This window comes from Maricaulis sp., from assembly GCF_034670125.1.
GTDB lineage: Bacteria > Pseudomonadota > Alphaproteobacteria > Caulobacterales > Maricaulaceae > Maricaulis.
On record NZ_JAXMOC010000001.1, the window covers coordinates 567,791 to 622,264 of the forward strand.

At 63.3% G+C, this 54,474-nt stretch carries 58 protein-coding genes (2 of these 58 only partly in view); 27 read left to right on the plus strand and 31 right to left on the minus strand.

Annotation, left to right across the window (positions count from 1 at the left end; genetic code table 11):
• The 4 genes from VOI18_RS02460 to VOI18_RS02475 form a co-directional block, all read left to right on the plus strand.
• On the plus strand, positions 1-500 hold the 3' portion of the coding sequence (locus VOI18_RS02460) for a hypothetical protein (RefSeq protein WP_323760820.1). The gene continues 139 nt to the left of window position 1, outside the view; only the last 500 of its 639 coding nucleotides appear in the window; its start codon lies beyond the left edge, outside the window; it ends in the stop codon at positions 498-500.
• Positions 497-1,099 carry a GNAT family N-acetyltransferase gene (locus VOI18_RS02465; protein ID WP_323760821.1) on the plus strand — a complete coding sequence of 201 codons (603 nt, stop codon included), beginning with the start codon at positions 497-499 and terminating at the stop codon, positions 1,097-1,099. Before VOI18_RS02460 ends, VOI18_RS02465 begins: the two co-directional genes overlap by 4 nt.
• Complete coding sequence (locus VOI18_RS02470) at positions 1,096-1,638, plus strand: cysteine hydrolase (RefSeq protein ID WP_323760822.1); 543 nt, start codon at positions 1,096-1,098, stop codon at positions 1,636-1,638. The genes VOI18_RS02465 and VOI18_RS02470 overlap by 4 nt, the downstream gene beginning before the upstream one ends.
• Positions 1,639-2,105: 467 nt before the next feature.
• Positions 2,106-6,983, plus strand: coding sequence for an NAD-glutamate dehydrogenase (locus VOI18_RS02475; RefSeq protein WP_323760823.1), 4,878 nt, complete (start codon positions 2,106-2,108; stop codon positions 6,981-6,983).
• Here VOI18_RS02475 and VOI18_RS02480 read toward each other — a convergent pair.
• The 7 genes from VOI18_RS02480 to htpX form a co-directional block, all read right to left on the minus strand.
• A complete protein-coding gene (locus VOI18_RS02480) occupies positions 6,974-7,858 on the minus strand; it encodes a dienelactone hydrolase family protein (protein WP_323760824.1) in 885 nt (294 codons plus the stop codon). The genes VOI18_RS02475 and VOI18_RS02480 overlap by 10 nt on opposite strands.
• A 74-nt stretch (positions 7,859-7,932) precedes the next feature.
• The gene (gene purH, locus VOI18_RS02485; RefSeq protein ID WP_323760825.1) at positions 7,933-9,528 is read right to left on the minus strand and encodes a bifunctional phosphoribosylaminoimidazolecarboxamide formyltransferase/IMP cyclohydrolase; all 1,596 of its coding nucleotides are present in this window, start codon (positions 9,526-9,528) and stop codon (positions 7,933-7,935) included.
• Positions 9,529-9,590: 62 nt separating this feature from the next.
• Entirely contained in the window at positions 9,591-11,492 is a 1,902-nt protein-coding gene (locus VOI18_RS02490) for a polysaccharide biosynthesis protein (protein WP_323760826.1), read from the minus strand.
• Positions 11,489-13,294 (minus strand): heparinase II/III family protein, encoded by a 1,806-nt coding sequence (locus VOI18_RS02495; protein ID WP_323760827.1) that lies wholly within the window; start codon positions 13,292-13,294, stop codon positions 11,489-11,491. The genes VOI18_RS02490 and VOI18_RS02495 overlap by 4 nt, the downstream gene beginning before the upstream one ends.
• A 3-nt stretch (positions 13,295-13,297) precedes the next feature.
• Positions 13,298-13,957, minus strand: coding sequence for a ribulose-phosphate 3-epimerase (rpe, locus tag VOI18_RS02500; RefSeq protein WP_323760828.1), 660 nt, complete (start codon positions 13,955-13,957; stop codon positions 13,298-13,300).
• 67 nt (positions 13,958-14,024) lie between these two features.
• The gene (locus tag VOI18_RS02505; RefSeq protein WP_323760829.1) at positions 14,025-15,326 is read right to left on the minus strand and encodes an RsmB/NOP family class I SAM-dependent RNA methyltransferase; all 1,302 of its coding nucleotides are present in this window, start codon (positions 15,324-15,326) and stop codon (positions 14,025-14,027) included.
• A 54-nt stretch (positions 15,327-15,380) separates the two neighbouring features.
• Positions 15,381-16,277: a zinc metalloprotease HtpX gene (htpX, locus tag VOI18_RS02510; RefSeq protein ID WP_323760830.1), complete on the minus strand. Its 897-nt coding sequence runs from the start codon at positions 16,275-16,277 to the stop codon at positions 15,381-15,383.
• Between the two features lie 53 nt (positions 16,278-16,330).
• Here htpX and VOI18_RS02515 point away from each other — a divergent pair, with 53 nt between their 5' ends.
• The 3 genes from VOI18_RS02515 to VOI18_RS02525 all read left to right on the plus strand — a co-directional run bounded on the left by VOI18_RS02515 (position 16,331) and on the right by VOI18_RS02525 (position 17,660).
• Complete coding sequence (locus tag VOI18_RS02515; protein WP_323760831.1) at positions 16,331-16,558, plus strand: DUF1674 domain-containing protein; 228 nt, start codon at positions 16,331-16,333, stop codon at positions 16,556-16,558.
• Positions 16,548-16,988, plus strand: coding sequence for a hypothetical protein (locus VOI18_RS02520; protein ID WP_323760832.1), 441 nt, complete (start codon positions 16,548-16,550; stop codon positions 16,986-16,988). Before VOI18_RS02515 ends, VOI18_RS02520 begins: the two co-directional genes overlap by 11 nt.
• 93 nt (positions 16,989-17,081) lie before the next feature.
• Positions 17,082-17,660 carry a hypothetical protein gene (locus VOI18_RS02525; RefSeq protein WP_323760833.1) on the plus strand — a complete coding sequence of 193 codons (579 nt, stop codon included), beginning with the start codon at positions 17,082-17,084 and terminating at the stop codon, positions 17,658-17,660.
• 39 nt (positions 17,661-17,699) lie between these two features.
• Here the strand turns inward: VOI18_RS02525 and pyrF are convergent, their stop codons facing one another.
• Positions 17,700-18,392 (minus strand): orotidine-5'-phosphate decarboxylase, encoded by a 693-nt coding sequence (gene pyrF / locus VOI18_RS02530; protein ID WP_323760834.1) that lies wholly within the window; start codon positions 18,390-18,392, stop codon positions 17,700-17,702.
• A gap of 156 nt (positions 18,393-18,548) precedes the next feature.
• On the opposite strand from pyrF, the gene VOI18_RS02535 reads away from it, so the two are divergent.
• Positions 18,549-18,830 (plus strand): metalloregulator ArsR/SmtB family transcription factor, encoded by a 282-nt coding sequence (locus VOI18_RS02535; protein WP_323760835.1) that lies wholly within the window; start codon positions 18,549-18,551, stop codon positions 18,828-18,830.
• 2 nt (positions 18,831-18,832) lie between these two features.
• On the plus strand, positions 18,833-19,525 hold the full coding sequence (locus tag VOI18_RS02540; protein WP_323760836.1) for an SdpI family protein: 693 nt from the start codon (positions 18,833-18,835) through the stop codon (positions 19,523-19,525).
• On the opposite strand, the gene glsA is transcribed toward VOI18_RS02540, so the two are convergent.
• A complete protein-coding gene (gene glsA, locus VOI18_RS02545; protein WP_323760837.1) occupies positions 19,522-20,865 on the minus strand; it encodes a glutaminase A in 1,344 nt (447 codons plus the stop codon). The two genes, VOI18_RS02540 and glsA, sit on opposite strands and share 4 nt — an antisense overlap.
• Before the next feature lie 57 nt (positions 20,866-20,922).
• On the opposite strand from glsA, the gene VOI18_RS02550 reads away from it, so the two are divergent.
• From VOI18_RS02550 to VOI18_RS02565, 4 genes are all read left to right on the plus strand, one after another.
• Entirely contained in the window at positions 20,923-22,155 is a 1,233-nt protein-coding gene (locus VOI18_RS02550) for an argininosuccinate synthase (RefSeq protein ID WP_323760838.1), read from the plus strand.
• 210 nt (positions 22,156-22,365) lie between these two features.
• A complete protein-coding gene (locus tag VOI18_RS02555; protein WP_323760839.1) occupies positions 22,366-23,505 on the plus strand; it encodes a sensor histidine kinase in 1,140 nt (379 codons plus the stop codon).
• A 61-nt stretch (positions 23,506-23,566) separates the two neighbouring features.
• Entirely contained in the window at positions 23,567-24,205 is a 639-nt protein-coding gene (locus VOI18_RS02560) for a histidine phosphatase family protein (protein WP_323760840.1), read from the plus strand.
• Positions 24,206-24,209: 4 nt separating this feature from the next.
• Positions 24,210-24,677 (plus strand): low molecular weight protein-tyrosine-phosphatase, encoded by a 468-nt coding sequence (locus tag VOI18_RS02565; RefSeq protein ID WP_323760841.1) that lies wholly within the window; start codon positions 24,210-24,212, stop codon positions 24,675-24,677.
• Here VOI18_RS02565 and thpR read toward each other — a convergent pair.
• Positions 24,662-25,201, minus strand: coding sequence for an RNA 2',3'-cyclic phosphodiesterase (gene thpR / locus VOI18_RS02570; protein WP_323760842.1), 540 nt, complete (start codon positions 25,199-25,201; stop codon positions 24,662-24,664). The genes VOI18_RS02565 and thpR overlap by 16 nt on opposite strands.
• Positions 25,202-25,395: 194 nt before the next feature.
• Here thpR and VOI18_RS02575 point away from each other — a divergent pair, with 194 nt between their 5' ends.
• Positions 25,396-26,160, plus strand: a complete 765-nt coding sequence (locus VOI18_RS02575) for a Bax inhibitor-1/YccA family protein (protein ID WP_323760843.1) — start codon at positions 25,396-25,398, stop codon at positions 26,158-26,160.
• A gap of 78 nt (positions 26,161-26,238) precedes the next feature.
• Here VOI18_RS02575 and VOI18_RS02580 read toward each other — a convergent pair whose 3' ends face one another.
• Complete coding sequence (locus VOI18_RS02580; RefSeq protein WP_323760844.1) at positions 26,239-26,529, minus strand: DUF2794 domain-containing protein; 291 nt, start codon at positions 26,527-26,529, stop codon at positions 26,239-26,241.
• A gap of 349 nt (positions 26,530-26,878) precedes the next feature.
• Here VOI18_RS02580 and VOI18_RS02585 point away from each other — a divergent pair, with 349 nt between their 5' ends.
• The 6 genes from VOI18_RS02585 (at position 26,879) to VOI18_RS02610 (ending at position 32,394) form a co-directional block, all read left to right on the plus strand.
• Positions 26,879-27,616, plus strand: coding sequence for an ABC transporter ATP-binding protein (locus VOI18_RS02585; RefSeq protein WP_323760845.1), 738 nt, complete (start codon positions 26,879-26,881; stop codon positions 27,614-27,616).
• On the plus strand, positions 27,616-28,356 hold the full coding sequence (locus tag VOI18_RS02590; RefSeq protein ID WP_416374851.1) for an ABC transporter permease: 741 nt from the start codon (positions 27,616-27,618) through the stop codon (positions 28,354-28,356). Before VOI18_RS02585 ends, VOI18_RS02590 begins: the two co-directional genes overlap by 1 nt.
• Positions 28,353-30,197: a GldG family protein gene (locus VOI18_RS02595; protein ID WP_323760847.1), complete on the plus strand. Its 1,845-nt coding sequence runs from the start codon at positions 28,353-28,355 to the stop codon at positions 30,195-30,197. The genes VOI18_RS02590 and VOI18_RS02595 overlap by 4 nt, the downstream gene beginning before the upstream one ends.
• Entirely contained in the window at positions 30,194-31,240 is a 1,047-nt protein-coding gene (locus tag VOI18_RS02600; protein ID WP_323760848.1) for a DUF4340 domain-containing protein, read from the plus strand. The genes VOI18_RS02595 and VOI18_RS02600 overlap by 4 nt, the downstream gene beginning before the upstream one ends.
• Complete coding sequence (locus VOI18_RS02605) at positions 31,230-31,628, plus strand: VOC family protein (RefSeq protein WP_323760995.1); 399 nt, start codon at positions 31,230-31,232, stop codon at positions 31,626-31,628. Before VOI18_RS02600 ends, VOI18_RS02605 begins: the two co-directional genes overlap by 11 nt.
• 76 nt (positions 31,629-31,704) lie before the next feature.
• The gene (locus VOI18_RS02610; protein ID WP_323760849.1) at positions 31,705-32,394 is read left to right on the plus strand and encodes a DJ-1/PfpI family protein; all 690 of its coding nucleotides are present in this window, start codon (positions 31,705-31,707) and stop codon (positions 32,392-32,394) included.
• Here the strand turns inward: VOI18_RS02610 and VOI18_RS02615 are convergent.
• Together VOI18_RS02615 and VOI18_RS02620 are read right to left on the minus strand one after the other, a co-directional pair.
• The gene (locus VOI18_RS02615) at positions 32,391-32,870 is read right to left on the minus strand and encodes an MmcB family DNA repair protein (RefSeq protein ID WP_323760850.1); all 480 of its coding nucleotides are present in this window, start codon (positions 32,868-32,870) and stop codon (positions 32,391-32,393) included. The genes VOI18_RS02610 and VOI18_RS02615 overlap by 4 nt on opposite strands.
• A gap of 45 nt (positions 32,871-32,915) precedes the next feature.
• Positions 32,916-34,904 (minus strand): DUF3857 domain-containing transglutaminase family protein, encoded by a 1,989-nt coding sequence (locus VOI18_RS02620; RefSeq protein WP_323760851.1) that lies wholly within the window; start codon positions 34,902-34,904, stop codon positions 32,916-32,918.
• 104 nt (positions 34,905-35,008) lie between these two features.
• Here VOI18_RS02620 and VOI18_RS02625 point away from each other — a divergent pair, with 104 nt between their 5' ends.
• On the plus strand, positions 35,009-35,407 hold the full coding sequence (locus VOI18_RS02625) for a metallopeptidase family protein (protein ID WP_323760852.1): 399 nt from the start codon (positions 35,009-35,011) through the stop codon (positions 35,405-35,407).
• A 7-nt stretch (positions 35,408-35,414) separates the two neighbouring features.
• On the opposite strand, the gene VOI18_RS02630 is transcribed toward VOI18_RS02625, so the two are convergent.
• Positions 35,415-37,022 carry a tetratricopeptide repeat-containing sulfotransferase family protein gene (locus tag VOI18_RS02630; RefSeq protein WP_323760853.1) on the minus strand — a complete coding sequence of 536 codons (1,608 nt, stop codon included), beginning with the start codon at positions 37,020-37,022 and terminating at the stop codon, positions 35,415-35,417.
• A 148-nt stretch (positions 37,023-37,170) separates the two neighbouring features.
• Here VOI18_RS02630 and VOI18_RS02635 point away from each other — a divergent pair, with 148 nt between their 5' ends.
• Positions 37,171-37,731, plus strand: coding sequence for a hypothetical protein (locus VOI18_RS02635; RefSeq protein ID WP_323760854.1), 561 nt, complete (start codon positions 37,171-37,173; stop codon positions 37,729-37,731).
• Positions 37,732-37,799: 68 nt separating this feature from the next.
• Here the strand turns inward: VOI18_RS02635 and rplS are convergent, their stop codons facing one another.
• From rplS to VOI18_RS02690, 11 genes are all read right to left on the minus strand, one after another.
• Positions 37,800-38,198 (minus strand): 50S ribosomal protein L19, encoded by a 399-nt coding sequence (gene rplS / locus VOI18_RS02640; RefSeq protein ID WP_011644824.1) that lies wholly within the window; start codon positions 38,196-38,198, stop codon positions 37,800-37,802.
• The gene (gene trmD, locus VOI18_RS02645) at positions 38,195-38,935 is read right to left on the minus strand and encodes a tRNA (guanosine(37)-N1)-methyltransferase TrmD (RefSeq protein ID WP_011644823.1); all 741 of its coding nucleotides are present in this window, start codon (positions 38,933-38,935) and stop codon (positions 38,195-38,197) included. The genes rplS and trmD overlap by 4 nt, the downstream gene beginning before the upstream one ends.
• Positions 38,928-39,485 (minus strand): ribosome maturation factor RimM, encoded by a 558-nt coding sequence (gene rimM, locus VOI18_RS02650; protein ID WP_323760856.1) that lies wholly within the window; start codon positions 39,483-39,485, stop codon positions 38,928-38,930. The genes trmD and rimM overlap by 8 nt, the downstream gene beginning before the upstream one ends.
• Before the next feature lie 199 nt (positions 39,486-39,684).
• Complete coding sequence (rpsP, locus tag VOI18_RS02655) at positions 39,685-40,155, minus strand: 30S ribosomal protein S16 (RefSeq protein ID WP_323760857.1); 471 nt, start codon at positions 40,153-40,155, stop codon at positions 39,685-39,687.
• A gap of 37 nt (positions 40,156-40,192) precedes the next feature.
• Positions 40,193-41,755, minus strand: coding sequence for a signal recognition particle protein (ffh, locus tag VOI18_RS02660; protein WP_323760858.1), 1,563 nt, complete (start codon positions 41,753-41,755; stop codon positions 40,193-40,195).
• A gap of 209 nt (positions 41,756-41,964) precedes the next feature.
• Positions 41,965-42,150, minus strand: a complete 186-nt coding sequence (locus VOI18_RS02665; RefSeq protein WP_323760859.1) for a hypothetical protein — start codon at positions 42,148-42,150, stop codon at positions 41,965-41,967.
• 354 nt (positions 42,151-42,504) lie between these two features.
• A complete protein-coding gene (locus VOI18_RS02670; RefSeq protein ID WP_323760860.1) occupies positions 42,505-42,849 on the minus strand; it encodes a hypothetical protein in 345 nt (114 codons plus the stop codon).
• A 149-nt stretch (positions 42,850-42,998) separates the two neighbouring features.
• On the minus strand, positions 42,999-44,273 hold the full coding sequence (locus tag VOI18_RS02675) for a dicarboxylate/amino acid:cation symporter (protein WP_323760861.1): 1,275 nt from the start codon (positions 44,271-44,273) through the stop codon (positions 42,999-43,001).
• A gap of 98 nt (positions 44,274-44,371) precedes the next feature.
• On the minus strand, positions 44,372-44,668 hold the full coding sequence (locus VOI18_RS02680; protein WP_323760862.1) for a hypothetical protein: 297 nt from the start codon (positions 44,666-44,668) through the stop codon (positions 44,372-44,374).
• A 132-nt stretch (positions 44,669-44,800) separates the two neighbouring features.
• A complete protein-coding gene (locus VOI18_RS02685; protein ID WP_323760863.1) occupies positions 44,801-45,322 on the minus strand; it encodes a carboxymuconolactone decarboxylase family protein in 522 nt (173 codons plus the stop codon).
• Between the two features lie 152 nt (positions 45,323-45,474).
• Positions 45,475-46,020 (minus strand): peroxiredoxin, encoded by a 546-nt coding sequence (locus VOI18_RS02690; RefSeq protein ID WP_323760864.1) that lies wholly within the window; start codon positions 46,018-46,020, stop codon positions 45,475-45,477.
• Positions 46,021-46,145: 125 nt separating this feature from the next.
• Between VOI18_RS02690 and VOI18_RS02695 the strand changes: the two genes are divergently transcribed.
• The 3 genes from VOI18_RS02695 (at position 46,146) to VOI18_RS02705 (ending at position 48,202) form a co-directional block, all read left to right on the plus strand.
• Positions 46,146-47,051 (plus strand): hydrogen peroxide-inducible genes activator, encoded by a 906-nt coding sequence (locus tag VOI18_RS02695; protein ID WP_323760865.1) that lies wholly within the window; start codon positions 46,146-46,148, stop codon positions 47,049-47,051.
• 85 nt (positions 47,052-47,136) lie between these two features.
• Positions 47,137-47,661 carry a GbsR/MarR family transcriptional regulator gene (locus VOI18_RS02700; protein WP_323760866.1) on the plus strand — a complete coding sequence of 175 codons (525 nt, stop codon included), beginning with the start codon at positions 47,137-47,139 and terminating at the stop codon, positions 47,659-47,661.
• Between the two features lie 10 nt (positions 47,662-47,671).
• On the plus strand, positions 47,672-48,202 hold the full coding sequence (locus tag VOI18_RS02705) for a DUF4166 domain-containing protein (RefSeq protein WP_323760867.1): 531 nt from the start codon (positions 47,672-47,674) through the stop codon (positions 48,200-48,202).
• 9 nt (positions 48,203-48,211) lie between these two features.
• Here VOI18_RS02705 and arsC read toward each other — a convergent pair whose 3' ends face one another.
• Positions 48,212-48,565, minus strand: a complete 354-nt coding sequence (arsC, locus tag VOI18_RS02710) for an arsenate reductase (glutaredoxin) (protein ID WP_323760868.1) — start codon at positions 48,563-48,565, stop codon at positions 48,212-48,214.
• An 85-nt stretch (positions 48,566-48,650) separates the two neighbouring features.
• On the minus strand, positions 48,651-49,499 hold the full coding sequence (locus VOI18_RS02715; RefSeq protein WP_323760869.1) for a CoA ester lyase: 849 nt from the start codon (positions 49,497-49,499) through the stop codon (positions 48,651-48,653).
• A gap of 45 nt (positions 49,500-49,544) precedes the next feature.
• On the opposite strand from VOI18_RS02715, the gene VOI18_RS02720 reads away from it, so the two are divergent.
• Together VOI18_RS02720 and VOI18_RS02725 are read left to right on the plus strand one after the other, a co-directional pair.
• Positions 49,545-50,420, plus strand: coding sequence for a PfkB family carbohydrate kinase (locus VOI18_RS02720; RefSeq protein WP_323760870.1), 876 nt, complete (start codon positions 49,545-49,547; stop codon positions 50,418-50,420).
• Positions 50,421-50,452: 32 nt separating this feature from the next.
• Positions 50,453-51,592: a serine hydrolase domain-containing protein gene (locus tag VOI18_RS02725; RefSeq protein ID WP_323760871.1), complete on the plus strand. Its 1,140-nt coding sequence runs from the start codon at positions 50,453-50,455 to the stop codon at positions 51,590-51,592.
• A gap of 21 nt (positions 51,593-51,613) precedes the next feature.
• Here the strand turns inward: VOI18_RS02725 and VOI18_RS02730 are convergent, their stop codons facing one another.
• The 4 genes from VOI18_RS02730 to VOI18_RS02745 all read right to left on the minus strand — a co-directional run.
• Positions 51,614-52,015, minus strand: coding sequence for a hypothetical protein (locus VOI18_RS02730; RefSeq protein WP_323760872.1), 402 nt, complete (start codon positions 52,013-52,015; stop codon positions 51,614-51,616).
• 66 nt (positions 52,016-52,081) lie between these two features.
• Positions 52,082-53,053 (minus strand): alpha/beta hydrolase, encoded by a 972-nt coding sequence (locus tag VOI18_RS02735; protein ID WP_323760873.1) that lies wholly within the window; start codon positions 53,051-53,053, stop codon positions 52,082-52,084.
• 100 nt (positions 53,054-53,153) lie between these two features.
• Entirely contained in the window at positions 53,154-54,056 is a 903-nt protein-coding gene (rarD, locus tag VOI18_RS02740) for an EamA family transporter RarD (RefSeq protein ID WP_323760874.1), read from the minus strand.
• Between the two features lie 98 nt (positions 54,057-54,154).
• On the minus strand, positions 54,155-54,474 hold the final stretch of the coding sequence (locus VOI18_RS02745) for an aspartate-semialdehyde dehydrogenase (RefSeq protein ID WP_323760875.1). Its footprint extends 706 nt past the window's final position; 320 of the gene's 1,026 nt are visible here — the last part of the coding sequence; its start codon lies off the right edge, out of view — the gene reads right to left on this strand; it ends in the stop codon at positions 54,155-54,157.

The following is a 54,474-nucleotide window of genomic DNA, read 5'->3' on the forward strand; positions in this document are numbered from 1 at the left end:
ACGAGTTGATCGACGGCGAGATTGCCAGCGCTGAAGATATCGGCCGCGTGCAGGAATGGACCCGCCGATCACTGCATATGCGCCGATGGAATGGCAGGCCTGACGGATTCGTTGCCTCGATTCCGCTGAGCGGCTCGGGCGTTTCTGCACTCCTGGCCGGCGACTTCGGTTTTTCGAATGCCCGGCGCGAATGGGTGTGCGGCCTCGACGAGCGTGCGTCCGCCCTCCTGTCCTGGGGGCTGGCGGGTCGAACACCGCATGCCCAGGCCGCAGCGCTGCGGGCATTGCTGGTTGGTTGGCGTGGATTCTATGCCGATGTCCGGGTCTATGCGCGGGCGCGCACAACGGAAGGCAAGGCACTGATGCGACGTCTCAATTTCGAGGTTTGTGCGTACCCTGACGGCGCCCATGAGCTCTATGGCAGCACCGGCTTCCCGCAGAAACTCGGCGACATGCTCTTGAAGCGTACCGTGCTCGGCGAATGGGAGGGCATTGCGTGACGCGATCGACAGCCGACAGTCTCAAAGTGACCATCGCGAGAAGTCTCGATCAGGTGGTGATGGCGATGACCTTGCGCGGGGTGATCTATCTGGGCGAGCAGTTCGCGCCCTATTCCGAAGAGTATGACGGAAACGACCTTGTCGGCGCCGCGCACCTGATTTCCTGGCTTGGCGCCGAGCCTGTCGGCGTATTGCGGCTGCGCTTCTTTGCCGATTTCGCGAAAGTCGAACGGGCTGCCGTCCTGCGTCAGTACCGGCGCTTTGGCGTGATGCGGGTGCTGATGCAGGAGGCGCAACGCTATTCAGCGCGACGCGGGTACAAGAAAATGCTCGGCCACGCCCAGCTGAACAGGGTCAAGTATTGGCGCACCCACGGTTTCCGTATCCGGGCCGATCGTCCTGAATTCGGTTTCTCTGACTACAAATACGTCGAGATTGAACGTGACCTGGTGCCACCGGCCAACGCCATCACCATGGACGCCGACCCGATGGTCGTTATCCGTCCGGATGGCGAATGGGATCGGCCCGGCCCGTTTGACCTGTCGCTTGCCCGCATGCAAGAGAAAGACCCTAACCGCAAGCCTGAGGAGGCCGCATGAGCTTCGCCGACCCTTGCCTGATCCTGCTTGATTGCCAGCGCGACCAGGTAACCGGTGCCGATGGCCGTGTCGATCCGGAGAACCGGATGGTCGTTGACCGCATCAAGACCTTGCTCCGACACGCCCGCCAATCCGGGTGGCGGGTCTGTCATTGCCAGTTCCAGGGTGAGGGCCCAAAGTCCGGCCGCGCTCCGATCGACGGGCTGCGACCGACCGCCCAGGAGGCTGTTTTCCAGCGGCGCGGCCTGTCGGCCTTCTCCGACCCCTATTTTCACCAGGTTCTGGCCCGCAGCGCCGGGTCGACCGCTCTGCTGGTCGGCTTCTCGGCGCCGTTCTCGATCCTGGCAACAGTCTTTGACGACGCCAGCCGTGACAGGGCCGTGACGGTGGTTCCGGACGCGGTTGGCGCCCTCGCGGTGGAGCCCCGCGATGTTGCCGAAACGCGGACCATGGCGTTCGACCTGGTGGCGCGGATGGCGCCGGTGATCGACTGGCAGACCCTGACCCGTGACTGGCCGGTTGAAGCACCGGTGACCTGAGCCAGAATCGCGGTTTGGCCGGCCGGGACAGGACGATCCTGATCACATCCCGGTGAGAATGGACATTCGACTCCGATTTCACATTAAATCCGCGCAATCCGGTCTTTAAATCTGCGCGCGGCTTTCTACATGGGTGGTGTAGCGGGTTGCCGACCGGACTGGTCTCCCCCCATGACCGCCTCCGGCTGGTCCCGCTAGCGATGAACAGGCCTCAATGTGCGTCCCCCCAGCCTGCCTATGAGGTCTGCCAGGCGCCGCCGGGATCCCCTGTCCCTTCCCGGCGGCGCCGTTATCGCCATCTCCACCAGAGTTGAGAAAAAGAATGGCACGTTTGCGTTTTCAACGGCGTAGGCGGGTTGCTTGCTTCTCAAACAGGACTAGGGTCGGTCCATAAACATAACAGTCCAGGGAGCGCCACCATGGGGGCGGTCGTCGGAGTCGCGCACGCTTACAGTCGCGCAGATTTCATGGAGGCAGCGCGGTCGCGCTGGCTTGAGGCTTTCGGCACCGAATGTGGTGATCCGGGAAACTCGTTCTTCTCACAGATCTATGACGATGCCCTCGCCGAGGACCTCGAACGCGTTGGTCCGGATGACCTAGCCGCGTTGAGCATGGATTTCTGGCAATTCGGCGCCAAGCGGCCGGGTGACGAAATCCTTGTCCGCATGCGCCCGGCGACCCGGGCTGACGGGACCGACCTGCCCCGCGATGTTCTGGAAATCATTGGACGGGATCGACCCTTCATCGTCGATTCCGTGATGGGTGAAGTTGGTGCCCAGGGGCACGACATCATCGCGATGTTCCATCCGATCGTGCAGGTCCGCCGTGACGGCGACGGTGCCCGGGTGGGCAAGGCGGGGCGCTGCCTCGCCGAGTCGATGATCCAGGTTCACCTGCCGCCACTGGACGAATTGTCCCGTCGCACCCTGATCGAAGGGGTCACGGCGACGCTCGATGATGTCCGGGTTGCGGTCGAAGACTGGACCGACATGCGCGCGCAGATGGATGATGCGATTGCCCATCTGGCCGGGGCCCGAACCCATGCGTCACCGGATGAGTTGGCCGAGTCTCTTGAATTCCTGCGCTGGCTTCGCGACGATCACTTCGCCTTCCTCGGCTGCCGGGTCTATGACTTCGAGGTTGATGACGGCGGCTCGATGGCTCAGCGCCATCCCCGCGTCCGCCCGGAAACCGGCCGGGGTGTCTTGCGTGATCCGGAACGGCATGTCCTGAGAAAGGGTTCCGAGCCGGCCGTGCTGACGCCCGCGATCGAAACCTTCCTGCGCGAACCGAGCCCGATCATCGTGGCCAAGGCCAACATGAAATCGCGCGTCCATCGTCGCGTCTACATGGACTATATCGGCGTCAAACGGTATCGCGAGGATGGCGCCGTCATTGGCGAAGCGCGCTTTGTTGGATTGTTCACGGCCGAGGCCTACGACCAGAGCGCCAGCGCGGTGCCCCTGATCCGGCGCAAGGTCCGCCGTGTCCTTGAGCGAGCCGGAAAGACGCCTGGCACGCACTCCGCCAAGAAGCTGCGCAATACGGTCGAGAACTTCCCCCGCGACGAGCTGTTCCAGACGGATGAGAATGACCTGCTGGAAATGTGCCTGGGCATTCTCCATCTCTATGACCGCCCGCGGACGAAGCTTTTCATCCGCCGGGACCAGTTCGACCGTTTTGTGTCAGCCCTCCTCTTCGTGCCGCGTGACCGGTACAATTCGAAAGTGCGGGAGCAGGCAGGCGAACTCATCCGCGACGCCTTTGGCGGCCGGCTATCGGCGTTCTATCCACAGTTCGGTGACAGTTCGCTCGCCCGTGTCCATTACATCATCGGACTGAATCCGTTTGACCATCCCGAACCGGATACCGGCGAACTCGAGCGCAGGGTCGCCCGCCTCGCCCGGACCTGGGAAGACGATCTGGAAACCCATGTCCGACGCAATGCGACCGAGGCGATCCGCCTGCGGATGGGCGCCTATCAGGATGCCTTCAAGGCCGGTTACCGGGAGCTCTACGATCCCGAAGAGGCGCTGGCCGACGTCATCAAGCTGGAATCCCTGACCGGAACCGATCGTGTTGCCGTACGGGTCTATCGCGAGGTCGATGACGGCCCGGACAGCCTGCGTCTGAAGATCTATCGCATTGGCAAGCCGGTCTCGCTGTCGCGCGTGATGCCGGTTCTGGAAAATCTCGGTCTGTATGTGGTCCAGGAAACTGGTTTTCCGGTCGACCGGCGTGGCCCCAATGGTGAGCCGTTTGATCGGGCCCATATCCATGATTTCGAGATGAAATCGGATACGCTCAAGGATCGCGACCTGAACGAGCTGGCACCGGGTCTGGAAGACGCGATGCTGGCGATTGCCGACCGGCGTGCCGAAGATGACGGGTTCAACCGACTGATCGTCGAAATCGGTGTTACCTGGCGTGAAGCTGCTTTCCTGCGCACCTGTGCCCGATATCGTCAGCAGACGGGGCTCGATCCGTCGCAGGCTATCCAGGAAGAGGCTCTCGCGGCCTGTCCGGCAATCGCCAAGGGATTGCTGGAACTGGCACGTGTGAAGTTCGACCCGGCCGTCACGGATGACAAGAAGGAGCGAGCCGACGCCGTTCTGGACGTGTCCGACCGGCTCCGCCAGCAACTGGATGACGTTGCCAGCCTGGACCATGACCGGGCCCTGCGCCGGATTTTCCATCTGATCGAAGCGACCCTCCGGACCAATTTCTATCAGACCGATGAGAATGGTCAGCCAAAGTCGCGGATTGCGATCAAGATCGCGAGCGAAATGCTCGAGGAGCTGCCGCTTCCCAAGCCCTACCGCGAAATTTTCGTGTGGTCGCCGGAGGTCGAGGGGGTCCATCTTCGGTTTGGCCCGGTGGCCCGTGGCGGCCTTCGCTGGTCCGACCGGCGCGACGATTTCCGCACCGAAGTGCTCGGCCTGGTGAAGGCGCAACAGGTCAAGAACGCCGTTATCGTACCGGTTGGATCGAAGGGTGGCTTCTACCCGAAATCATTGCCACGCAACGGCTCACGCGAGGACGTTTTCGAGGCCGGGCGCGAGGCCTACAAGACCTTCATCCGTGGCTTGCTCGACCTGACCGACAATATCGTCGATGACGCCGTCGTCCATCCTGCAGCGACCGAGTGCTGGGATGATGATGATCCCTACCTGGTGGTCGCTGCTGACAAGGGCACGGCCACCTTCTCCGACACGGCCAATGGTCTGGCCACGGACGAGTTCGATTTCTGGCTGGGTGATGCCTTCGCGTCGGGTGGCTCGGCTGGCTATGACCACAAAAAGATGGGCATCACCGCGCGTGGCGCCTGGGAATCGGTCAAGCGGCACTTCCGGGAAATGGGCAAGGACATCCAGTCCGAAGCCTTCACGGTCATCGGCGTCGGCGACATGTCCGGTGATGTGTTCGGCAATGGCATGCTGTTGTCCAAGCAGATCCGGCTCGTTGCGGCCTTTGACCATCGCGACATCTTCATCGACCCGGACCCGGGCGATTGCGAGACCTTGTGGAATGAGCGCAAGCGTCTGTTCGACCTGCCGCGAACGTCCTGGCAGGACTACGACAAATCCCTGATTTCAAAGGGCGGGGGCATATTCGCCCGGTCCGCGAAATCGATTCCGCTATCGTCGGAGATCAAGGCACTGACAGGTCTGGACAAGAGCAGTGCCAGTCCGCAAGAGCTGATCAATGCCTTGCTGAAGGCAGACGTGGAGCTGCTCTGGTTTGGCGGCATCGGGACCTATGTCAAGGCAACCGCGGAACAGCATTGGGAAGTCGGCGACAAGACCAATGATGGCTTGCGGGTCAACGCCAATGAGGTTCGTGCCAAAGTGATCGGTGAAGGTGCCAATCTGGGCTTCACCCAGGCGGCCCGGATCGAGTACGGGCAGCATGGCGGTCGGGCCAATGCCGACTTCATCGACAATTCCGCCGGCGTCGACAGTTCCGACCACGAGGTCAATATCAAGATCCTGTTGCGTCCCATGGTCCGCAATGGCGACATGAGCCGCGACGCGCGCGACACCTTGCTGGAATCCATGACCAGCGACGTTGCAACCCATGTGCTCCGGCACAATTACGACCAGTCCCTTGCCCTGTCCCTGGCCGAGCATACCTCCGCCGCCGACCTTGATGCCCATGAGCGCTTCATGGCCCGGCTGGAGGAGTTGGGGCAGCTCGATCGCGAGGTCGAAGGACTGCCATCGGTGGAACAGGTTCGTGGCCTGAAGGCTCGCGAACAGGGTCTGACCCGCCCCGAACTGGCCGTCCTGACGTCGTATGCCAAGATCACCCTGTTCGATCAGCTGGTGGCCTCGGACGTGCCGGACGATCCGCATTTCAAATCCATGCTGGTCAACTATTTCCCCAAAGGGTTGCATGATTACGGTGATGCCATGGACGGGCACCGCCTGAAGCGTGAGATCATTTCGACGGTGCTGGCCAATGAGATGATCAATCTGGGCGGGCCGACTTTCATTCACCGGGCGATCGATTCAACGACTGCGACGGTGCCGGCGATTGCCCGCGCCTTTGAAGCTGGACGGCAGATCTTCGGTTTCGCCGAGATCACCGCCGCCATCAATGAGCTGGACAACAAGGCTCCGGCATCTGTCCAGGTGGCGTTGCACGAGGAAATCATCCGGTTGCTGCGTCGCCAGACCTATTGGCTTGTGCGTCGCGGACGGAACAAGAAATCCGCGAAACCGGACTCGATCGGTGATGTCATCGCGGCCTACCAGCCCGGTGTCCAGTCGCTGCGCTCCATGGTCCACGAAATCATCTCGACCCATGAGCGTCGGGGCGTGAAGTCGCGGCAGAAACGTTTCGTCGAAGCGGGCGCACCCGAAGACATCGCGCTGGCTGTTGCCGAACTGCGGCCGCTGACCTCGTCGACGGACGTTATCGACATGGCCATGGAGTCGGATTGGCCCTTGGCATCAACGGCTTACATCTATCATGCGGTTGGCGCACGCTTCAAGTTCGACCGTTTGCGCGGGCTAGGGCAGGAAGTCTCGTCCGAACAACATTGGGATCGACTGGCTGTCCGTCGCCTGATGGAGGACTTTTATGCCAGTCAGCAGGCGTTTACCGGTTCGGCGATGAAATTTGCCCTGCAGGCCGGTGGCGCGCTGGCATCGGGTGCCGAAAATCCGTCCCGGGAATGGGCGGACTCGCTGGTCGAAGCATGGAATACAATCAATGAGGAAGAGGCGGGTCGGGTCGACTCGGTCCAGCGCCAACTTGACGAGTCCGGTGGCTGGAGTTTGTCCAAACTGGCTATCGCCTCGACCCAACTCGGTGAAATGGCCTCCGTCGTTCAACCCTGATCGGCAAACGCCTCAGCCAGCCAGACCAGAATGCGGGCGCGGGCTCTTTGAGCCGCGTCCGCATCGTATCGCATGCGCGGATCGGGCGGGCCGTTCGGTTCGTCAAAGGCATGGGTCTGTCCGGACCAGGTTTCGTAGTCAATCGCTTGGCCTGCCGCGGCTGAGCGCTCGAAAAGCCGCTGGCAATCGGCCGGTGGGGCAACCATGTCGCGTTCTGCCAGGATGGCATGAAGCGGGATTGATGATGGCAGGTCCCGGCCATCGGCCCGGACCGGAAACCCGCAATAGGGATACACGGCAATCGCCGTGCGCACGCCGGCCAGGGGCGTGGCGGTCACATCGGACCGGTCGGCAACCAGGGCCGGCGGCGATCGGCCCTCGGCGGCATAATCGAGTGCTTCCAGAACCGTCCAGCCGCCATGGCTCCAGCCAACCAGGGCCAGTTTGTCGGAATCGATGGCCGGGGACTGCGCGGCCAGGGCGATCGCGGCGTTGATATCCGCTGCGCGTTCCTGGCCCCACAGGCGCAGGGCTGTACAGACCTGGGTCATCGCACCAAGGCGTCCAATGTCGCGGGCCCGGTTCGAGTCGACCAGCATCACCGCATATCCAGCGGCCAGAAGGTCAGTTGAATAAGCCTCTTGCACCTCACGCAGTCCGCCGCATCCGTGCAGCAGGATCACGGCCGGCACAGGATCATCCGCAAAATCCGGCAGGCGGATCTCGACATGATCCCGCAACAGCGCGACTTGCTCGTCAAGCGACCGTCGGGGAACGCTCCATCCGGTCATGTTGACCGTCGCACACCCGGTCAGGCCGGCGACCAGCGCCAGCACCGCGATGCCGACCAATCGGATCAGGGCGTTCTTCTTCATGCGTGGACATTGGCGCGAAAGTCCAAGCCTCCGCAATGTTTGCTTGATTCACATGCAGTGACACCCCGGGGCGGCTAGTGCCGGAAGTGGCGCATCCCGGTGAACACCATCGCGATACCGGCCTCGTCGGCAGCGGCAATGACTTCCTCATCTCGGATCGAGCCGCCAGGCTGGATGACGGCTGTAGCTCCCGCTTCGACTGCAGCATGCAACCCGTCGGCAAACGGGAAAAAGGCATCCGATGCACAGACAGATCCCTGAGTGCGTGGCTCGTCCCAGCCATTCTCCGCGGCGGTCGCCTCCGCCTTGCGCACGGCCAGGCGGGCGGCTTCCAGACGGCTGGTCTGACCCATCCCGATCCCGGCGGTCGAGCCGTTGCGGGCATAGACAATCGCGTTGGACTTCACATGCTTGACCACTTTCCAGCCAAACATGAGGTCGCGGAGTTCCGCCTCCGTCGGCGCGCGTTTCGTCACGACCTTGAGGTCCGACGTTGAAATCATCGCGACATCGCGTTCCTGGACCAAAAGACCGCCGGCGACGGTCTTGGTCAGCCACCCCCCCTGTTTCGGATCCGGCATGCCGCCGGTCAGCAAGACGCGCAGGTTCGACTTGCCCGAGAGCACGGCGAGCGCATCGTCGTCGGCGTCCGGGGCGATCACGACCTCGGTAAAGATTTTCACCAGCTCGCCCGCGGTGACCGCATCGAGCTTGCGGTTCATGGCCACGATGCCGCCAAAGGCCGAGATCGGATCCGCCGCGAAGGCCTTCTCATAGGCTGACGACAGCGTGTTATGCACCGCGACGCCGCACGGATTGGCGTGCTTGACGATGACAACGGCCGCCCCGTCCTCGCCGTCGAATTCGCCGGCCAGTTCGAACGCTGCGTCGGCGTCGGCCAGATTGTTGTAGCTCAGCGCCTTGCCTTGGACCTGTCGGCCCGTCGCAATCCCATGGCGGGTCTCGGCGCTGCGATAGAAAGCGGCGCTCTGATGCGGGTTCTCGCCATAGCGCAAAGCCTGGGTGAGTTGGCCACCAAAGGCCCGATAATCGGGCGCCGGATCGTCCAGGGTGTCGGAAAACCAGTTCGAGATTGCCGCGTCATAAGCGGCTGTCCGGGCATAGGCCTTGCCGGCCAGCGCCTTGCGGAGCTCGAGCCGGGTATGCCCGTCCTGTTCCGTCATGTCCGCCAGGACCCGGTCCACATCGCCGCCATCGACGCAGACATTGACCCAGGCATGGTTCTTCGCCGCGGCGCGGATCATCGCGGGTCCGCCAATATCGATATTCTCGACACAATCGGCGTAGGCACCGCCCTTGGCGACGGTTTCCTCGAACGGGTAGAGGTTCACATACAGCAGATCGATGTGCGGGATGCCGTGCGCGCCCATGGCCGCCCGGTCATCGCCATTGTCGCGTCGGGCAAGAAGCCCGCCATGCACGCGTGGATGAAGCGTCTTCAGGCGGCCATCCATCATCTCGGGAAATTCGGTGACTTCGGACACGTCCTTTGCCGGGATACCCGCCTCGGTGAGGCTGCGCAGCGTGCCGCCGGTGGACAGGATCTCGACGCCGGCATCAGCCAGTTGGCGACCGCGTTCGATCAGGCCGGACTTGTCGGAGACGGAAATCAGGGCACGGCGAACCGGGGCGAGATCATGGTCTGACATGGAAAAATCTCCGTTCTTCATTCCGGTTGATCCGCGGCGAGGTATCACGGCGGAGTGGCAAGTCAATCATCCAGCGGCGATGGTCGCAATTTGCAAAGGGCTTCCAGAGCGGCGGCCGCCCCGGCAGCGTCACTGCTGCCGGCCGCCGCGATGATGCCGTCGAGACCGGCGCTGACCGCAGCCGGGTCAAGGTCCGGACCGGTCACGGCCCAGACGCCATCTATCGAGGTCTCGATCGTGCTCTCGAAGTCATAGACGAGGTTCTCATGGCGCTTCTCGCCCGGCCTCAGGCCGACAACGCGGATCGCACCGGGCGCATCGGGATCGCGGCCCCGCAGTCGCAGTAATTGTCGCGCCAATCGCATGATGGAAACCGGGCGTCCCATGTCCAGCACATAGAGCGCCCCGTTCAGGGCCGGATCGGCCGCGGTCTGGGCAGCGGCATCGAGAACCAGACCGGAGGCCTCCTCGACGGTCATGAAATAGCGTGTGGCTTCCGGATCGGTGACCGTGACCGGTTCGCCTGCCTCGATCTGCCGTTCGAACAGGGGAACGACGGAACCGGTTGACCCCAGCACATTGCCAAAGCGCACCACACAGACCCGCGTCGCACTGGAGTGGCTGGCTGCAGCCCGGGCGTAAAGCTCGGCGGCGCGCTTGGTCGCGCCCATGACATTGCCCGGATTGACGGCCTTGTCGGTCGAAATCAGCGCCACAACACTCGCGCCATATTGTTGCGACATTTCAATCGTGTTGACGGTGCCGATAATGTTGGTGCGCGCCGCCTCGCCGGGATTTCTCTCGCTCATCGGCACGTGCTTGAGTGCGGCCGCGTGCAGGACCACATCGGGCCGCTCCTCGCGGAAAATCTCGTCGAGTCTGTCCCGGTCGCGGACATCACCCAATACCGCACGCCAGGCGATGCCGGAGAACCGCTTCGCGAACTCCAGGTCGATTTCGTAGAGATTTGCTTCAGACGCATCGAACAGGATCAGTTTTTCCGGCCCCAGCGTCGCTGCCAGCCGTGACAATTGTGACCCGATCGTTCCGCCGGCGCCGGTAATCAGCACCCGACGCCCTTCGATCAGCGGTCGGGCGGGCGACAGGTTCGGTGCCCTTGGTGGCCGATTGAGCAAATCGGCGGCTTCAACCGGTGAAAAGGCGTCCCGCCCGTCAGACGGCCGCGCCCGGGACAGCTTGGCGCCGGTCCGGGACGCGATCCGGATCAATTGATTGACCATATCGGCGTCGGCATGGGCACCGGCGAGCACCAGGCGGGGTGGATCCCGCTCGACTTCCGAAAGGCGCTTCAGGGCGGCTGGCAGTGCTTCCAGCCCGCCGAGCACCGGAATGCCGCGAATGGCGTGCCCGGTCAGGGTTGCGCCGGGCTCGATCAACCCTTTGGTCCTGAAGGGCGCCGACCCGTTGCGGCGACCGAGGTCGCGCAGGGCGTCATCAAGCTCGAGATCGGTCCCGACCAGGATCGCGGTCGGCTTGCTGCGGTCTTCCATCTGCAAGGCGCCGCGCAATCCCTGGGTCCGCAGCGCTGCGACTGAAAGCCGGGCGGCCAGGAGGATGAACAACAGGATCGGCATTTCCAGCAGGATCGAGGTCCGCGGGAAGCCGTCGAGCCGGTTGAGCAGGAACAGGATTGGCAGGAAGACCAGGTTGGCGAGGACGATCGCCCGCACGATCCGGGCAGCGTCATTCAGGGCTGTATAGCGCCACAGGCCGCGATGAAGTCCCTCAATCGGGAAGATGATCGCGCAGGCCAGGGCGAAAACGGCCACCGATTGCAGGACGATGTCGTCCGGCGGGGCTGAAGGCTCGAAGCGATAGCGCAGCAGGACCGCCACCCACATCGATACCGCCCCGGCCGCAAGATCGAACAGGGCGACCGCGACCATTGAAATCTGGCTGCGGACTGACGTGACTCCCCGTGCCTTGGATGGCGCCTTGCTCATCCGGTTTCCCCCTGCGTCCCGCCGACCTGGCCGAGCCTCTGGAAGGCCCAACGCACCCGGTTCGGTGGTCGATCGCCGGCCCCGAAGGGCTCAGCCTCCCCTTGTACTACTATTTGCGTCGCACGTTGTGGAGGTGCTCCGGCAGCAAGGTAGACAGAGCGTTCAAGCCGGATCGGGCCGCCATCGGTCCTGAACCGCCAGCCATCCCCGTCCGGCTGCACCAAAAGCGCGCTCATGGTATCGCGCGACAGGGAGGCCCGGACGTCGGGGTGCAGGTGGAACCGGATCGCAAACCGGTAACGCACATCGACATCCTCCGGCGGACCGGCGGACACCGGGCGGAACAGGGCATCCTCACCGCGCAGGTCACCGCCATCGGCGGCGAGGAAGACACGGCGGCGATGGGACAGACCGAATTCGTCCCGATAGCCCTCATGAATTCCTTCAAGCCAGACACCCATATCCTCTTCATTGCGGCGCGCGGTGACCGGGCCGGGCGCCGAGGCGAGGCGCGGCCCGAGCAGATCACGCTGCCAACCGGGCGGGAAGAGCCGGGCCGACGAGGTTTCTTCGAGTGTGAGCGTGGAGTGAGCGGCAGTCGCACGAACCGCTTCGCGCCAACTGGACGGTTGATCATCGTGCCAGCCGCAATTGACGACGAGACGGCCTCCGGCTGTACACAGCTCGAAGGCAAGTGCGCTGGCGTGAGCGCCGGTACTCAAAACCCCGGGCGGCGCCTTGCCAACATCGAGGATGATGGTCGCGCCGCCGGCTTCGGCTCGGTGATAACCGGAGTGCGGGGCAAAGCCGAACGGACGGGCGCCGGTTTCATCCCGCGACAGGGCCAGTTTCAGGGCGCCGTGATCACATTCGCCGCCGCCATGAAAGCTGGCCAGCCCCCCATCACTCATCCGGAAAAAGCGCCCCATCGGGGCCAACCGGTCGATGGCACGCACGACTTCGCGTGGAAATTCCACACCGGCCTTTTCCGCTACGTCACGCAAGGCGATCAAATCGATCAGGGTCTCGGTTCCGGCCCGAGGAGACCGAGACACATGCCCTCCATCAGGCAGGATCTGCCGCTTCACCTCCCGTTCCAGCGCCGCCAGCCCGGCTTTTTGCAAGCCGCCCTGCCGCGGGATCGACAGTCCGGCAAAACACAAGGCAATGGCGCACCGGAGTCGGATCGCGCCGTCATGGGCCAGGGAAATTGTGCTCTGGAGATAACGCGCCTGGCGCAAAAGGCTGCGCAGGCGAAGATTGCGGGCCTTCCGGTCCGTCTCGCCAGCCTCGAACAAGGTGTCGCCGGCCCTCAGCCAGTTGATGATGCGGGCCGAGAGGACACCATGACTCCACGCAAAGCTGTTCCAGCGCCCGAACGCCTTGATCCAGTCATCGGCCAGCGTCCGGGCGGCTTCGGCGCCGGTCGGGCAAGCGGATGGGTTGTCATCTGCGCCCTGCTCAAGCTCGGGCGAGGCGATGACATCGCGCAGCCATCCAAAGCCGTGCAGGCGCCGCGCAAAGGCGCGTGTCGGTGCCGGTTTCAGCCAGATGTCGTCCTGCTCCGGATCGACCGAAAGGAGATCGCCGGCCAGCTGGACCCGGCCAGCGCGGATCTCGGTTCCGCGCTCCGGCCTGCTCCCGTAAAAGTCCTCCGGCAAAGGGCCGATTTCGTCGGGCAGGGGGCCAAGGTCATGCAAGCTGGAGAACAGGCCGATCGAATGCAGCGTTGACGACATTTCACGCCGGGCCGCTGCCACTATCGCGACCGCATAATCGGACAGGCGTACCGCTCGAGCCATGGGTCAGCGACGCAGGGCTGAGATATTGTCGCGATAGGCGTCCGGCCCGCCCTTGAACACCGCAGACCCGGCGACCAGTGCCGAGGCGCCGGCGGCAAGGCAGTCCTTCGCAGTTTGCGGGTTCACGCCGCCATCGACCTCGATCAGGGTCGACAGGCCGCGCCGGTCGATCCGAGACTTGAGCGCCTCGATCTTCTTCAACTGGCTGGTAATGAAGCTTTGGCCGCCAAATCCCGGATTGACGCTCATCACCAGAACCAGGTCGAGTTCTTCGAGGACATAGTCGATCACCTCGACCGGCGTGGATGGATTGAGGGCGGCTCCGGCCTTGGCTCCCGTCGCCTTGATCGCCTGGACCGTGCGATGAAAATGCGGCCCCGCTTCGGGATGGGCGGTGATGATGTCGGCCCCGGCATCGGCGAAGGCCTGGATATACGGGTCGACCGGCGTGATCATCAAATGTACGTCGAAGGGCTTTTTGCTGTGCGGGCGCAGGGCCTTGATCACAGCGGGCCCGATCGTGAGATTGGGCACGAAATGGCCGTCCATCACATCGATGTGGATCCAGTCGGCGCCGGCCGCATCTATGGCTCGAACCTCGTCACCCAGCTTGGCGAAATCAGCCGACAGGATCGAGGGAGAAATGATTGCGGGATTGACCATGCCGATCCGATAACAGTGAGGCCAAACCGGTGCAAGTCGAAGACAGCGGCGGCTGGCGATTAAGGGGCTATCCGGTCCGCTTTGAGAACCGGGCGATAAAGAAGCCGTCCATTCCACCCTGCTCGGCCCACAAGGCCGGGGTGAGGCGGATCCATCCGGCCGGCGTCAAGGCGCTTTCGACTCCGCCGATTTCGGCCGGCTGGACCGGCGACTCCTTGAGTTGGCGATGACGGCCCGATACGCGCCCCGCCAGCGCCTCCCCCTCTTCCGGCTGCAGCGAGCAGGTACACAGCACCAGCTGTCCGCCCGGTTTCAACATGGTGATCGCGGCCTTGATCATATCGTCCTGCAGGCGGGCCATCCGCACCGTGTCTTCCGCCCGCTTGATCCAGGCCGCTTCGGGATGCCGTCTCAGGGTGCCGGTCGCGGTACAGGGTGCGTCGAGCAGGACGGCATCGACCAGCTGATCCGGCTTGTAGGACAACGCGTCCCCAGCGATGAGGGTTGCCGAAAGGCCGGTCCGGCCCAGGTTTTCACGCACGCGCTCGAGGCGCTTTTCGGACAGGTCGAGCGCCGTGACGTCCGCTCCGGTCGCGGCGAGTTGCATGGTTTTGCCACCGGGTGCGGCGCAAAGGTCGATGACGCGCATCCCGGGTGACAATGTCAGTAGGGTGGCAGGAATTGCGGCCGCGGCATCCTGGGCCCACCACGCCCCGTCGCGATAGCCAGGCAAGGCTCTGACATCGCCAACGGTCTGTCGGCGCAGGCTGCCATTGGGCAGGATCGTGGCGTCCAGTTGTTCAGCCCAGTGTTCGCGCTCATCAGGGTTCTTGACAGTCAGGTCCAGCGGAGGCGGCACGGTGATGGCATTGGCCATGCGGCTGAGGGTGCCGGGGCCGTAGGCGGCGCGCCAGCTTTCGCGCAGCCAGTCCGGCAGATTGTCGCGCGGCAGGGTCGTCTTGAGGCGTTCCTTGCCCTCGCGATCGACACGACGCAGCACGGCATTGATCAGGCCTTTCAGCTTGCGCGCATCGCTCCTCGCGTCGGCGAGTTCGACGGTTGACGAAACGACAGCGTGCGGCGCCCCGTCCATCCACAACAGCTGGGTGGCACCGGTAATCAGCAAGGCTTGAGCGCCCTCTGACGTCTCATGCAGGGGCCGCGACAACAGGCCATTCAGCACGGTGCGGGTCTGACCCAGTCGACGAAATGTCGTGGCGGTGATCGCGCGCGCGAAGGCGCGGTCACGATCGCTCATGGCGGAAAAGTCAGGGGTGTGCTCCAGCGCCGCTTCGAGCGTGCGGCGTTGTTTCATCACGGCTAGATAGGCAAGCGCCGCAGCGCGGCGTGGGGCGAGACCGTCACTCATGGCGCCGGGCTAGCACGCAGGCCCGGCGCCGTCGATGGCAAGCAGCCGTTGGCATCACCCCCAGGGGCCGCGCCGTGCCCACGGGCCCGGGCCGGTCGTGGCACGGGCACCGGCCATCTGGCGAAGACGGTCAATCCGGTCAGATGTATCCGGGTGGGTCGAGAACAGGTTGTCCATGCGCTGCCCGTTGAGCGGATTGATGATGAACATGTGGGCCGTCGCCGGATTGCGTTCCGCGCCGGCATTCAGGGTCCGGCGAGCCGATCGTTCGATTTTTTCCAGCGCGCTCGCCAAGGCCATCGGATTGCCCGCGATTTCCGCGCCAACCCGGTCGGCTTCATACTCCCGGGCCCGGCTGATCGCGCTCTGGACGAGCATGGCGGCCATAGGCGCAAAGATCATCATGGCCAGTGAGCCGAGCAGTCCGGCGCGATTATTGCCGCCAAAGAAAAAGGCGAAATTGGCCAGCATTCCGATCGCGCCGGCCAGCGTGGCGGTGATTGTCATCGTCAGCGTGTCGCGGTTTCTGACGTGGGCCAGCTCGTGCGCCATGACACCCTGAACCTCAACCCGGTCGAGGCGCTCGAGCAGTCCGGTGGTGGCGGCGACGGCGGCGTGGGACGGATCGCGACCGGTGGCAAAGGCATTGGGTTGATCGCTCTGGATCACGAAAACTCGTGGAACGGGCATTCCGGCCCGGCGGGCCAGGTGCCCGACATCGACGGCGTACTGGCGAAGGGCGGGATGGCGTTCATCGGGGCCGATTTCGCGCGCACCATGCAGGCGCAGCACCATGTCCGCCGAATTCCACCAGGCAAACAGGTTCATCGCAGCGGCGACGATCAGCGCCAGCATGGCGCCAGCGGCGCCCCCCAGCAGATAGCCGATACCCATGAAGAGTGCGGTCATGCCGGCGAGCAGAAGAAAGGTGCGAAGAGTGTTTGCTGTCATTGTCCGGGCCTGTGTGTCTTGGCGAGGCGGGCTTGCCAGATTATCTAGATGGTATGAGTGATGATGATCAGCAAGACGGGACGGGCACCGCGCCTGTCCCCTCCCCGAAAGTCCCGACCCGACGCTTGAGTCCCGAGGCGAGGCGCGCACTTGCCGAAGCCGAAGAGCGCCGGGCCGTGGCCCGCCAGGCCGAACTGGCTCCGGAGACCGGCGGACGCAAGGGCCCCGAGCCCACCCGCTTTGGCGATTGGGAGAAGAAGGGCCTCATCTGTGATTTCTGACCCGGGCGGGCCGGCACCGTGCGAGGTCCGTGTCGATGCCGGTCTCGGCTTGGTCGAGTTCAACTGGACGGGACCGGTCAATCTCGGGACCGTGCTCGCAGCCTACGACCGGGCTGCAGCCCATCCGGACTGGCGCCCGAACTTCAACCGGCTGTCGGTGTACGCCGACGATTTGCCGGGATCGGATCTGGATTTCGACACGGTACAATCGATCCGTCAGGGCCTCGATGCCTGGCAGGCGACAAACGCGCCAGGCCAGCATGTCCGGGCTGCCAGCGTTGTTGCGTCGCCATTCAATGGCGTGCTGGCGGCCGTCTGGCAGGCATTGTCCCGCGATAGTGACGGGGTCACCGTCGAGGTCTTCCGCTCTCGCGGTGCGGCACTGGACTGGCTTGTCGCAGGGTCGTCGGACACGCCTGTCAGGAGCTGATGGGCAAAACCCCTCGCGCGACAGGCGCAGGCGCTTCGCCGATGTCGCCCTGCTTGCTAGTGTGTCTAAATGAGACACTCGCTCATTTCTTGCTTGGCGGCACTCTGTGCCCTTGGCGGCCTCACCGCGGCGGCCAGTGGCCAGGCCACCGTGACCCGCGAATGTTCGCCGGATGATATCCGACAGGCGCTGGCCGGGGATTATGCCGGACCTCCGTGCCGGTTTACCGACATGCCGGACGGCGCCGATGCTGCGCCACGCCGCCCATCGCCGCAGCTCGCAGGGGCCCCACCGGCTAGACGCCCGGCGGCACCGCCGGTGGTGCCGGAGTCGCGGGTCGTGTCGGAGTCCCGGGTCGCGTCGACGCCACGGGTACGCCCGGCACCCCGGGCCGTGGTGCCACAGGTGCGCCCCATCCGGACCCGGGCCGTCGAGACCTCTCGGTCTCAAGACCCGTCCCGGGAAACGGTGCGCCTGGACGACAGCTTCTTTACCGGCGGCCTGACGGGTGGAGTCGGACGCGCGCCGACGATCCGTTATGTCTATCGAGGCGTGATTGTGATCGATGGATCCGGCCGCACATCTATCCTGACCCCGGGTCAGGTGACCACTGCCCCGGTCTTGCGGATGGACAGGCGGGCCGCTCTCAGGACATATCCGGTCGGACATTAGGCCGGCCGAGGCAGGGTCGGCCGACCGGGTTCGCCGGGTTCAGACTGATGCAATTTCCGCATTGATGGCTGCGGCTGCAGCTTTCGGATCGGTTGCCGCGTTGACCGGACGACCCACGACGATGTGGCTGGCTCCGTCAATCAGGGCACTGGCCGGCGTGGCGACCCGCTTCTGGTCGCCGACATCAGACCCGGTTGGCCGAATGCCCGGCGTCACGATCAAAAGGTCCTGCCCGAACCGCTCGCGGATTTCCCGGGCCTCATGGGCGCTGGCCACAACGCCATCCACTCCGGCCTCCAGTGACTGCTCGACCCGGCGCAGAACCAGATCTCGGGCACCATGGGCATAGCCCATCTCCGCCAGCATGGCGTCGTCGTAACAGGTCATGACGGTGACACCCAGCAGCTTCAGGTTCGAGCCTTCGCGACCGGCCACGGCGGCGCGCATGACGGCGGGTTCCGCGTGAATGGTCAGCAGGTCCGCGCCGCCGGTCGTGATTGACCGTGTCGCCTTCTCGACCGTTGCCGGGATGTCGTGCAGCTTGAAATCAAGAAAGACCTGCTTGCCGGACGACTTGATCCGTCGGCAAAGATCCATTCCGCCCATCGGGAAAAGTTGCAAGCCGATCTTGTAGAAATCGACCGTGTCGCCAAGGGACTCAACCAGCGTCCATGCGGCATCGGTTGTGGGCAGGTCAAGCGCGACAATGAGGCGGGAATCAGCGTGGGACATGGGCCGTTTCTAATCTGCGCGCCTGGGTCGAGGCAAGCGTGAACGACTCCGCCGGGGCGGGCTCGGCGCGGCCAGGTTTGATGCTCCAGGGATCGAGTGGGGTCTTGTGATTAGGCACATTCCGAACTATTCCAACGGCGAGAGGTGAGTGCGTCCATGGGTGATGTCTTCAAGGCCCTGGCCCATCCGGTCCGGCGCGATGTGTTGCGGGTCTTGCGCGACGGGCCCAGCTCGGCGGGTGCATTGGCGGACCGGTTTCCGGTCTCCAAGCCAACCATGTCAGGGCATTTTGCGACGTTGAAGGAGGCGGGTCTTATCGTGGCCGAGCGCCATGGCACCACCATCCTCTACCGATTGAACGCCAGCGTGGCCGATGAGGCCATCGCCTGGCTCATGGATCTGGCGGGCCGGGATTCCGGCAAGGATGCGGGCGAGTGACCATGAAGCGTGACCTGATTGCATCGGCGCTCCTGATTCTGCCTGCACTGGCCCTCGCCGGATTCGGCTGGATGGGGACAGACACCACGACGCAGATACCGGTTCACTGGGGCCTGGACGGGCAGCCGGATCGCCATGGCGGGCGGGTCGAGGCCTTTTTGCTGTTGCCGGCGATCATGATTGTCCTGACGGGCGTTTTCGCCATCCTGCCACTCGTTGATCCGCGCGGCCGTAATCTGCAGCGGTCGCGTGTGGTCCTGGACACGGTGCGGTTGGGCGTACTCACCTTATTGCTGTTCGTACAGGGTATTCTGGTCAGCCTCGGTCTGAACTGGATCGGTCCGGATGAAGTAACCTTTGTGCCAACGCTCATCCTGTCGGCGGTCGGGGCGCTTTATGTCCTGCTCGGCAATGTGCTCGGCAAGGCACGACCGAACTGGTTTGTCGGTATCCGGACGCGCTGGACCCTGTCATCGGACCTGTCCTGGGACAAAACCCATCGGCTGACCGGCCGCCTGATGGTGGCGGGCGGGTTGGTCTTGCTGGCCGGTGTGTGGGCACTGCCGCCGGAGCGCCAGATCTGGCTTGTTCTGGTGTCGGCACTGACGCCAGCGGCTATTGGTATCGTCTATTCATTCCTGGTCTGGCGGTCGGACCCGACCCGCCAGACATTGACCCCGGACGATGTCACTTAAGGAGCGGTCACACCGGCAAAGATGTGGAAGGGGAAGGTCTCGACCAGCCGTCGCGACATCTCGATCCCGCGAACCGGGTTGCCCTGTCGATCCAGGCGCGGGCTCCACAAGGCAAAACCCGCGACGCCGGGAACGACAATCATCAATCCGCCTGAAACGCCCGATTTCGCCGGCAGGCCGACACTGAACGCATACTCCCCGGAATAGTCATACATGCCGCATGTCAGCATGAGAGACAGGGTATTGCGGACGATCCGGCTGTCGATGACCCGGTGGCCCGTGGTAGGACAGACACCGCCATTTGCCAGTGTCGCTGCGACAAGGGCGAGCTGACGGCAATCCAGGGTCAATGAACAGGCCCGGAAATAGAGGTCGAGGGCTGAGTCCGGGTCGCATTCCTCAGGAAAGGCGTCGTGTTCATCCATCAGTTTGACGAGTGACTGATTTCGTTTCGCTGTCGCCCGTTCACTCAGATAGACGGCTTCATCGAACCCGACGGCCTCTCCCCCCGCCGCCGAACTGACGAAGCGGGTCAGCAGCCCGATGCGGGCGTCGGTTGTCCAGTTCGGGCGGATCATGGCGCTGCACATGATGGAACCGGAATTGATCATCGGGTTGTGCGGACGCTTGTCGGGGTCGAGCGCCAGTTCGTTGAACCGCCGCCCGGAGGGTTCGCGACCCACATGACGATGCACCCGGTTCTCGCCATTGAGTCCCATCGCCAGGGCGTAAACCAGCGGCTTGATCACGGATTGCTGGCAGAATGCGGTCTGCGACTCGCCCATCATCGTCTGCTGGCCGTCGATTGAACAGGCAGCGAACCCGAAGGCATCGGGGGCCTGTTTGGCCAGCTCGGGAATATAGTCAGCCGGTTGACCCTGTGAGCAATCGCGCACATAGGCGAAGATGTTGGCAAGTTGGCTGGAAAACTGGTCGAAGTGGCGGATCGCCAGTTCGCCCTCAAGGGCCCGCAATACCAGCGACAGCGCATCGGCGTTGGACAGTTCGACCATTTGGTCGGCGATGAGAGGGCCGTCTGGCAGGCTTTCGAGGCTGGCCAGTCGCGGCAGCCAGTCCGGCGTCAGGCCATCATGACCCAACCTGGCCAGCAAGTCCGTCCTGGACAAGCAGTCCAGCGCTGCCGCCCGGCGACAGATGGCTGTAGCGACCGTGCGGACGGCATCACGGGTTTCCGCCGCCTGCTCGAAACGGGCAGGGCGCGCGAGAAAACGGGCAAGCGGATCAGGGCCTGACGGGTTCATGGCGCCATGAATGGCCAGGACGTCACGCCTGTCCAGCGTTGCAAGCGTCACGATCGTGCTGAAACCGGCGCGAAACACTTGCCTGTCAGCAAGAGCAGCGCTACCCGCATGTGGATATCGAGAAGGAAATTGCCCATGCCCGCGAAAAAACCTGTCAAAAAGGTCGTTCTTGCCTATTCGGGCGGCCTCGATACGTCGGTCATCCTGAAATGGTTACAGGATGCCTATGGTGCGGAGGTGGTGACTTTTACGGCTGACCTCGGACAGGGTGAGGAGCTGGAACCGGCGCGCCGCAAGGCTGAAGCGGCCGGTGTGTCGGAAATTTTCATTGAAGACCTGCGTGAAGAGTTCGTTCGGGATTTCGTCTACCCGATGGTGCGGGCCAATGCGGTCTATGAGGGGCTCTACCTGCTCGGCACCTCGATCGCGCGCCCCCTGATCGCCAAGCGGCTTGTCGACATCGCCCATGCAACGGGTGCCGACGCGGTCGCTCACGGGGCCACCGGCAAGGGCAATGACCAGGTCCGTTTCGAGCTGGGCGTCTATGCCCTTGATCCGGATCTGCACGTCATCGCGCCGTGGCGTGAATGGGACCTCAATTCCCGCACCAAGCTGATCGCCTACGCCGAGGAAAACGGTATCGAAGTCGCGATGGACAAGCGCGGCGAAGCCCCCTTCTCGGTTGACGCCAATCTCTGGCACACCTCGTCCGAGGGAAAAATCCTGGAAGACCCGGCCGAGGAAGCGGCTGATATCGTGTTTCAGCGCACCGACGCGCCGGAGAATGCCCCGGACAAACCGGAATATGTCACGATCGGCTTCAAGGCGGGTGATGCCATTTCCATCAATGGTGATGAGCTGAGCCCGGCCACCTTGCTGACCCGGCTGAACGAACTTGGACGGGTCCATGGGATTGGCCGCCTCGATCTGGTTGAGAACCGCTTTGTCGGCATGAAGTCCCGGGGCATTTACGAAACGCCCGGCGGAACGATCCTGATGGCCGCGCACCGCGGTATCGAGCAGATCACGCTGGATCGCGGCGCCTGTCATCTCAAGGACGAGCTGATGCCCCGCTATGCCAAGCTCCTTTATGAGGGCTTCTGGTTCTCGCCGGAGCGCGAGATGTTGCAGGCGGCGATTGACCACTCGCAAAAGGATGTGACCGGTGAAGTCCGGGTGAAACTGTTCAAGGGCTCCGTGAATGTCGTCGGTCGGTCGTCCGAACACTCTCTTTACTCGCTCGAGCATGTTACATTCGAGGAAGATATCGTTTACGACCAGAAAGACGCTGAAGGCTTTATCCGGCTCAATGCGTTGCGCCTGCAATTGTTGGCCCGTCGCAAACGGCGTCTCGGACAGAATGACTGACTTACATGAAGTCCGACTTACATGAAGTCCGACGTCACCCGATTCCACCTGAGTGGACATGAATGAAAAATTCATTTGGCCCTGCTGAACTTTACAACCGAGCCGGAGCAGCGGACGCTGGCCCGCCCCTGAAAGCGGGGTTAGTGCGGTGTTCAGGGCTGGTCCCTGGCGTCGACGCATCGATCGGTCCGATTGGAGGGTGAGGGGCGCATGCACTCCATCCTGCTGACAGTATTGTTGGATGTTCTCTTCGCCGCGACCTCGATCGCGGCGATCGTCTACATGTTCAGGAATGCTCAACCCTTGCGTGAGGCGGGCGCCATCCGGCCGGTGCAGGTGCTGACCATCGGACTGCTGGTCTGGGCCGCCTATCATCTTGTCGATGCAAGCCTTCTGTTGTTCGGCCCGTTCTTCATCGATGCCGCCCGCCTGCCAACGACGACTGCGTTCATTCAGACCCACCTTCGTGGCGTTGCGGATCTGGTTGCGACCGCCTTCCTGATTGTCGGCTTTGTGTGGCTGCTCCGGCGGGTCGTCGGAATTCTGACCGGCCTGAAGACGTCTCGCGATGCGCTGGAGCACGAGCTCGACGGCAGCAGCGAGCGTGAAGCGGAACTCAAGGTGCGCGCCAAGAACGAGCGGGCGGAAAGCCAGTCACGGTCGGAATTCATGCTCGGCCTCAGCCACGAATTGCGGACTCCACTGAATGGCATTCTGGGCCTGTCCGGATTGCTGTCGAACACGGATCTTGATCCGTCCCAACGCAAGCTGCTGGCAACGATGGAGCGATCGGCCCAGGCAATGCTCGCTCGGGTGACGGATGTGTTCGATCTGGCCCGCCTGGAAAACGACAAGATCGAATTGCGCAGCATCGCATTCCAGCCGTCCGAGCTGGCGCGTACCGTGATCGGTCTGTTTGAGCCGCTGGCCGGCGAGAAGGGCCTGCAGCTGACCCTGGAAATCGGCGATGACGCCGACCTGCCCGTCCTGGGCGACCCGATCCGGGTCCGCCAGGTCCTGAACAATCTGGTCTCCAACGCGATGAAGTTCACGCCAGCCGGATCCGTGGCGATCTCGGTCCGCCTGATCACCAACCCGTCAGGCAAGAGCTGGGTTGAATACCAGGTCACCGATACCGGAGTTGGCATTGATGCTGGTTTGCTCGAGCGGCTTTCGGAGCGGTCCGGACGCGGGTCCAGCGGCGATTCCGGTCTTGGTCTGGCGATCTGTCGACGCTTGTCGAGCTTGATGGATGGCGATCTGACCATTGAAAGCCAGGTCGGGTCGGGCACGCGCGTGACCGTGCGCTTGCGTGTCCAGGTGGAACCGGACGATCCCGATCAGGATTGAGGCGTTCCGAGCTTCGCCTCCCCGGAGTGCTGGGCTAGAGTGCGCTCCGGAGGACCTGTCGATGAAACTCATTGTGACCTTGATGTCGGCCGCGCTCGGATTGGGCGCTTGCGGCGAAATGTCGGGAAATGCCAATCACGCTGCCTTGTTTGACCTGGCGCCAGAAGCCGTTCGCGAGGAGCTTCGGGCGGCGGACCGGCATGTGCTTGTGGTGCGCCATGCCCTGAAGGTCTCCCCCGATTGCAACGGCATGGATTGCCCGCTGAGCCCCGAAGGTGACCTGATGGTCGAGCGGCTGGCCGCATTGATCGGCGACACGCCGGTCGATCGCGCGTTCTCGAGCGCGGCCTGCCGGACCCGTCTGACCGCTGCGGCGGGCGGAATCGAAGTGGTCGCCCACCAGGCCGTCGATGGCTATGCCGTCGGTTGCCTGGAAGGCGAAACCGTGGACCGGCTTCGCGCTGACGCCTTTGCCGATGTGGATGCGGCCCCGGCCGGTTGGACTCTGGTCGGTGAGCATTCCAACACATCCTGCTTGTGGATGTCGGCGTTTGCGGGCCCCGAGGCAGCGCAATCGGCCGGGTGTGACGGCGAAGGCCGACTGCCGGATGACGCCTATGGCGATATCTTCTGGCTCTATGCCCTCGGCGAGGACTGGTCCCTGATCGTGCTTCCGGACGCCTTTTCTGTTTCTGATTGATCGCGTGCGCCTGCTGTTTGTCTGCACCGGGAATATCTGTCGTTCGCCGACCGCTGAAGCGGTCGCGAGAAGCCGACTGTCGGCGCTTGGCCTGGATTGGCGGGTCGACAGTGCGGGGACCGGCGGGTGGCATGCCGGAGAGGCTCCCGACCCGCGCGCGGCGGCTGCAGGTGTAGCGCGCGGGCACGATTTCGCCGGTCTGAGCGCGCGCGAAGTCGAGCCTGATGATTTTGACAGGTTTGATCACATCATCGCCATGGACGCCAGCCATCTGCGAGCCCTGAACGCGATGCCAGGCTCTGGCCGGGGGGGCCGGCTGAGCCTGATGATGGATTGGACCGGCGAGCCCGGCATTGACGTCCCGGACCCGTATTATGGCGGTGAGGACGGTTTCGACCGGGTGCTGGACATGATCGAACGTGCCGTCGACGGGTTGATCGGCCGATTGCAGGCGGATCAGGTCAGCGGGTAATCCGCTTCGGCTTCGTAGATGTTGCCCGCGCCACGCGACGTCCAGCTGGAGTACAGCGTGAAATGGGTGGCCCGCCATGGCTCAGTGGAAAAACCGCCGGTCCGCTCGGCAAAGCGGGTCAGTTTCCCTATTGGCGCGCCCTGGAGATAGGCGAGCGTCATGTGGGGGTGGAAATTGCGGTGCTCCGGCTCCAGCCCGGTGCGCCGGGCGGCCCGTTCGCACTTCGCATTGAGCTCGGACAGCGCCTCGCTGGGGCGGACACCGAGCCAGAGAGCGCGCGGGTCGAGTTTGCCGAACCAGCCGGAGCCCAGCAAGGCCAGGTCGAAGGGGGGCACCGTGATGGTGGCGAGCTCCGCATCGAGGTCCTCTGCTTGGCGCTCATCGATCGCCCCGAAGAAGCGCAAAGTAATGTGGAAATTTTCGCGCGGGCGCCAGCGGGCACCCGGGACACCTTTCTGCAGGCGTGCGATTTCGGCGTGCAGACTTTCAGGGACTGGCAAGGCGGCAAACAGGCGAAGCGTCATGATTCACTTTCCGGACGACGTCTCAACTAGTGTGATTTCCGGTGCCCGGGCAATCCAAGCGGGTCGGGCGGGATTGTCGGCGCTCCAGTCCCCCATTGCGCTGACAGCCGAAACTTGCCTTCCCGCCCGGGGATCATGATATATTGTCGACAAAGCGCCCGTGTGGGCGCGCGTAGCCAAGAGAGACGTCCCCAATGAATGATTTTTCCCGCACCTATTCCGACACCGGCTCGCTGGACATGTCGGTGGATGCCGGCCTGCGCAAGTTCATGCTCGGCGTTTACAACAAGATGGGTCTCGGCCTGTTGTTGTCGGCGGCTATTGCGTACGCGGTCGGTACTTACCCGCCGCTGACCCAGCTGGTGTTCGGCACGCCACTCCTTTTCGTGGTCCAATGGGGCCCGCTGGCGCTGCTCTTCGGCTCCATGTTCTTCATGCGTAATCCGTCGCCGGCGGGCTCGGCCATCCTGTATTGGGCCATTGTCGTCCTGATCGGCGCCAGCTTGAGTTTCTGGGTGATCATCGCTTCGACAAACCAGGTTGTTCAGTCGGTCGGCGGTCGCAGCTTGTCGATCGATTTCGGCACCATCGCCCAGGCTTTTGTGATCACGGCCGGCTCCTTCATGGCCTTGTCTGTGTTCGGCTACACGACGAAACGCAACCTGATGCCGATGCAGAACTTTCTGTTCATGGCGGTGTTCGGTGCGGTCGCGCTTGGCATCCTGAACTTCCTGTTCTTCCAGTCCGGCATGCTCGAGCTGCTGCTGCAGTTCGCGGTCCTGCTGCTGATGGCGGGCGTTGTCGCCTGGCAGACCCAGGCGCTGAAAGTCACCTACTACCAGATTGCCGGTGACCAGCGTTCGATGGCCGTGATGACGAATATGGGGGCGTTGAACCTCTACATCGCCTTCGTCAACATGTTCCAGATCATCCTGTCCCTGCTTGGCAGCCGCGAATAGCGCCGCCCAGACAAGCTGAAACAAGGAACCCCGGAGCGAATGCTCCGGGGTTTTTCTTTGTCCGGCTGTCCCGGACAATCAGTCGATCACGCGGAACTTCTTCTTGTCGAACACGGTCATCACCTGGGTGAGATCGTGTCCGCGCTTGAGGATCTGGCCGCTGACGGCGACCACCTTGTACTGGCCCTGACGGTTGGCGTCGGCCGGTGTCTTTATCACTGAAAACATCGGCATTTCGCTGTGACGGCGGAATATCGAGAACACCGCCTCGGTCGGCAGGCCGTCAATGGCATAGTCCTTCCACTCGCCTTGGGCGACGAAGCGCCCATAGACGCGCAGGATCGCGTCGAGCTCGCGCCGGGTCCACATCACGGGTTCCGGCTTGCGTCTCGCGGTAGGGGATACTGGGTGCACCCTGAATTCTCCCGCCAGTTGAATCAGCCCTTGCAGCTTACAAACATTTCACGCAGTGCCGCAAAGTTGCCACATTCCGGGCGCGTTCCGGCCATATCGGAACACCACCGTCTCACCTGTCGGCCGGTCGCAAACACGCCTCCGAGCCTGGTTTTAGACAGCCCCCCCAGCCCCCCGGGTCAAGAGGCTGCGGTCCGGCCGACACCCAAAAACCCCTCATGAAATGGACAACTTGCCTTGCCTCTGGCCAAGCGCGCCGCACCGGGGTAACGCTAGGTCAGTCAGATCATGAGCCCTGCGAAACATGCTGGTTGCCGATCAACTCATCAAGGATTTCGGGTCCTTCCGTGCGGTCCGCGGTGTGAGCTTCACCTTGGAGCGCGGCGAAGTGCTCGGCTTTCTCGGACCGAATGGTGCGGGCAAGACCACCACCATGCGCATGCTTGCCGGCGGGCTCGAGCCCGATGGCGGCACCGCCTCGATAGCGGGCTATGACTGCACGGCCCAGCGGATGGAGGCACAGTCGAGACTGGGCTATCTGCCAGAGGGGGCCCCGGCCTATCCGGCCATGACCCCCCGCGGTTTCGTGATGTTCGGCTTGCGGGCACGCGGCTTCTCCGGGTCGGCGCTGACGCGCGCTGCCAGCCTGGCCCTGGAGCGTGCCAATCTGGGTGCCATGGCCGACCACCCCATCGGAACGCTCTCGAAAGGCTACAAGCGTCGTGCCGCCCTCGCCGCCGCCATCGCCCATGATCCCGCCGTCCTGATCCTCGATGAACCCACTGACGGGCTGGATCCGAACCAGAAAGACGGCGTTCGTCGGCTGATCCGCGACATGGCGCCCGAAAAGGCCATCATCATTTCGACCCATATTCTCGAAGAAGTCCCGGCTGTCTGTTCGCGCGCCATCGTTATCGACCAAGGTCGGATCCTGTTCGACGGTACTCCGCGGGCACTGGCAGCGACCACGCCCGACAATACGGTTGAAGCGGCATTCCGCGGTCTCACCCAGTCCGTCCCGGCGGTTGGAGGAGCCGCGTGATTCATACCCTACAGGCTGTTTACCGACGTGAAGTCAGTGCCTATTTCCAGACACCGCTTGCCTATGTCTTCCTGGCCGTTTTCGCCTGTTCCGCGCCGGCTTTCGCCTTCCATGTCGGGCGCTTTTTTGACACCAACCGGGCTGATCTGGCGCCCATGTTTGACTATCTGCCCTGGCTTTTTGTCGTCCTGATGCCGGCGCTGGCCATGCGGGCCTGGGCCGAAGAGCGCGACAGGGGCACGCTGGAATTCCTCATGGCGCTGCCAATCCCGCTTTGGGCCTCGACCGGCGGAAAATTCCTGGCGGCTTGGACAATGGCCGCCATTGCTCTGGTGCTGACCTTTCCGATGTGGGTCGCCGTGAACTATCTCGGTGATCCCGACAATGCGGCCATTGCCACCGGCTATCTCGGTGCCTGGCTGATGGCGGGCGGATATCTGGCAGTCGGTCAGGCGCTCTCCGCGACGACCGCCAACCAGGTGGTCGCCTTCGTCCTGGGTACCGGAGCTGCCTTTCTTTTAACCATGGCGGGTCATCCGTTCGTGCTCGCCGCCCTGGGAGAAGGGGCGCCGGCGTCGGTATCCGAATTCGTCGCCGGGTTGAGCGCGTTCGAGCATTTTGATGCCTTCCGCAATGGGGTCATCGGTGCGGCGGACCTGGTGTATTTCATCGGGTTGATTGTCCTGTCCCTGTCGGTGGCCGGGGTGCTGGTCGCTGAACGGCGCGGGGGCGGACGATGAAGCGGACTTTCTTCCTGCCCTTGATGGTGGTCAGCCTGCTGCTTGTATTCCTTGCCGGAAACCAGCTGGCTGGTCGCTGGCTCGGCGGTGCCAGGCTCGACCTGACCCAGAATGGTCTCTATCGACTGTCTCCCGGATCTGTCTCGGTGATGGACCGGCTCGAAGAGCCGGTTGAGTGGCGGTTCTACTATTCGCGTGCCGACGCGGCTCAATACCCGGCCATCCGGGCCTATGCGACCCGGGTCCGCCAGTTCCTTGATGCCTATGCCGATCGCTCGGGCGGGCGCATACGGGTCATCGAGATCGACCCCGAACCGTTTTCGCAAGACGAGGACGCGGCGATCGCGGCCGGCCTGACAGCCATGCCAACGGAGGGCGGTGATCGCCTGTTCTTCGGGCTCGTTGCCCGCAATTCCGTGGATGACCAGGCCGTGATCCCGCTGTTCCGTGAAGAGGCGGAAGCACGTCTGGAATATGAACTCACCCGCCTGATCGTCGATATCGAGCGACCGCAACGGCCGCGCCTGGCCGTCCTGACCAGCCTGCCATTGAGCCCCGACGATGGTGCGCCCAATACCTTCATCGCCGAACTGAACACGGCCTATGATCTGACCTGGCTGGAGCGTGATTTCGCGTCGATCCCGGATGTTGCGGCCTTGCTCATCCTGCATCCCGGTTCGCTGACTGAAGCGCAGTATTATCTGATCGACCAGTTCGCGCTCGAGCGCGGCCGCATCCTGGCGTTTATCGACCCGCTGGCCCATGTGGCCCTGCGTCCCGGGCCCGACGGCCTGCCGCCGCTCAATGCCCGACGGGCGTCTGACCTCGGGCCGCTGCTGGCGCGCTGGGGGGTGCAGTATGATCGAGAGACGGTGAGCATGGACCGGCAACTCGGACTGCCTGTCGAGATTATCGAATCCGACGGCCGCGCGCGTCGCCGGGCTTATCCGCTGTGGTTTTCTCTGGGCGCGGCGCAAATCAGTCAGACAGACCTTGCCACGGCAACACTCGATCTCGGGCTCAATTTCGGTTCGCCTGGCGCACTGGTCGCCGGCGATCTGCCGGGTGTCGAGATCACGCCGCTTCTGGCCACCTCACCCGACGGTGCGCGGCTTGATGCCGATATTGCAGCCGGCGCGCCGGGCCCCGACGCCTTGTTGCAGGATTACCAGCCGGACACCGATCCGCCTGTTCTCGCTGTCCGGATTACCGGGCAGATCGAGACGGCCTTTCCAGACGGGCCGCCAGCCGCCGACATCGCCTTCAATCCCGGCCAGCATCGTCAACACCCGGTAGCTCCGGTCGATATTGTCGTGGTCGCGGACGCTGACTGGCTGGATGACAGCTACTACGTCCGCAATGATCCGGGTGCCGGCAGCATGTTTGTCGCTGACAACATGACGCTGGCGCTCAATCTTGTGGACATGGCGGCGGGTGATCCGGCGCTGGTCAATCTGCGCTCACGCACCCCCTCCTTCAGGCCCATGACGCGGGTTGAAGCCCTGCGGGCCGACGCCGAGGCGCGCTATATCGCGACACAGGACAGGCTGGAGAGCGAAATTGCCGAGGCCGAGGCAAGGCTTGATGCCCTGCTTGGGTCCGGGCAGGCGTCGGCGCTGGTAACCGGATCGCGTCAGGATGATCGCGACGAGGCCGTGCGCCTGCGCGACCAGATTGCGCGGACCCGTACACAATTACGCGACATTGAACGCGATTTCCGCCGCGACATCGACGCCTTGAATGCTGATCTGCAGTTCTGGACGATCGGGGTGCCCCCGGCACTGGTGATCCTGTTCGGGATTGCGGGATCGGTCGTCCGCCGGCGACGGAGGCGCGGATGAGTGCTGTCACGGATGCCCGGCGTCGATTCCAGCTTGCGGTCGTCGCAGCCACCGCCGCTGCCCTCTCGGTCGGCGCCGTCGCGACCGCCATAATCGACACCCGCGCCGTATGGCGACCCGATGTCAGCGGTCCGGTTTTGCCGGACTGGTCACAGGCGGTCGCTGCGGCCCGGGAGATCGAGATTTCCGGAAATGACCGGTTCACCCTGGTGGAGGTCGATGGCACCTGGCGCATGCCCAGCCGTGACGGCTACCCGGTCAGGCCCGAGCGTCTTGCAGCGCTCGATGCCTATCTGGCGTCATTGGTGTTTGAGGGAGCGCGGACCGATATCCCCCGGCGCCTCGGCCGCCTTGGCCTGGCCGAGCCGGGTGAAGCCGATGGCGGCACATTGATCGCGGTTCGCGATGAGGCGGGTGAAACACGGGCAGAGATAATCATTGGCGAGACCCGCGACCCGCTGGTCTATGTGCGGCGGCCCGGCCGTGCGCGGGCCTATGCCGCACAGGCCGGTAGTGGCGCGGCGGGCAGCCTCAACCTGCTCCCCGCCGATGGCTGGCTGGATCTCGATTTCCTGACCCTGGGCACCAGCGATATCGCCCGGGTCGATATCCAGCCGGAATCGGGCCCGGCCTATCGCCTCGAACGGGCCGCATCGTCGTCACGAAACTTTGCCTTGCGTCAACCACCCGGCTGGCAACCCATCACCGCGGCTGCCGGGAACGGGCCGGCAGCGACGCTGGGCCGGGTTCGCTTCCGCGACGTTCGCGCAGCCGACCGACTGGGCGGTGAATTCGTTGCCCATCATACCGCCGAGACCTTTGCCGGGCTCCGCGTCCGCATTGACGTGAAAGCCCTGGGTGACACGCGCTGGGCACTGATCACCGCGTCAGCCCTGACCGATGACGCCGAAGCCGACGCCGCGGCACTCAATGCGATCACGGAAGGCTGGGCCTACCTGATGTCAGACCTGACCATCGACCGCCTGATCCGGCCCTTGGACCGGATCGCGGACCGCAGCAGGGCGAGTGACGATGCGCCTTAACCAGATCACGATTCCGGTGACCGATATCGCCCGGTCCAAAGCCTTCTACGAGCGGTTGGGATTTCGCCTGCTTGTCGATAGTCCCCATTACTGCCGTTTCCTGGCGCCGCAAGGCGACACCACGTTTTCGCTGCATGTTGACGGGTCGGTCCGGCCGGGCGCGGTCATCTATCTGGAGGCTGACGATGTCGATGGCGAGTTCGCGCGCCTGCAACAGGCCGGGTTCAGTTTCGAGACCGATCCGCGCGATGAGAGCTGGCTCTGGCGCGAGGCAATCCTGCTGGATCCGGACGGACACAAGATCAAGCTCTACCACGCCGGCAGCAATCGCATCGACCCGCCCTGGCGGGTCACTCCGAAACCGAAGCCGGCAACCGGTGCAGCGTGACCGGAATTGCCCGTTGATTGTCATGTTTCCGGTTTGGCCGCCGGGATAGCGTTGGGTGTCTGCACCGGAGACACTCATGCCACGCCTGCGCCATATCGGGTTTCTGCTTTTTGACGATCTGACCCAGCTCGACTTCACCGGACCGTTGCAGGTCCTCCATCGCATTCCCGGGGCCAGCATTCACCTGGTTGCGCGCCGGGCCGGTCCGGTCCGGACTGATTGCGGCCCGTTCATCCTGGCCGATACCGCCTTTGATTACTGCCCGCAGCTGGACTTGATCTGCGTGCCGGGGGGCTGGGGAGTCGATCAGGCCATGGAAGACGCGGAAACGCTGGACTTTCTGCGGCGCCAGGCAGCCGGCGCGCAGTTTGTGACCTCGGTCTGCACAGGCGCTTTCCTGCTGGGAGCTGCCGGCCTGCTCCAGGGGGTCAGGGCCACGACCCATTGGCGCTATCATGATGCGCTGACGCGTTTCGGTGCCGAGCCTGTCCGTGGGCGGGTGGTCCGGGACGGGTCGGTGTTTACGGGCGGCGGTGTGACAGCCGGGATAGATTTCGCGCTCACGATTGTCCGGGAGATCCATGGAGAGGAGCTCGCGCAGGCCATTCAGCTGGGTCTCGAATACGATCCCGACCCGCCGGTTGATTGCGGGTCACCGGACAAGGCGCCCGGGATCATCATGGAAGCGGTCGAAGCCCGGTTCGCACCGCGATGGGAAGCCTTCCTCGCCGTTGTTGACCGTGTGACGTCCACCCGAAGCGGCTAGTTGCGTCCCGGAATGGCATCGCTTGCCGCCTCACCGGGCCGCATCAGCCGGTCAGCGGCCGCTCTGGCGAACCGCAGGGTGAGCGCCTTGCGCCGCGCCGGTGCCAGGGTCAGGGCAGGGCTTTCGCGAATGATGGCGCCACCGAAGCCATCCGCAATGATGAGCCCGGCATCAGCCGGAATGATCTCATTTGGAAAACGCCGCGAAACGGCGAAATAAAGCCGGTCGCAATACCCCGCATAATTTGTCCATTTGCTGTCGGCCCGGAAGTCGGCAATGCCGGACTTGACTTCGACAATGGTGATTTCACCCTTTCGTCCCAAGGCAGCGAGATCGGCCCGCCGGCCGTCGGGCAGGATGAATTCCGCAATGGCGCTGTAGCCCATATGCCAGAGCAGGCGGGCGGCACCGCGCATCAATGCCTGCGCGTCATCAATATCCGGATTGGCCGCTGAAGCGACGTGTTCAAGGTCCATCCTGCCAGTTTGTTCCATTTTTGTTCGCGCGACAAGCGCGCCGCATCACTCGGCGGAATCGATGAGGTCAAATCCGTAATAGGCGCTGTTCAGCATGGTCCGATGATCGCGAAGGACTTCCAGGGCCGCATCGGGAGGCACATCATGGGCGAGACTGCGCAGCTCGAACTCCATCCGGTAGACCGGCCCCATATGGGTGCTGGAATAGGCGTACCGGAACGCCGCGTTGTCGATCTCGGTCTGCTCGTCCTGCAACGTCCAGCCTTCGCCGCCATTGGTCAGGACGAGGTCGACGACATGCCGGGCGTGGGTGGGGTGATAGACGTTCAGCGGCGTCTCGCGGCGGCGTTCGGCATTGCTCTCTATCAAGCTGCTGATGCCATGCGCCCGGAACCGGATGGAGTAGGCTTCCGGTTGTTCGCCGTCCTCGAAGGGGGCGATCAGTTCGACCTGCTCACGAACTGTCAGGCGGTTTGCAGTCACATCATCGTTCACATCAATGGGTTCGATGAAGTCGGCCGCCCCGAAAGTCTGGTTGTAGAAGTCCAGATAGTCGCGCTGGAGACCCGATAGCCCGTCCCTTGCGATCCTGGCCCGATAGCGATCAGCGTCGCGGCCGCTGAGAACGGTTTCGACTGTCAGGATTGCCGGCACATCGCGGCCACCCGAAAGATCCAGTGTCTCATGAATGGTGACGGTGGCGTCCGACTGCGGAACGGTGTTGGCCATGCTGACCAGCCCTTCGTGCGCACCGTCGAGCGGCAGCGCAAAGCCGTAATCGGCCTGGTCGACAACGTCCAGCGTTCCGCCCTGATAGGAGCGGGTCGGGTCGAGCCAGAATGTACGTCCGTCATGACGCAGGCGGACGATGACATGATTGAAGGCGCCAGGTGACGGCTCACGCTGATCAATGCCGCGGCCCGCGCCGAGATTGACCAGGGCGGGGTCCGCGTCGAATTCAAGTGCGCGCGCCAGTTCAACCAGCAGGGCGGTCTTGGCCTTGCAGTCGCCATACCGCGTTTCCAGCGTGTCCGACGGGGCCGCAGGCACATAGGAGCCTTCGCCATAGGTCAAAGCCAGGTAGCGCACGTCATTCTGCACAAAATTCAGGGCCGCCATCAGCCTGGCTTCCGGTGTGTCATGGGCAGCGGCGATCTCGGCCGCCAGCGTCTGCACAGGCGCTGACGGGTCGAGGGTGAAAAGCGGTGTGCCCCAGGCTGCGACATCGGACCAGTCAGAGAAGCTGGAAATGCGAAGAGCCGGGAATTGCGAGATCCGGTTGGGCGTGCCCCGCTCAGGATTGATGGCCTCTCGTGGGGCCGGATCGAGCCGGAACTCTTCGTGGTTCCGGCGGCGGACGCGTTCGATATCGGCCTCACCCGGTGAAACGTCGATGAAACGGGCCTCCCCGCGTGGCCACAATGACCGGATCGAGCGCCGCTCCACGGGCACGCCCCAATTCAGACCGAACCGGCGGAAATCCCGTCCGTTATAGGTCGGGTTCAAGCCGTAGACCGTGTAGGCGTAATCGACGATATCGCCGACGCGAACGTCATCGATGCGGGCCAGGGCCGTGACTTCGCCATTCAACATCTGACGGTCGCGATTGGACTCGTGGCGCGCGAATTCGATCTGGGCCCGATCCTGTCTGTCGAGCACTTCGCCATCCCGGGTCAGCCGGATGTGATGGAAGACAACATGCTCGTAGGACGGATCGAAATTGACTTCAAAGCTGGCCAGCGTCTCGATTGCCGAGGCGTTGGACGCTTCGCGGACCCGGCGGATATACAGGGCCGGTTCCTCACCGCGGGCATCGTGCTGATCGTCAATCAGGAGATATCGAACCCCGCCAAAGCTGTCGAAGATCGCGTTGTCCGGGTCCAGCGGCGTGACTTCCTCGACGAAGGCCGGCGGCGCCCCAAATTCGGCTTCCGCCGGGACCGGTGCCGCGATGGTCGGCAAATCGGACTGTGTCAGCGCGGCGGCTGGTGAAACCGACGCCAGGACACAACCGAGCAAAACGCAACGCAACATGGTCAACCTCTTTCCTGCACTACCCGCAGATTAGGCTGACTGTCAGCCTGTGCAAGCGGGTCGCCTGCGTTCACACTGCGATCCGGGCATGGAAGGGCAGTGTCATGGCGGCAAACCGGGTCGCGCCAAGTCTTGAGGAATTTGAAGCCCTTGCCGCGGACGCGTTTGCGGCACTGCCGGCACAGATGCGCCGCCTGTGTGAAGGTTTGGAGATTTTTGTGGCTGATTTCGCGGATGCCGAAACGCTGGCCGCCGTGAGCGTGGACGATCCGTTTGAACTGACAGGTGTCTATATCGGTGTGGACCTGTCCCGAAAATCAGTGGCTGACCCGACGCCCGGACCAGACCGGGTCGTGCTGTACCGGCGCCCCATCCTTGATGAGTGGGCGGATCATGGCACCATCACGTTGGGAGAACTGGTCTCCCACGTCCTGGTACACGAAATCGGTCATCATTTCGGCCTGTCCGATGATGACATGCATCGTATCGAGGATGAAGACTGACGGCCGATCAGGGGCGGTAGTTCCAGCGTTGCAGCCAGGGAGATATCTGGCTTTCATAGGGCGCCAGCGCGCTGGCGTGGTGTCGCCACGCGCCGACAGCCCGGTCGTGTATGGCTTGTTCGACCTGCGCAGCGGATGGGGTCGACAGGCTGGGTGACAGCCGTTCGCGATAGTCGGCCATTTCGCTTTCCCACTCCAGATCAAGGGCCAGCAGTACGCGCGCTATCTCGTCTTTCATGTCAATGACCAGATCTTCGTATCGCACATCGGTCACCCGCAAGTCAGGCGCGATCCGGCGACCGGCATCGGCCGCCGCCATCGTGGCGCCATAGAGCGCAACCGTGTCGGCCAGGGTGTAGGTGCGCAGCATTGCCGTGTTCAGCCGGAACAGGCGTTTGAACGTCGAGACAATGGCATCTCGCGGATCCCGCAGGGCGAGGATGATCCGCGCGTTCGGGAAGACCTGGCCGATCAGGCCAAGCCAGGGCAGGTTCAAGGGCAGCTTGTCGATGAACACCTGACTTCCCGGCACGGCCAGCCTGTCAACGCGTTGCCAGTACTCCGACTGAAGGCGGGCGCGGTTACGCGGCAGGTCTGCCAGGAAGTGCCGGAGCGAATCCGGTGAGTCGCCGGCTTCATCGAGCAGCGGCTGCAGCAGAGCCGCTTCATCGCTTGAAGAGATGGCTGAATGGCTCGCAAGGATCTGTTCCAGCAAGGTTGTGCCCGACCTCGGGAAGCCCACCAGGAACACCGGAGACCGGCTGGTACTGTCCGGGGCCGACTTGGGCGGAGACAACTCGTCATAGGCGGTTTTCAAGCGCTTGAGACTGTCGAGCCCGTGCATTTCGTCGAGGAATTGTCCGCCCGGGGCGAGGTGTTCGCGCAAGGCGCCGTATCCGGTCACCCAGGCGTCCAGCGCGGCTGGGTGATCACCCAAGGCCTCACAGGCATCGCCGAGACGCCGCCAGACCGATGCGTTGTGGGTCGCCGTTGACCGGCCGGCGTCGAAATGCGCGCCGATCAGTTCGCGGGCTGCGTCCGGCTTGCCCGCAGCCATGTCCGCTCCGGCGCGGGCGGACAGGGCCACCGGGTCGGACGGCTCGACCGCGAGAACAGCATCGGCATGCGTCCGTGCGCCCGCCCAGTCACGCTGGTTCTCGCAAACCCAGGCCAGTCCGCGATGCGCCTCGACGTCGCCAGCCCGCAGCTCAAGCGCCCGTTCATAGGCTTGGCGGGCTGCGTCGAGATCATTGGCCTGACGCTCCATCAGGCCGCGCATCAGATGAGGGTCGGCCGCGTCCGGAAAGGCCGTCGCGATCGCTTCGAACCGCGAGCGGGCGGCTGCAAATTCCTGCAAGTCGCCCAGGATCTGGGCGGCCGCAAGCTCGAAACCCAATTGTCCCGGCGCGGCGTCGCAGGCTTGTTTGATCCACAACAGCGCCGCCGCCGGGTCCTGGCGCGCGCGGCGGCAGATGGCCTTGAGATAGAGTCCGTTCGGATCCTTTGGCAACGCCGCAAGAACGGCGTCGGCCACCGATTCCGCATCGACGAAACGGTGATCACGATAGGCGGCGAACCCGGATTGGGAACGGGCAAAGGCTTCTTGCGGCGTCATCGACATCTCGGTGGCGATCCTGTCATCTAAGCGGCGGGCGGGACGCCGCGTATTCGGCCACAGAAATGGCTCGCAAGCCAGTCAGGGCGACACTTGCGGCACGACGGCGCGCCTCTACACTGAACGTTTGCGGATTTGGGAGTCTGCCATGTTGACCAGCCTTGCAGTCATGGCCCTATTCCTAGCGCCAGCTACGGCCGGGTGCGAGGCCGGGTTCGAGCCATCCATTGCCAGGGAGTTGGCGGTCATTCAGCGCGGGATGCACGTCCACACTTCGGTCCTGCAGGAGGACCGGAATGCTGACCAACGCGCATTGATGGCCGAAACCATGGGATTGCTTGCGGCGCGCGACAGGGCGGTTTCACAGCTCGATCTGGATATCCTCGACCGCGCCCTGACCCTTCTGCACAGCGAGGCAGTCTGGGACCGGGCCGATGACCGCAATTGTAGAGAGACCGATACGAGCTGGTCGATTTTCTGCGCCCTGCATCAGGCTTCGATCGCGGTGACCGGCGGGTATGAACACCGGCGAACCGCCTTGCAGGAGGTCCGCTTCATTATCCAGGACCGCAGCACCGGTCGCGATTACGCCCACCGGATGATGGACTACAACAATGACCCGACGACAGATTTCGAGGCGGCCCGGTCAACGATCACGCAAGCCCGCGCCGTGGTCGCCGCGCGGCTCGATGCCCAATGCCCCGGCTGAGCGAACAGAAAAAACCCCGCCAGCCAGGCTGACGGGGTTTCTCGTGTCGCTGTCGCGAAGAGGCGGGACTAGCCCTTCTTCTTCGGCTCGCGCTTTTCGATGCCACGACCGGTGACGCGCTCGGCGATACGGGCCGACTTGCCGCGACGATCGCGCAGATAGTAGAGCTTGGCGCGGCGGACTTTACCTTTGCGCTTGATCTCGATCTGCTCGACATTCGGCGAGTAGAGCGGGAAAACGCGCTCGACGCCTTCACCGAAGGAGATCTTGCGGACGGTGTAGCTCTCGTTCAGGCCACCGCCATTGCGGGCGATGCAGACGCCTTCGAAGACCTGGATCCGCTCACGTTCGCCTTCCTTGATGCGAACATGGACGCGCAGCGTATCGCCGGCGCTGAAATCCGGAATTGTCTTTTCACCCAGGACGCGGGCGGCTTCTTCTTGTTCAAGCTGCTCGATCATGTTCATCGTGCATTCTCCTTGCGGGCCTTGTACCTCGTCCAGAGGTCGGGGCGACGCGCCTTCGTAATTTTTTCCGCCTGCTCCCGGCGCCAGGCCTCGACCCGGCCATGGTGTCCCGACAGCAGTACTTCCGGGATCTCCCGATCCTCGAACACGCGCGGTCGCGTGTAGTGAGGATATTCGAGGAGATCACCCTCGAAACTCTCGTCTTCGGTCGACATCGGGTCGCCCAACACGCCGGGGAGCAATCGCACACAGGCCTCTATGAGAACCTGCGCGGGCGCTTCGCCCCCGGCCAGTACGGCATCGCCAACACTGACCTCTTCCATCTCGCGGCTTTCGATCACCCTCTGGTCGAGGCCTTCGAAGCGTCCGCAAAACACGACAACGCCCGGGCCCTTCGCCCACTCCCGAACCCGGGTCTGGGCAAGCGGCTTTCCGCGCGGCGTCAAATAGATCAACGGTCGTTTCCCGCCTTGCCAGCGAGACTGCACCGCATCAATCGCCTCCGTCGCGACATCCGGCCTGAGCACCATACCGGCGCCTCCGCCAGCTGGGGTGTCGTCCACGGAGCGGTGCTTATGACGGGAAAAATCCCGGATGTCCACAGTTTCAAGCGCCCACAACCCATGATTCGCAGCTGTTGCAATCAGCGAAACACCCAGCGGTCCCGGAAAGGCATCCGGGAACAGGGTGAGCGCGGTCGCGGTCCAAGGCAGGGAAGGGCTGGTGGCGTCAGTCATCCGACGGTCCGCCCGCCTCTTCCTCAGCCTTCGAGCCGACATCTTCCGGCGGGTCGATCGTCACCACACCGTCGGCGATCGACAGGTGCGGCACGAATTCGCGGGTGAAGGGGAGCATCCAGCTGCCGTTTCGGTCGGGCGTGCCGGTGATTTCCAACAGGTCGCCGGAGCCGAAATCATGGACGGCCTTGAGTGTGCCCATCGGGGTGCCGTCGAGGCCCTGGACTTTCAGGCCGAGCAAATCGGAATGGTAGAATTCATCATCCTCGAGCGCGGGCAGGGCCGAACGGAGGACGTGGAGCTTGGTGCCTTTCAAGGCCTGGGCCTTGTCGCGGTCGAGCTGCTCGGCGAAGCGGACCACGAAACCGTCCTTGACCGGACGCGCGGCCTTGGGGGTCAGGATGGTCCTGCCGTCGGTGTCCAGGAATGCGCCATAGATGAAGGCGTCAGCCGGATTGCCGGCGAAGCTCTTGACCTTGCACTCGCCACGGACACCGTGGGCGCCGGCGATGGCGGCAATAAAGACGAGATCGTCGGCGGGCGTGGTCATGGCATGTATCCTGAGAGGGATAAGGTCCTCGCCCTCGATGGGCGAGGTGGGCCCTCCGTAGCCTGGGCGAAGGAGGGGTCGGAGTGGGTGAAACGCCCGGCGAATTCACGCTTCGCGTTTCACCCCATCCGTCCGCAGCGCGGACACCTTCCCCATCAAGGGGAAGGACCGTCCACCCAGCGTGTCAGGAGAAAAGATCCTATTCGGACTTGGCTTCTTCGGCAGCAGCCTCTTCAGCCGGAGCTTCAGCAGCGGCTTCCTCGGCAGGCGCTTCTTCAGCAGCCGGGGCGGCAGAAGCGGCCTTGGCTTCTTCTTCGGCTGCCTTGCGATCGGCTTCCTTCTCGGCCTTCTCGGCAGCGAGTTCCTTGGCTTTCTGGCCCGGCTCACCCTTGTTCGGGTTGTTGCTGGCTTCCCATTTCCAGGCGTCAGCCTCGATCTGGTGGATGAAGCGGCCGACGCGATCGGTCGGCTTGGCGCCCTTGGCGATCCAGGCCTTCACCTTTTCCATGTCCAGCTCGACGCGCTGACCGTCTTTCGGCAGCATCGGGTTGTAGGAACCGATCTTTTCGATGAAACGGCCATCGCGCGGCGAACGGCTGTCGGCAACGACGATGCGGTAATAAGGACGCTTCTTGGCGCCACCACGGGCGAGACGGATTTTCAGAGACATAGGGGTATTCCTTCAGTTTGATCTTTGAATAACGCGATTATTTCTTCGGCAAACCCAGGGGCAGCCCGTCGGGACCGAGCGGTACGCCGCCCAATCCCGGCAGGCCCGCAGGCTTGCTGGTGTTTGAATTGCCCAGGCCGGGCAGTTGCGAGCCGGATGGCGCCTTGCCGCCGAGCAGGTCTTGTGTGGCACGGCCCATATCGGCGGGGTTCATGCCGCCCATCTGGCCGCCCATGCCCGGAGGCATGCCGCCGCCCATTCCGCCCATCATGCCGGCCAGACCGCCGCGGCCACCCTTGGAGGCCTTCTTCATCATGTCGGCCATCTGGCGGTGCATCTTGATCAGCTTGTTGACGTCGGCGACCTGGACGCCGGAACCAGCCGCGATGCGCTTTTTGCGGCTGGCCTTGAGGATTTCCGGTTTGGCGCGTTCCTGCTTGGTCATCGACAGTATGATGGCTTCCTGGCGGGTCAGCATTTTGTCGTCCATGCCGGCCGCGGCCGCCTGGGCCTGCATCTTCTTGTTCATGCCTGGCAGCATGCCCATGATGCCGCCAAGCCCGCCCATGGTCTTGAGCTGGCTGAATTGTTCGCGCAAATCGTCGAGATCGAATTTGCCCTTGGCCATTTTCTTGGCCATGCGGGCGGCTTTTTCCTCGTCGACGTTCTGCGCCGCCTTCTCGACCAGCGAGATGATATCGCCGCGGCCGAGGATGCGGCCAGCCACGCGTTTGGCGTCGAAAGCGTCGAGCCCGTCGGGCTTTTCCGAGACACCGAGAAACTTGATCGGCAGGCCGGTGACGTGGCGCATCGACAGCGCGGCGCCGCCACGGCCATCACCGTCCATACGGGTCAGCACGAGGCCGGTCAGCGGCAGGCGGTCGTGAAAGCGGCGGGCGGTCTCGACGGCGTCCTGACCGGTCAGGGCGTCGGCGACCAGCAGGGTCTCGCGCGGATTGGTGACGCGGGCGATATCATGCGCCTCGGCCATCATCTCTTCATCGATCGAGGTGCGACCGGCGGTATCGAGGATGACGACGTCAAAGCCCTGCAGGCGACCCGCATTCATCGCGCGCTTGGCAATGTCGACGGCGCGCTGGTTCGGGACGATGGGCAGGAAGGCGACGTCGATCTGGCCGGCGAGCTGCTGCAACTGCTCCATCGCCGCCGGGCGACGGGTGTCGAGCGAGGCCAGCAGGACTTTCTTTCTCTGGGTTTCCTGGATGCGCTTGGCCAGCTTGGCGGAGGTCGTGGTCTTGCCCGAGCCCTGCAGACCGGCCATCAGGATGGCGATCGGCGGTTCGCCCTCGAGCGACAGGCCGACCGGTTCGCCCTCGCCGCCGAGCAGGTCGACGAGCGCGTCATGGACGATCTTGATGACTTGCTGGCCCGGCGACACGGCGCGGATGACGTCTTCACCGACGGCGCGCTCGCGGATCTGCTTGGTCGCAGCTTTCACAACATCCAGGGCGACATCGGCTTCGAGCAGGGCAACACGGATTTCGCGAAGCGCCGCATCGACATCCTTCTCCGACAGCACACCGCGTCCGGTGAGCTTGTCGAATACGCCGCCAAGTCGTTCTGTGAGTGTGTCGAACATCAAAACCTCAATCGATCGTCACCAACGCAAAGCGATCCTGCCCCGCTGAGCGAAAACTTCGCCGAGCAGGGTTCTCGCCGACCTCCCTCGCCACGTGGGGCGGATGTGCCGGTAAGACAAGCGGTGTGCTTGCATGATGAAGCGGGGCTAGTACGTGCCGTGTGGAAAAGAGTCAAGACGCATGCGAGCAGGCGCGGGTCCGGCTGGGCCTAGCGGGTGCCGGCGGCAACGTCGCTGACAGTGGCCACGGTTTCGCTCTGCGAGAAGCGCAGGGTCGGGCTGTCCGGGCGAGCCGAGAGCATGACGCCGAACAGGGACGCAAACATCAGCGCCGCGGTCAGCCACAGAAGGGCTGTCTTTGCGAGCATGCTGATTGCGAACTGAGCCTTGGCCATGATGTCCTCGGGGCGGGATGCCCATCTGTTGTACGCCGTGTTGGCGCGTTGTCATTTGACGGCTGAGTCCATTAACGGGGCCCTACCGCAGGGGGGTGATGCGAGTTTACAGTTAAGACAATCGAAACACGCTTCGCCCGGTTGATCCTGCGTAAGCGCCAATTGTGGCTCCAATATGGGAGGCCGCAATGGATGTTCAAGACGGTCGCTGTCAGAGGGGAAGCGCCGACCCGACCGCCGGGGACAATCGGACGGACAGGCCGGCGCCAGTGTTGAGGGAGCGCGGGGGATTGGAGGGTCAAACCGCGCCCACTCGGGGGACATATCGCTTTACGCACAACCGGCCAGTCCGGATCACAAACGGCCTGTTTTTTGTTGCATCGGGGCGGTCAGACGGCGTGACAAGCCGGCGATCCGGCCGGCCCGGGCCAACAACCAGACCGCCGTCCAGACATTGCCCAGCACAAAAATCGGCAGGATCCAGAAGAGCTTTGCCCGTACGCTCTGCTCGATCGCGGCGATCAATGCCGCGACTATCAGGAAGCCGAAATACAGGTCAAAAAGTGTGACGATGCCCCAGGGATCTGAGGTCAGCCACCGGCCGGCGGCGGAAAAATTCCCGGTCCGAACGGCCAGCACAATGAGCCCCGTCAGCACGGCACCGCCGAGCAGGGCGAGTAGACGTATCGCAACGGTCATGGGTTTATCGCATCAATGAACATGAGACGGATACGCCGTGAGCTCACCGGCGGATCAGTCGTCAGTGTTGCATTGCGCGATGGGTCCGGCCGGTCATCAAGCGTTGCACCGCGTGAAGACCCGCCCGGACCGGCTCAGGCTCGCCGAGCCTAGATCACGGCCGGGTCGCGGAAACGTTCCTCATCCAGCTCGCCTTCCCACTTGGCCACCGCCGTCGCGACAGCGGCATCGCCCGTCACGTTCACAGCCGTCCGCGCCATATCCATGATCCGGTCAACCGGCAGGATGAAGCCGACAACGATGGCGGTGTGCTCCGGCGTGACGCCGAATGTTTCCAAAACGATGGCCAGCAGGAATAGCGATGCCGACGGAATGCCGGCTGCCCCGATGGAGACAATCGCCGCAGTGAAGGCGATCATCACATAGTTCATGAAGGTCAGATCATATCCGAAGGCCTGCGCCGTGAAGAGTGCAAGGATACCGAGGTACAGGGCCGTGCCGTCCATATTGATTGTGGCGCCGAGAGGCAGCACCGATCCGGCTACAGACTTCTTGATTCCCAGATTGTCCGAGGCCGCTGCAATGGTCACCGGCAATGTGGCGGATGAAGAGGCGGTTGAATAAGCCACGGCGATCGGGTCGGTCATGCCGCGGAAGAAGCGGACAAGCGGCAGGTTCAATACGACCCGCACCAGGAAGCCGTAGGTGATGATGGCGTGGGCGATGAGGCCGAGATAAACCGCAACGATGAGAACCAGGATGGATTGCAGCGCCTCGAGTCCCTGACTGGCTGCCGTATAGCTGACGAGGGCGAACACCCCGAATGGCGCGACTTCCATGACATAGTGCGTGATTTTCAGGACAACTTCCGACGCGGAATTGAACAGGTCGCCAAGCGGCTTGCCTGCTGCCCCGGTCGACAGGATGGCAACGCCGAGAAACAGCGAGAAGAAGATGATGGCCAACACATCGCCATCCGCGAGGGCGGCGACCGGGTTGGTTGGTACGATTTCGAGCAATCGCTCGGTCACCGAGGGCGGGTCAGTATTGACCGGCACTGCTTCGACGCCCGCCAGATCCGCACCGGCTCCGGGTCGGAACAGGGCCCCAAAGGTCAGTCCGATCACATTCGCGAAGAACGTGGTCACGAGATATAGCGCGATTGTCTTGAGGCCCAGTGAGCCCAGCTTGGAGGGCTTGCCCATCGCGATGACCCCGGCCACCAGCGTGGTGAAGATCAAGGGCACGATCAACATGCGGATCAGGTTGATGAAGAGCAGGCCGACCGGGCGGACATAGGTGTCAATCCAGGTGGTCGCTGCATCCTGCCCCATGGTGTTGGAGGCGATCAGTCCGAACACAACCCCCAGAACCAAAGCCGCGAGCACGCGCTGCCACAGTTTGATCTTGAACCACCAGCCCATGAACTCTCTCCCCGATGTCCGCATGCTTGGAGCACACGCGTATCGGTTCGCACACTAGAGTGTGCGTGGACGGGGTCAATCGTTCGGGGTGGTGCTGGTCAGTGAGCCTTGGAGGCGTAGGTCGCCTTGAGGATCAGGGCGGGCATGTTGCTGACGATCGCGGCAAGGCCGACCAGGATCAGGAAGGAACCGAGATTGCCGCCGCCCACAAACAGGCCGAGCGCGGCGATACCGGCACCGATCAGCGCCGTGCGGGACACCTGCAGCCAGGACACGTCGTCATAGCTGCGGGCCTTGTTGATCGTGTCGCGCGAAAACCAGATCTGTCCGCCACGGACATCATGGTCGGCCCGGGTAGAGCGGCGCGGGAGCGGGTCAAGCGTATGGTCAATCATCGACATACGCTCATTATACGGAATTGTTTTGAAGACGCAACCGGGCTGTGGGTAACTCGTTTTTGAGCAGCTTATCAGCCAATTGGGGACGACTTTGAACGCCGCCCCCTTCGCGTGGAGCTGTCTTGAAATCTAGGATTCGGCGGTCAGCACAGCGGCCACGGCGTTAACAGTCGCGGCGATCCGGACCGCGGCCTGTATCTGGGTTGTGGTCAAACCGTGCTTGCGCAGTTCCGCCTCGTGGCTGTCGATGCAAAGGCCGCAGCCATTGATCGCGGAAACCGCCAGCGACCACAGCTCAAAATCGGCCTTGTCGACGCCGGGATTGGCCAGGATGTTCATGCGCAGCTTGGCGGGCAGCGTGGCGTATTCCTTGTTCTTCGAGAGATGGACGAAGCGGTAATAAACATTGTTCATGCCCATGATGGCCGAGGCCGCCTTGGCCGCGGTCAGGGCCTCGTCGGTCAGTCGGGCCTCGGCTTCAGCCTTGATGGCCGCCAGGACCCTGGGTTGGCCGACCGCGTGAGCCGACGCGAGGAACGTGCCCCACTTTTTCTGATCGTCCAGATCGGTTTCCCGGCCCAGCGACGACAGGTTGAGTTTCAGGTCCTTGGCGTAGTCCGGCAGCTCGGCCTTGAGGGCATCAATCGACATCACAGGATCCTTGTCTGGTATCTGCGTATGGTACGCATTCTCATCTTATGAATGGAAGGTCCCCGGAGCGGTGTGCCAGGCACATCTGAGGGTCTGCTCCGGGGTGCCGGCGGCCCTGCGGAGGGGCGGGCCGCCGGCAGTGTTCGGGATGGCTACAGCGTGTCGCCGCCGACCGGGCGGTTGCAGGGGCAGAGCTCGTCCGTCTGAAGGGCGTCCAGGACGCGCAGCGTGTCTTCCGGATTGCGACCGACATTGAGATTGGTCACGTACACATGCTGGATGACATTGTGCGGATCAACGATGAAGGTGGCACGATAGGCAACGCCCTCGTCCGAGCGGATGCCGAGGCTGTCGATCAGCGAACCGGTCGTGTCGGCGAACTGCCACATGCCGAGCTTGTCGAGGTCCGGGTGTTCCCGGCGCCAGGCCAGCTTGCAGAATTCATTGTCCGAGGACCCGCCCATTATGACCGCATCGCGATCGGCGAACTCATCGGCGAGATTGGCGAATGCCACGATTTCGGTCGGGCAGACAAAGGTGAAATCCTTCGGGTAGAAGAAGATCACCTTCCACTTGCCGTCGAAGCTTTCCTGGTTGATGGCCTCGAAGGCCGACTCACCGTTTTCCTCGTGCGCGTTGAAGCCTGGCTTCACGCCGACAATCTCAAAATCAGGAAGCTTTTCGCCGATACCCAGCATGGTGTCTCTCCAATTGGATGGACCGGCTTGAGCGCCGGTCTTGAATGATGGGCACGATGTGAAGCCTGGCGATGAATAAATCCAATGGATTGTTTTTGGGTAAGTCATAGGTAATATCAATACCTATGACCCAGCTCCCCACATTGCGCCAATTGCAGTTCATCATCGCCCTGGCCGAGCATGGCAGTTTCTCCAGGGCCGCCGAGGCTGTCTTTGTGACGCAACCCACGCTGAGTGCAGCGATCAAGGAGCTGGAAGCCATTCTGGGAACCGTGTTGGTTGAGCGGGGCGCACGGGGGGCGGTGCTGACACCGGCCGGAGATGTCGTGCTGGAGCGGGCCCAGCGTGTCATGACGGAAGCCGAGGATCTGGTTGTGGCGGCGCAGGCGGCCGGCGAGCCGTTGTCCGGTCCGTTCCGCCTGGGTGTCATCCCGACCATTGCGCCCTTTTTGCTGCCGCGGGTTCTGCCCGCCCTGCGCACGGAATTTCCCGACCTCGAACTGTTCCTGCGGGAAGACCTGACAGACCGATTGTTTGAAGCGCTCCGCGAGCGCCGGATCGATGCCGCCCTGATTGCGCTTCCCTATGATGCGCCCCTTATTGAATCCCACGCAGTCTGGTCCGATGAATTCCTGTTTGCAGCGCCACCTGACCACCCGCTGGCCAAAAAAGCCAATCTCGCGCCCGACGATCTGACGGATGAACCCCTGTTGTTGCTGGAGGACGGACACTGCCTGCGTGACCATGCCCTGGCGGCCTGCTCGACCGGCTCCGCCCGTTCCGACTTCGCCGCCACAAGCCTGCACACTCTGGTCCACATGGTGAAGTCAGGACTGGGTGCGACCTTGTTGCCTCGCATGGCGGTCGATGCGGGGCTGGTCGACCGGATGGGGCTCGAAGTCCTCGCTTTTGATCCCCCGGTCTCGGGCCGGGAAATCGGTGTGGCCTGGCGCAAGGGGTCGGCTCGGGCCGATGAGGCCATCCAGCTTGGCGAAGCGATCCGCGCCGTCCTCGAACACCCGGCCGACTGAGCCCGGGCTGCGGCAGCTGGACACAGGACGGGCCTGCACCGGCATGGTAGTTTCTGTTTGGACAGAACGAGAAGAAGACCGTCAGATGCAACTCTCAGCGCCGATGCAACGTTTTGTCGTTCACTGGGGAGAGATGGGGTCACGCTGGGGCGTGAACCGGTCCATCGCCCAGATTCATGCCCTGCTCTATCTTGCCGAGGCGCCGCTGCATGCTGAAGACTTGGCCGAGGTGCTTCAGATTGCCCGCTCCAATGTCTCGAATTCACTCAAGGAGCTGCAGACGCTTGGGCTGGTCCGGCGCGAGCATGTGATGGGAGATCGCCGGGACCATTTCAGTGCAACCCACGAACCCTGGGACATGCTGATGGCGGTCGCCGAGGCCAGAAAGCAGCGCGAGATCGACCCCATGATCGAAATCCTTCGCGAATGTGCCGACGCGGCAGACGCTGATCCGGATACGCCGCCCTTGGCCCGTGAACGTCTGAGGCGGATGGAGAGCTTCGTCACCGACCTCGATGGCTGGTACGCCCAGGTCCGCAAATTGCCCCAGAAGACCCTGCTGAAGCTGATGGCGCTGGGCACCCGAATTGCACGCTTCGTGGGCGGATGACCTCGCTGGGATGACCCATCTGTACCAGGCACTCCTCGGCCCTGACTGGGCAGCGCTCGCTCCGGTGACACGACATCTGCATTCCCCTGACCCGACTGTCCTCCTCGAGGGGCGCGTCGATATCGTCCGGGGTCGCAATCCCTTGGCTCGGCTGATCGCCACCCTGCTGGGTCTGCCACGCTCCGGCCCACAACAATCAGCCTTGGTAAAAGTCAGCGCGGTCGAGTCCGGTGAGCTGCTGGAGCGCTGGTATGGTGGCCGCCATTTCGCGACCTTGAAGGGGCGGTCCGGACCGTATTTGACAGAACGCTTCGGTCCGTTCGAGCTGCGCTTCGCCTTAAGGGTTGAAGCGGGCATCCTGCGCTTTGATCCGTCCGGTGTGCGGCTGTGGGGTCTCAGCTTGCCATCGACGGTGTCGCCAAGCGTGACCGCGACCGAAGGCGCGGTTTCAGACGCGCACGTCTTCGACGTTTCCCTCAGACTGCCACTGATCGGACTTGTTGTTCACTATCGGGGCAAGCTGGCGGTCGCGACTGATTGAGGGCCGTGGCTAGAACAGCTCGAGAACCTGCTCGGGTGGCCGACCAATCATCGCGCGATCACCGTGAATGACAACCGGGCGCTCGATCAGTTTCGGGTATTTTGCCATCGCCTTGAACAGCGCTTCCTCGTCTTCGATCGCCTTGAGACCGAGCTCACGGTAGTCGGGTTCGGCCTTGCGCAGCCATTCATGCGCCGAGACGAAACCGAGCATCTTCATGACCGACTTCAATTCGGCGACGCTCGGCTTGTCGTCCATGTAATCCCGAACGTCCAGCTTGCCGCCGCGCGCCTCAAGCAATGCCAGAGTCTGCCGGGATTTCGAACAGCGTGGATTGTGCCAGATAATCGTCGAATCGGTCATTGAAGGTCCCTCAAGAGCCGCCATGAAAGCCGGTCTTGTGCTGCAACATCAAGTCTTGGTCTGCGTTTTGCCTGCATTTTACGTATCAGGAATCATTCTCACTGGCGGTCGAGAGCAACGCCCGGGCGGCTTCCAGGTGCAGGCGTTCCACCATGTCGCCGTCCAGAGATATGACACCTTTGCCGGCGTTCTCCGGACTTGAAAATGCCGCAACGATCTTTGCCGCCTGTTCAAGCTCGCGTGAGGTTGGTCCGTAGTAAAGATGGGCGAGGTCGACCTGTCCCGGGTGGATCAGGGTCTTGCCGTCGAATCCGAGGGCGCGACCCTGTTCGGCTTCGGCCCGAAACCCCTTGGGGTCGCGGAAATGATTGAAGACTCCGTCAAGCACATAAAGCCCGCGCGCCCGCGCTGCGCAGACCAGGTTGGCGAGGTGCGGAACCAGGGCGAGCCGCTCATGCTCTGTCGAGCACCGCAATTCCTTGCACAGGTCATTGGTCCCGGCGATCAGGCCGGCCAGGCCGGTCCCGACAGCGCTGGAAATCGAATTCAGAGCCAGCAGGGCACGCGGGGTCTCGATCATTGCCCAAATCGGGATTGATGACCCGTGCGAGCTGAGGCCGGACCGGGCGGCATGCAGGTCGCCGACCTGCTCGACCTTGGGAAGGACGACGGCGTCGGCCCGCGCCGCCGCCCGGATATCGGACGCTCCCCACTCACTGTCCAAAGCATTGACCCGCACGGCCCGTACAGAGCCCGACGCCTCCCAGCACCGCAGGGCGACATCAACGGCATCGCGCGCCTCGGCCTTCTCGTCGGGCCCGACAGCATCCTCGAGATCCAGGATGAGAAGATCCGCGCCGACATGGGCGGCTTTTTCAATCGCACGGGATTTGGAGGCGGGTACAAACAGCGCTGAACGGATCAATCGTCGCATCAAGTCGTTTCCGGGGCTTCTGCTCGGTCAGGTTTTGGATATAGCATGTTTCTCATGCCGATGGCGCTGATCCTTTCCAGTCACGTGGCGGCCTCTCCGGTCGGAGGTGGCGCGTCGCAACGCGTGCTCAATGGTGCGAAGATCGACACCATGCTGGTGCCGACTGTTTTATATGGTCGCCATCCTGGCTGGGGCGAGCCCGGCGGCGGCGCTGTCGAACAGGATCACTTCGAAGGTGTCCTGTCGGGTATCGCGGACCAGGGTCTGCTGGACATCGCCGACCTGGTCCTGACCGGATATTTCGCCGATGTCGGACAGGTTTTCGATACGGCCGCCGTAATCGATGTGGTTCGCAAGGGGCGGCGGGTGAACAAGGGCGTGATTGCCCATGCGCGAGAACCCATGATTGTCGTTGATCCGATCATGGGCGACGCGCCGGGTGGCCTGTACATCGACCCCGCCATCGCTGCGGCGATCAAGGACCAGCTGGTCAGCCGGGCAGATCTCGTCACACCGAACCTGTTCGAGCTCGGCCAGATCACCGGCCGCCCGTTGACGGACCTGGCCTCGATTGTCCGGGCGGCGCGGGTCCTCGAGCGGCCCGTTCTGGTCTCCTCCTTGCCGCGGCACGGGAAGATCGGAGTGCTTTATGTTGACGGCGCGGACGCCCTGCTCGTCACGCATGACCGACTCCCCAAGGCTCCAAACGGTACCGGCGACGTCCTGGCGGCCGCATTTGCCGCCCGGCTGATGGCTGGTGACAGCGCTTGCGAGGCGCTGGAACATGCTGTCGCTGCGACGGTCAGCCTTGTGATGCGGGCGCATGAATGGGGCGCGACGGAACTGCCACTGGTGGCCGCTTCTGACGTTCTTGTGACGCCGCTCCTGGCTTTGCAGGCCGAGGCCGTCCAGTTCGCTTGATCCATGTCGCGGCTCGCGTTAGCCAGTGCGGCATGAATACCGACATCCTGCCCGCCCTTCATGGTCACGTCGCCGCCGGATTCGAGCCGGTCGCCGAAGCCTTCCTTGCCAATTGGACCGATCATGACGAGATCGGCGCAGGGTTTGCGCTCACCGTCGACGGTGAACGGGTGGTCGATATTCACGCCGGTTGGGCAGACCGCAAGAAATCACGCGAATGGCAGGCCGATACACTGGTTCCCGTCTATTCCACCGGCAAGGCAATCGCGGCGCTGGTCCTTGCCCGCTTGGTCGACCGGGGCCTGCTCTCCTATGACGCGCCGGTCGCGGATTTCTGGCCGGAGTTTGCCGGGGGCGGCAAGTCCTCGGTGACGGTCGCCCAGGCGCTGTCTCACCAGGCGGGCCTGCCCGGTATTGCCGAGGAGATGGATGCGGGCGACTGGTTCGATGCCGCGCTGATCGAGGATCGTTTGGCCCGACAGGCGCCGCTGTGGCCGTTGGGGACGGGGTCGGGCTATCATCCGGTCACGTTCGGTTTCATCGCCGATGCCCTCGCGCGCCGCACGGATGGCCGGTCGATCGGCGCCATTCTTCGCGAGGAGGTTTGCGGCCCGCGCCGGATCGATTTTCATGTCGGCCTGCCTGAAAGCGAACATGAGCGAACTGCCGAACACGCCATGCCCCGTCAGGTGCCTGACCTTGGCGAACGATCCGTGCCGCGCGAACTGGCCTTCCTGAAGCCCTGGTCTTCCCCGGGGCGGCGCGGTGCCACGGAATGGCGCAAGGCTGAGTTCCCGGCCGCCAACGCCCATGCGACGGCGGCCGCGCTGGCGCGTCTCATGTCGCCATATGCCGATCACGGCCGCCTGGACGGCAAGCGCTTCATCTCCGAGGCAACGCTGGCCGATCTGGTCAAGGAGCGGGTCAACGGGCCGGACAAGGTCCTGCCATTTGATCTGTCCTGGGGCGCCGGCGTCATGCGCAACGTCAAACCTGGCTTCTATGGCCCGACGCCCGAAGCGGTCGGCCATTCAGGCTGGGGCGGATCTTGCGCCTTCGCCGACCCGGTGCGTGGGTTGACGGGTGCCTACGTCATGAACCGCCAGCATCACCACCTCGCTGGCGACCCTCGTCCGGTCCGGATCATCGAGGCGGTTTACGGCTGTCTTTGAGGCGGCTATCGCTCGGACGGCTCAGGCTGTCGCTTCGCATAACCATGCCAGCGCCGGGTCCCGATGGGTGAAAACCCTGATCCGGGTTTTCCAGTTCTCGCGTGTCATGGCGACCCATAATTCCGGGATGATGCGTTTGAGGTCGCTGGCACAGACGAGGGCCGTCTTGGGTGAGTGCCCTTTCCGGTAGCGCTCGTTCCAGGTTCGCATGAAAGCCTGATGCGTCTTCATGGACTCCATCGTGAAACTATCCAGAGAGGAATCGTCCCGGATCACAAGGAGCATGTCGAAATCTCCACGCCATCCAGGAACACTTGGCAACTCAGCGATCGAATGGCGCAGGTTGAGCATGGTGGTCTCAGCGCCGAATCCGAGTTCCGCCACTTTCAGCGCGCTGTGTATGACCCAGCCCGGTTTGGTCATCCCGTCACCGCCTGACCGCTTGGAAGTACCCTGGCCAGGGCATCTGAAAGCCAGCCAGCGAGGTCATCAGCTTTGGCCGGAGGCTGGGAACCGCCTTTCCAGCCAGTCCAGCATATACCCGTTCAACGCGTCCGGCTGTTCCCACATGGTCCAGTGGCCGCAACCATCCAACACCGCGAACTCGACATCCTTGCACAAGGCGGGCATCCAGCCGGCCAGCTTGGGCGGCAGCATGAAATCCATTTCGGCCGACACCATAAGGCAAGGCAGCGCGATGCGATGATCGACCCCGCCCATGCGCTGCCAGTTGGCGTCGAAATTCCGGTACAGATTAATGCCCGGGCCAAAGCCGGTCTTGCGATAGGCGTCGGCGTAGACGGCGCGGTCGTCCGGACCCACAACGATCCGCTTCTCTTTTCGACCTGTGAAGGCCTCGAACTGGGCCGGAATATGGGTGATTTCGGGGAAATAGTCGTCCAGCGTTCCGATGGTCGGCGGGGCACCGAAAATGAAGGCGAAGAAGTCGTCCTCCCTGCCTTCAAAACAACCTTCCGCGCGGCCGGGTGCCTGGAATTGTAGGATGTAGTGGTTGTCACCGCCGATCTCGCGGAAGGCCTCGGTCGGCGGTTGGGCACCGCGTGGCAGGTGGGGGGTGTTCACGCCGATGACGCCGTCAATCCGGTCAGCCGCCAGCATGGCCGCGTGCCAGGTGATGATCCCGCCCCAGTCATGCCCCACCCAAACCGCCTTGGCGTGGCCCAGCGCGTCCAGCAAGCTGGTCAGATCGGCAATCAGGGTGTCGATGTCATAGGCATCGGTGCCCTCAGGGCAGTCGGAGTTGCCGAAGCCGCGCAAATCAGGCGCGATTACCCGGTATCCGGCCCCGGCAAGGACATCGATCTGGTTCTTCCAGGAATAGGCCAGCTCCGGCCAGCCATGGACGAGAAGGAGTGGCTGCCCGGTCTCCGGGCCGGCGAGGTGAACCGAAAGTTCGATGCCATTGGTGGCGACACGAATCGGTGCCGGAAAATCGCTCATGTAAAACTCTCAGCCCCGGTCCCGAACTCACTTGGAGATCAATCGCTTGTTGCATGCAAGCAAAGGGCAGTCGAGCGGTCCGGTCAAGGGTGGCCGCCCGCTACTTCGCCCCGGGTGTCAGCTTGCGTTCGCGGCGCAATTGGCTCCAGGCAAAACAGGCAACCCCAGACCAAATCAAGGCGAAGGTGATCAGGTGACCGGTTTCAAAGGTTTCACCGGTCAGGATGCCGATCATGAACTGGATCGTGGGCGCCATGAATTGCAACAACCCCATCGTTGAAAGCCGAAGCCCGCGGACACCGATCGTGTAGAGCAGCAGCGGCACGACCGTGACCAGCCCGGCCGCCATGAGCAGTCCCGCCTGGATCGGGCTTTCCGTGAAATGTCCCGCGCCGGTGGCTTGCAGCCATGCGAGTCCGACAATGGCGAAAGGAAAGATGAACAGGGTCTCCCACAACAAGCCTGCCCGACCGTCCACCGCCGCGACCTTTCGCAAATAGCCATAGGCTGTGAACGTGGTGGCCAGCATCAGCGACAGCCAGGGAACCTCGCCCACCGTGATGATCTGGTTGGCGACCCCGAGCGCTGCCAGGGCAATGGCGGCAATGCGCCAGGGACCCAAGGGTTCGCGCAGGATAATGACGCCGACTGCAACGCTCATGAGTGGATTGATGTAATAGCCCAGCGATGCTTGCAGGACGTGCCCGGAATTCACCGCGAATATGAAGCCCCACCAGTTCACCGAGATCAGCGCGGATGTCGCCAGGAGGGTCAACAGGGTGCGCCGGTCCGACAGGACCCCAAGCGAGATTCGCAGTCGCCCCGACAGGGCAAGGGATCCCGCCAGCAATGGTACGGCCCAGACCACACGATGGAGAATGATTTCCACGGCTCCGGCGAAACCCAGGGTCTGGAAGAAGAGCGGCGAGATGCCCCAGATCAAATAGCCGGACAGGCCGGCTGCGAGGGCGCGCCGCATATCGGTCGAGGTTTCGGTGGACATGCGGACTCCTGAGGCGATGACGTGCATCGCACATAGGGAGACCACCTGTCGATGGCGACCCGATTGTTGCGCAAGGCCGCCTTGCTCTACCGGCTGGATCAGGCTGACCGTGCCAGCAGCCCCTTGTTGAGCAGGCCCTCGGCGATCTGCACGGCGTTCAGGGCGGCACCCTTGCGCAGATTGTCAGACACGATCCACAACGCGAGGCCGTTGTCGACGGTCGGATCCTCGCGGACGCGGGACACGAATGTGGCGAACTCGCCCACGCATTCGACCGGGGTGATGTATCCCTCGTCTTCACGCTTGTCGATGACCATCAGGCCCGGGCTTTCGCGCAGCAGGTCGCGGGCCTCGCCGGACGACATGGGGGCGTCCAGCTCGAGATGGGCGGCAATCGAGTGACCGACAAAAACCGGAA

What these genes read in the sequence shown, in the direction of transcription:
- VOI18_RS02665 (WP_323760859.1), bottom strand. Translation starts at nt 42,150, where the DNA reads ATGGCCAAGGCTCAGTTCGCAATCAGCATGCTCGCAAAGACAGCCCTT.
- VOI18_RS02585 (WP_323760845.1), top strand. Translation starts at nt 26,879, where the DNA reads ATGCTGGTTGCCGATCAACTCATCAAGGATTTCGGGTCCTTCCGTGCG.
- VOI18_RS02480 (WP_323760824.1), bottom strand. Translation starts at nt 7,858, where the DNA reads ATGAAGAAGAACGCCCTGATCCGATTGGTCGGCATCGCGGTGCTGGCG.
- VOI18_RS02690 (WP_323760864.1), bottom strand. Translation starts at nt 46,020, where the DNA reads ATGCTGGGTATCGGCGAAAAGCTTCCTGATTTTGAGATTGTCGGCGTG.
- VOI18_RS02495 (WP_323760827.1), bottom strand. Translation starts at nt 13,294, where the DNA reads ATGGCTCGAGCGGTACGCCTGTCCGATTATGCGGTCGCGATAGTGGCA.
- VOI18_RS02490 (WP_323760826.1), bottom strand. Translation starts at nt 11,492, where the DNA reads ATGAGCAAGGCGCCATCCAAGGCACGGGGAGTCACGTCAGTCCGCAGC.
- VOI18_RS02560 (WP_323760840.1), top strand. Translation starts at nt 23,567, where the DNA reads ATGAAACTCATTGTGACCTTGATGTCGGCCGCGCTCGGATTGGGCGCT.
- rplS (WP_011644824.1), bottom strand. Translation starts at nt 38,198, where the DNA reads ATGAACATGATCGAGCAGCTTGAACAAGAAGAAGCCGCCCGCGTCCTG.
- VOI18_RS02540 (WP_323760836.1), top strand. Translation starts at nt 18,833, where the DNA reads ATGAAGCGTGACCTGATTGCATCGGCGCTCCTGATTCTGCCTGCACTG.
- VOI18_RS02675 (WP_323760861.1), bottom strand. Translation starts at nt 44,273, where the DNA reads ATGGGCTGGTGGTTCAAGATCAAACTGTGGCAGCGCGTGCTCGCGGCT.
- VOI18_RS02620 (WP_323760851.1), bottom strand. Translation starts at nt 34,904, where the DNA reads ATGTTGCGTTGCGTTTTGCTCGGTTGTGTCCTGGCGTCGGTTTCACCA.
- VOI18_RS02635 (WP_323760854.1), top strand. Translation starts at nt 37,171, where the DNA reads ATGTTGACCAGCCTTGCAGTCATGGCCCTATTCCTAGCGCCAGCTACG.
- VOI18_RS02695 (WP_323760865.1), top strand. Translation starts at nt 46,146, where the DNA reads ATGACCCAGCTCCCCACATTGCGCCAATTGCAGTTCATCATCGCCCTG.
- VOI18_RS02720 (WP_323760870.1), top strand. Translation starts at nt 49,545, where the DNA reads ATGTTTCTCATGCCGATGGCGCTGATCCTTTCCAGTCACGTGGCGGCC.
- VOI18_RS02730 (WP_323760872.1), bottom strand. Translation starts at nt 52,015, where the DNA reads ATGACCAAACCGGGCTGGGTCATACACAGCGCGCTGAAAGTGGCGGAA.
- VOI18_RS02725 (WP_323760871.1), top strand. Translation starts at nt 50,453, where the DNA reads ATGAATACCGACATCCTGCCCGCCCTTCATGGTCACGTCGCCGCCGGA.
- VOI18_RS02735 (WP_323760873.1), bottom strand. Translation starts at nt 53,053, where the DNA reads ATGAGCGATTTTCCGGCACCGATTCGTGTCGCCACCAATGGCATCGAA.
- VOI18_RS02680 (WP_323760862.1), bottom strand. Translation starts at nt 44,668, where the DNA reads ATGATTGACCATACGCTTGACCCGCTCCCGCGCCGCTCTACCCGGGCC.
- VOI18_RS02515 (WP_323760831.1), top strand. Translation starts at nt 16,331, where the DNA reads ATGAGTGATGATGATCAGCAAGACGGGACGGGCACCGCGCCTGTCCCC.
- VOI18_RS02715 (WP_323760869.1), bottom strand. Translation starts at nt 49,499, where the DNA reads ATGCGACGATTGATCCGTTCAGCGCTGTTTGTACCCGCCTCCAAATCC.
- rpsP (WP_323760857.1), bottom strand. Translation starts at nt 40,155, where the DNA reads ATGTCTCTGAAAATCCGTCTCGCCCGTGGTGGCGCCAAGAAGCGTCCT.
- VOI18_RS02625 (WP_323760852.1), top strand. Translation starts at nt 35,009, where the DNA reads ATGGCGGCAAACCGGGTCGCGCCAAGTCTTGAGGAATTTGAAGCCCTT.
- VOI18_RS02475 (WP_323760823.1), top strand. Translation starts at nt 2,106, where the DNA reads ATGGAGGCAGCGCGGTCGCGCTGGCTTGAGGCTTTCGGCACCGAATGT.
- VOI18_RS02630 (WP_323760853.1), bottom strand. Translation starts at nt 37,022, where the DNA reads ATGACGCCGCAAGAAGCCTTTGCCCGTTCCCAATCCGGGTTCGCCGCC.
- arsC (WP_323760868.1), bottom strand. Translation starts at nt 48,565, where the DNA reads ATGACCGATTCGACGATTATCTGGCACAATCCACGCTGTTCGAAATCC.
- purH (WP_323760825.1), bottom strand. Translation starts at nt 9,528, where the DNA reads ATGTCAGACCATGATCTCGCCCCGGTTCGCCGTGCCCTGATTTCCGTC.
- ffh (WP_323760858.1), bottom strand. Translation starts at nt 41,755, where the DNA reads ATGTTCGACACACTCACAGAACGACTTGGCGGCGTATTCGACAAGCTC.
- VOI18_RS02575 (WP_323760843.1), top strand. Translation starts at nt 25,396, where the DNA reads ATGAATGATTTTTCCCGCACCTATTCCGACACCGGCTCGCTGGACATG.
- VOI18_RS02470 (WP_323760822.1), top strand. Translation starts at nt 1,096, where the DNA reads ATGAGCTTCGCCGACCCTTGCCTGATCCTGCTTGATTGCCAGCGCGAC.
- VOI18_RS02605 (WP_323760995.1), top strand. Translation starts at nt 31,230, where the DNA reads ATGCGCCTTAACCAGATCACGATTCCGGTGACCGATATCGCCCGGTCC.
- VOI18_RS02685 (WP_323760863.1), bottom strand. Translation starts at nt 45,322, where the DNA reads ATGTCGATTGATGCCCTCAAGGCCGAGCTGCCGGACTACGCCAAGGAC.
- htpX (WP_323760830.1), bottom strand. Translation starts at nt 16,277, where the DNA reads ATGACAGCAAACACTCTTCGCACCTTTCTTCTGCTCGCCGGCATGACC.
- VOI18_RS02535 (WP_323760835.1), top strand. Translation starts at nt 18,549, where the DNA reads ATGGGTGATGTCTTCAAGGCCCTGGCCCATCCGGTCCGGCGCGATGTG.
- VOI18_RS02505 (WP_323760829.1), bottom strand. Translation starts at nt 15,326, where the DNA reads ATGAGTGACGGTCTCGCCCCACGCCGCGCTGCGGCGCTTGCCTATCTA.
- VOI18_RS02595 (WP_323760847.1), top strand. Translation starts at nt 28,353, where the DNA reads ATGAAGCGGACTTTCTTCCTGCCCTTGATGGTGGTCAGCCTGCTGCTT.
- rarD (WP_323760874.1), bottom strand. Translation starts at nt 54,056, where the DNA reads ATGTCCACCGAAACCTCGACCGATATGCGGCGCGCCCTCGCAGCCGGC.
- VOI18_RS02555 (WP_323760839.1), top strand. Translation starts at nt 22,366, where the DNA reads ATGCACTCCATCCTGCTGACAGTATTGTTGGATGTTCTCTTCGCCGCG.
- VOI18_RS02700 (WP_323760866.1), top strand. Translation starts at nt 47,137, where the DNA reads ATGCAACTCTCAGCGCCGATGCAACGTTTTGTCGTTCACTGGGGAGAG.
- VOI18_RS02600 (WP_323760848.1), top strand. Translation starts at nt 30,194, where the DNA reads ATGAGTGCTGTCACGGATGCCCGGCGTCGATTCCAGCTTGCGGTCGTC.
- VOI18_RS02615 (WP_323760850.1), bottom strand. Translation starts at nt 32,870, where the DNA reads ATGGACCTTGAACACGTCGCTTCAGCGGCCAATCCGGATATTGATGAC.
- VOI18_RS02670 (WP_323760860.1), bottom strand. Translation starts at nt 42,849, where the DNA reads ATGACCGTTGCGATACGTCTACTCGCCCTGCTCGGCGGTGCCGTGCTG.
- VOI18_RS02580 (WP_323760844.1), bottom strand. Translation starts at nt 26,529, where the DNA reads ATGTGGACCCGGCGCGAGCTCGACGCGATCCTGCGCGTCTATGGGCGC.
- VOI18_RS02550 (WP_323760838.1), top strand. Translation starts at nt 20,923, where the DNA reads ATGCCCGCGAAAAAACCTGTCAAAAAGGTCGTTCTTGCCTATTCGGGC.
- rimM (WP_323760856.1), bottom strand. Translation starts at nt 39,485, where the DNA reads ATGACCACGCCCGCCGACGATCTCGTCTTTATTGCCGCCATCGCCGGC.
- thpR (WP_323760842.1), bottom strand. Translation starts at nt 25,201, where the DNA reads ATGACGCTTCGCCTGTTTGCCGCCTTGCCAGTCCCTGAAAGTCTGCAC.
- VOI18_RS02610 (WP_323760849.1), top strand. Translation starts at nt 31,705, where the DNA reads ATGCCACGCCTGCGCCATATCGGGTTTCTGCTTTTTGACGATCTGACC.
- VOI18_RS02705 (WP_323760867.1), top strand. Translation starts at nt 47,672, where the DNA reads ATGACCCATCTGTACCAGGCACTCCTCGGCCCTGACTGGGCAGCGCTC.
- rpe (WP_323760828.1), bottom strand. Translation starts at nt 13,957, where the DNA reads ATGGTCAATCCCGCAATCATTTCTCCCTCGATCCTGTCGGCTGATTTC.
- pyrF (WP_323760834.1), bottom strand. Translation starts at nt 18,392, where the DNA reads ATGTCCCACGCTGATTCCCGCCTCATTGTCGCGCTTGACCTGCCCACA.
- trmD (WP_011644823.1), bottom strand. Translation starts at nt 38,935, where the DNA reads ATGACTGACGCCACCAGCCCTTCCCTGCCTTGGACCGCGACCGCGCTC.